The sequence below is a fragment of the Actinomadura parmotrematis genome (assembly GCF_019458805.1).
Taxonomy (GTDB): domain Bacteria; phylum Actinomycetota; class Actinomycetes; order Streptosporangiales; family Streptosporangiaceae; genus Spirillospora; species Spirillospora parmotrematis.
Genome location: NZ_JAIBOA010000016.1, coordinates 1 through 56893, shown reverse-complemented (window position 1 = coordinate 56893; position 56893 = coordinate 1). Strand labels below are relative to the sequence as shown.

The 56893-nt window shown below is 76.0% G+C and carries 46 protein-coding genes (1 of these 46 cut by a window edge); 28 read left to right on the top strand and 18 right to left on the bottom strand.

Annotation, left to right across the window (positions count from 1 at the left end):
* Nucleotides 1-538: the 5' portion of a tetratricopeptide repeat protein gene (locus K1Y72_RS23895; protein ID WP_220168671.1), read on the bottom strand. 395 nt of this gene lie to the left of the window's left edge; 538 of the gene's 933 nt are visible here — the first part of the coding sequence; it begins with the start codon at nt 536-538; the stop codon falls past the left edge of the window.
* A 156-nt stretch (nt 539-694) separates the two neighbouring features.
* On the opposite strand from K1Y72_RS23895, the gene K1Y72_RS23890 reads away from it, so the two are divergent.
* Together K1Y72_RS23890 and K1Y72_RS23885 are read left to right on the top strand one after the other, a co-directional pair.
* A complete protein-coding gene (locus K1Y72_RS23890) occupies nt 695-1678 on the top strand; it encodes a phosphotriesterase family protein (protein ID WP_220168670.1) in 984 nt (327 codons plus the stop codon).
* 152 nt (nt 1679-1830) lie between these two features.
* The gene (locus tag K1Y72_RS23885) at nt 1831-2946 is read left to right on the top strand and encodes a S1C family serine protease (RefSeq protein WP_220168669.1); all 1116 of its coding nucleotides are present in this window, start codon (nt 1831-1833) and stop codon (nt 2944-2946) included.
* A gap of 5 nt (nt 2947-2951) precedes the next feature.
* On the opposite strand, the gene K1Y72_RS23880 is transcribed toward K1Y72_RS23885, so the two are convergent.
* Genes K1Y72_RS23880 through K1Y72_RS23870 form a run of 3 tightly spaced genes read right to left on the bottom strand, consistent with a single transcriptional unit; the run spans nt 2952 to nt 5993 of the window.
* On the bottom strand, nt 2952-4217 hold the full coding sequence (locus K1Y72_RS23880; RefSeq protein WP_220168668.1) for a cytochrome P450: 1266 nt from the start codon (nt 4215-4217) through the stop codon (nt 2952-2954).
* Nucleotides 4214-5179, bottom strand: coding sequence for a phosphotriesterase family protein (locus K1Y72_RS23875; protein ID WP_220168667.1), 966 nt, complete (start codon nt 5177-5179; stop codon nt 4214-4216). The genes K1Y72_RS23880 and K1Y72_RS23875 overlap by 4 nt, the downstream gene beginning before the upstream one ends.
* A 16-nt stretch (nt 5180-5195) precedes the next feature.
* The gene (locus tag K1Y72_RS23870) at nt 5196-5993 is read right to left on the bottom strand and encodes a phytanoyl-CoA dioxygenase family protein (protein ID WP_220168666.1); all 798 of its coding nucleotides are present in this window, start codon (nt 5991-5993) and stop codon (nt 5196-5198) included.
* A 60-nt stretch (nt 5994-6053) separates the two neighbouring features.
* On the opposite strand from K1Y72_RS23870, the gene K1Y72_RS23865 reads away from it, so the two are divergent.
* The 5 genes from K1Y72_RS23865 (at nt 6054) to K1Y72_RS23845 (ending at nt 14874) form a co-directional block, all read left to right on the top strand.
* Entirely contained in the window at nt 6054-6965 is a 912-nt protein-coding gene (locus tag K1Y72_RS23865; protein ID WP_220168665.1) for a TIGR03621 family F420-dependent LLM class oxidoreductase, read from the top strand.
* 102 nt (nt 6966-7067) lie between these two features.
* A complete protein-coding gene (locus K1Y72_RS37305) occupies nt 7068-9404 on the top strand; it encodes an ATP-binding protein (protein WP_308287202.1) in 2337 nt (778 codons plus the stop codon).
* 80 nt (nt 9405-9484) lie between these two features.
* On the top strand, nt 9485-11821 hold the full coding sequence (locus tag K1Y72_RS23855) for an ATP-binding protein (protein WP_220168664.1): 2337 nt from the start codon (nt 9485-9487) through the stop codon (nt 11819-11821).
* An 82-nt stretch (nt 11822-11903) separates the two neighbouring features.
* Nucleotides 11904-14243 carry an FdhF/YdeP family oxidoreductase gene (locus K1Y72_RS23850; protein WP_220168663.1) on the top strand — a complete coding sequence of 780 codons (2340 nt, stop codon included), beginning with the start codon at nt 11904-11906 and terminating at the stop codon, nt 14241-14243.
* 19 nt (nt 14244-14262) lie between these two features.
* On the top strand, nt 14263-14874 hold the full coding sequence (locus tag K1Y72_RS23845) for a DUF1707 SHOCT-like domain-containing protein (protein ID WP_258573490.1): 612 nt from the start codon (nt 14263-14265) through the stop codon (nt 14872-14874).
* Here the strand turns inward: K1Y72_RS23845 and K1Y72_RS23840 are convergent.
* The gene (locus K1Y72_RS23840; RefSeq protein WP_220168662.1) at nt 14871-15839 is read right to left on the bottom strand and encodes an acyl-CoA desaturase; all 969 of its coding nucleotides are present in this window, start codon (nt 15837-15839) and stop codon (nt 14871-14873) included. The two genes, K1Y72_RS23845 and K1Y72_RS23840, sit on opposite strands and share 4 nt — an antisense overlap.
* A gap of 213 nt (nt 15840-16052) precedes the next feature.
* Between K1Y72_RS23840 and K1Y72_RS23835 the strand changes: the two genes are divergently transcribed.
* Genes K1Y72_RS23835 through K1Y72_RS23820 form a run of 4 tightly spaced genes read left to right on the top strand, consistent with a single transcriptional unit; the run spans nt 16053 to nt 21402 of the window.
* Entirely contained in the window at nt 16053-17402 is a 1350-nt protein-coding gene (locus K1Y72_RS23835; RefSeq protein WP_258573488.1) for a cytochrome P450, read from the top strand.
* Between the two features lies 1 nt (nt 17403).
* Nucleotides 17404-19017, top strand: coding sequence for a peroxidase family protein (locus K1Y72_RS23830; RefSeq protein WP_220168661.1), 1614 nt, complete (start codon nt 17404-17406; stop codon nt 19015-19017).
* The gene (locus K1Y72_RS23825) at nt 19014-21149 is read left to right on the top strand and encodes an acetoacetate decarboxylase family protein (RefSeq protein ID WP_308287201.1); all 2136 of its coding nucleotides are present in this window, start codon (nt 19014-19016) and stop codon (nt 21147-21149) included. Before K1Y72_RS23830 ends, K1Y72_RS23825 begins: the two co-directional genes overlap by 4 nt.
* 28 nt (nt 21150-21177) lie before the next feature.
* Nucleotides 21178-21402, top strand: a complete 225-nt coding sequence (locus K1Y72_RS23820; RefSeq protein ID WP_220168660.1) for a hypothetical protein — start codon at nt 21178-21180, stop codon at nt 21400-21402.
* Here the strand turns inward: K1Y72_RS23820 and K1Y72_RS23815 are convergent.
* Complete coding sequence (locus tag K1Y72_RS23815) at nt 21399-22175, bottom strand: hypothetical protein (protein WP_220168659.1); 777 nt, start codon at nt 22173-22175, stop codon at nt 21399-21401. The genes K1Y72_RS23820 and K1Y72_RS23815 overlap by 4 nt on opposite strands.
* A gap of 73 nt (nt 22176-22248) precedes the next feature.
* Nucleotides 22249-23064, bottom strand: coding sequence for an expansin EXLX1 family cellulose-binding protein (locus K1Y72_RS23810; RefSeq protein ID WP_220168658.1), 816 nt, complete (start codon nt 23062-23064; stop codon nt 22249-22251).
* 166 nt (nt 23065-23230) lie between these two features.
* Here K1Y72_RS23810 and K1Y72_RS23805 point away from each other — a divergent pair, with 166 nt between their 5' ends.
* The 4 genes from K1Y72_RS23805 to K1Y72_RS23790 all read left to right on the top strand — a co-directional run bounded on the left by K1Y72_RS23805 (nt 23231) and on the right by K1Y72_RS23790 (nt 27511).
* The gene (locus tag K1Y72_RS23805; RefSeq protein ID WP_220168657.1) at nt 23231-24370 is read left to right on the top strand and encodes an acyl-CoA dehydrogenase family protein; all 1140 of its coding nucleotides are present in this window, start codon (nt 23231-23233) and stop codon (nt 24368-24370) included.
* 155 nt (nt 24371-24525) lie between these two features.
* Nucleotides 24526-25083: a hypothetical protein gene (locus K1Y72_RS23800; protein ID WP_220168656.1), complete on the top strand. Its 558-nt coding sequence runs from the start codon at nt 24526-24528 to the stop codon at nt 25081-25083.
* 254 nt (nt 25084-25337) lie between these two features.
* Nucleotides 25338-26270 (top strand): nitrilase-related carbon-nitrogen hydrolase, encoded by a 933-nt coding sequence (locus K1Y72_RS23795; protein WP_220168655.1) that lies wholly within the window; start codon nt 25338-25340, stop codon nt 26268-26270.
* The gene (locus K1Y72_RS23790) at nt 26267-27511 is read left to right on the top strand and encodes a pyridoxal phosphate-dependent decarboxylase family protein (RefSeq protein WP_220168654.1); all 1245 of its coding nucleotides are present in this window, start codon (nt 26267-26269) and stop codon (nt 27509-27511) included. Before K1Y72_RS23795 ends, K1Y72_RS23790 begins: the two co-directional genes overlap by 4 nt.
* 91 nt (nt 27512-27602) lie before the next feature.
* Here the strand turns inward: K1Y72_RS23790 and K1Y72_RS23785 are convergent, their stop codons facing one another.
* The 6 genes from K1Y72_RS23785 to K1Y72_RS23760 all read right to left on the bottom strand — a co-directional run bounded on the left by K1Y72_RS23785 (nt 27603) and on the right by K1Y72_RS23760 (nt 36782).
* Nucleotides 27603-28460, bottom strand: a complete 858-nt coding sequence (locus K1Y72_RS23785) for an esterase/lipase family protein (protein ID WP_220168653.1) — start codon at nt 28458-28460, stop codon at nt 27603-27605.
* 232 nt (nt 28461-28692) lie between these two features.
* Nucleotides 28693-29838, bottom strand: coding sequence for a CaiB/BaiF CoA transferase family protein (locus K1Y72_RS23780; RefSeq protein WP_220168652.1), 1146 nt, complete (start codon nt 29836-29838; stop codon nt 28693-28695).
* A gap of 146 nt (nt 29839-29984) precedes the next feature.
* A complete protein-coding gene (locus K1Y72_RS23775; protein WP_220168651.1) occupies nt 29985-31763 on the bottom strand; it encodes a hypothetical protein in 1779 nt (592 codons plus the stop codon).
* 232 nt (nt 31764-31995) lie between these two features.
* On the bottom strand, nt 31996-33594 hold the full coding sequence (locus tag K1Y72_RS23770; RefSeq protein WP_220168650.1) for a hypothetical protein: 1599 nt from the start codon (nt 33592-33594) through the stop codon (nt 31996-31998).
* A 139-nt stretch (nt 33595-33733) separates the two neighbouring features.
* A complete protein-coding gene (locus K1Y72_RS23765; protein ID WP_220168649.1) occupies nt 33734-35125 on the bottom strand; it encodes a carotenoid oxygenase family protein in 1392 nt (463 codons plus the stop codon).
* Nucleotides 35126-35171: 46 nt separating this feature from the next.
* Nucleotides 35172-36782, bottom strand: coding sequence for a CocE/NonD family hydrolase (locus K1Y72_RS23760; RefSeq protein ID WP_220168648.1), 1611 nt, complete (start codon nt 36780-36782; stop codon nt 35172-35174).
* Between the two features lie 242 nt (nt 36783-37024).
* Here K1Y72_RS23760 and K1Y72_RS23755 point away from each other — a divergent pair, with 242 nt between their 5' ends.
* The 7 genes from K1Y72_RS23755 (at nt 37025) to K1Y72_RS23725 (ending at nt 46775) form a co-directional block, all read left to right on the top strand.
* Entirely contained in the window at nt 37025-37750 is a 726-nt protein-coding gene (locus K1Y72_RS23755; RefSeq protein WP_220168789.1) for a M50 family metallopeptidase, read from the top strand.
* A gap of 108 nt (nt 37751-37858) precedes the next feature.
* Nucleotides 37859-39292 carry a glucose-6-phosphate dehydrogenase gene (gene zwf, locus K1Y72_RS23750; protein WP_220168647.1) on the top strand — a complete coding sequence of 478 codons (1434 nt, stop codon included), beginning with the start codon at nt 37859-37861 and terminating at the stop codon, nt 39290-39292.
* A gap of 53 nt (nt 39293-39345) precedes the next feature.
* The gene (locus K1Y72_RS23745) at nt 39346-40635 is read left to right on the top strand and encodes an SWIM zinc finger family protein (RefSeq protein ID WP_220168646.1); all 1290 of its coding nucleotides are present in this window, start codon (nt 39346-39348) and stop codon (nt 40633-40635) included.
* The gene (locus tag K1Y72_RS23740) at nt 40632-42227 is read left to right on the top strand and encodes a DUF5691 domain-containing protein (protein WP_220168645.1); all 1596 of its coding nucleotides are present in this window, start codon (nt 40632-40634) and stop codon (nt 42225-42227) included. The genes K1Y72_RS23745 and K1Y72_RS23740 overlap by 4 nt, the downstream gene beginning before the upstream one ends.
* Entirely contained in the window at nt 42224-43309 is a 1086-nt protein-coding gene (locus K1Y72_RS23735; protein WP_220168644.1) for an ATP-binding protein, read from the top strand. Before K1Y72_RS23740 ends, K1Y72_RS23735 begins: the two co-directional genes overlap by 4 nt.
* Nucleotides 43306-45579, top strand: coding sequence for a DUF5682 family protein (locus K1Y72_RS23730; protein ID WP_220168643.1), 2274 nt, complete (start codon nt 43306-43308; stop codon nt 45577-45579). Before K1Y72_RS23735 ends, K1Y72_RS23730 begins: the two co-directional genes overlap by 4 nt.
* The gene (locus tag K1Y72_RS23725; RefSeq protein ID WP_220168642.1) at nt 45576-46775 is read left to right on the top strand and encodes a VWA domain-containing protein; all 1200 of its coding nucleotides are present in this window, start codon (nt 45576-45578) and stop codon (nt 46773-46775) included. Before K1Y72_RS23730 ends, K1Y72_RS23725 begins: the two co-directional genes overlap by 4 nt.
* 28 nt (nt 46776-46803) lie before the next feature.
* Here K1Y72_RS23725 and K1Y72_RS23720 read toward each other — a convergent pair whose 3' ends face one another.
* On the bottom strand, nt 46804-48150 hold the full coding sequence (locus K1Y72_RS23720) for a serine/threonine-protein kinase (protein ID WP_220168641.1): 1347 nt from the start codon (nt 48148-48150) through the stop codon (nt 46804-46806).
* 118 nt (nt 48151-48268) lie between these two features.
* Between K1Y72_RS23720 and K1Y72_RS23715 the strand changes: the two genes are divergently transcribed.
* Genes K1Y72_RS23715 through K1Y72_RS23705 form a run of 3 tightly spaced genes read left to right on the top strand, consistent with a single transcriptional unit; the run spans nt 48269 to nt 50739 of the window.
* Nucleotides 48269-49348 (top strand): DUF6777 domain-containing protein, encoded by a 1080-nt coding sequence (locus tag K1Y72_RS23715; RefSeq protein WP_220168640.1) that lies wholly within the window; start codon nt 48269-48271, stop codon nt 49346-49348.
* Nucleotides 49349-49372: 24 nt separating this feature from the next.
* Nucleotides 49373-49762, top strand: a complete 390-nt coding sequence (locus K1Y72_RS23710; protein ID WP_220168639.1) for an ArsR/SmtB family transcription factor — start codon at nt 49373-49375, stop codon at nt 49760-49762.
* Entirely contained in the window at nt 49759-50739 is a 981-nt protein-coding gene (locus K1Y72_RS23705; RefSeq protein ID WP_220168638.1) for a cation diffusion facilitator family transporter, read from the top strand. The genes K1Y72_RS23710 and K1Y72_RS23705 overlap by 4 nt, the downstream gene beginning before the upstream one ends.
* 4 nt (nt 50740-50743) lie before the next feature.
* Here the strand turns inward: K1Y72_RS23705 and K1Y72_RS23700 are convergent, their stop codons facing one another.
* Both K1Y72_RS23700 and K1Y72_RS23695 read right to left on the bottom strand, forming a co-directional pair.
* On the bottom strand, nt 50744-51634 hold the full coding sequence (locus tag K1Y72_RS23700) for an amidohydrolase family protein (protein ID WP_308287200.1): 891 nt from the start codon (nt 51632-51634) through the stop codon (nt 50744-50746).
* Nucleotides 51635-51643: 9 nt separating this feature from the next.
* Nucleotides 51644-52648 (bottom strand): alpha/beta hydrolase, encoded by a 1005-nt coding sequence (locus tag K1Y72_RS23695; RefSeq protein ID WP_220168637.1) that lies wholly within the window; start codon nt 52646-52648, stop codon nt 51644-51646.
* 160 nt (nt 52649-52808) lie between these two features.
* On the opposite strand from K1Y72_RS23695, the gene K1Y72_RS23690 reads away from it, so the two are divergent.
* Entirely contained in the window at nt 52809-53780 is a 972-nt protein-coding gene (locus K1Y72_RS23690) for a diacylglycerol/lipid kinase family protein (protein ID WP_220168636.1), read from the top strand.
* 122 nt (nt 53781-53902) lie between these two features.
* On the opposite strand, the gene K1Y72_RS23685 is transcribed toward K1Y72_RS23690, so the two are convergent.
* A complete protein-coding gene (locus K1Y72_RS23685; protein ID WP_220168635.1) occupies nt 53903-54373 on the bottom strand; it encodes a COG4315 family predicted lipoprotein in 471 nt (156 codons plus the stop codon).
* An 84-nt stretch (nt 54374-54457) separates the two neighbouring features.
* On the opposite strand from K1Y72_RS23685, the gene K1Y72_RS23680 reads away from it, so the two are divergent.
* The gene (locus K1Y72_RS23680; RefSeq protein ID WP_220168634.1) at nt 54458-55162 is read left to right on the top strand and encodes a maleylpyruvate isomerase family mycothiol-dependent enzyme; all 705 of its coding nucleotides are present in this window, start codon (nt 54458-54460) and stop codon (nt 55160-55162) included.
* Nucleotides 55163-55432: 270 nt separating this feature from the next.
* Here the strand turns inward: K1Y72_RS23680 and K1Y72_RS23675 are convergent, their stop codons facing one another.
* The gene (locus K1Y72_RS23675) at nt 55433-56044 is read right to left on the bottom strand and encodes a molybdopterin-dependent oxidoreductase (protein WP_220168633.1); all 612 of its coding nucleotides are present in this window, start codon (nt 56042-56044) and stop codon (nt 55433-55435) included.
* A 65-nt stretch (nt 56045-56109) separates the two neighbouring features.
* Between K1Y72_RS23675 and K1Y72_RS23670 the strand changes: the two genes are divergently transcribed.
* Nucleotides 56110-56880, top strand: a complete 771-nt coding sequence (locus tag K1Y72_RS23670; protein WP_220168632.1) for an aminoglycoside phosphotransferase family protein — start codon at nt 56110-56112, stop codon at nt 56878-56880.
* The last annotated feature ends 13 nt before the right edge of the window (nt 56881-56893 follow it).

The following is a 56893-nucleotide window of genomic DNA, read 5'->3' as shown; positions in this document are numbered from 1 at the left end:
TCTCAAGCCTGCTCTCCAAAAGGAGGGCCAGATTGACGCAGGCGTCCCTCTCTCCCCCAGCGGCGGCCGCGCGCCATAGCGCTTCGGCTTCTTCCGTCTCGTCGCGGTCGCGAAGGAGGCAGGCCAGACTGTTCGCGGCCTTGTGACTCCCGGCCTCGGCGGCTTTCCGGAACCAGTGCATGGCGGTGTCGTACTCGCCGTAATAGCGGTCCTCGTAGGCCAGAGTGAGCATGGCTTCCAGCGAACCCCGCTCGGCCGCCCGGACGTACCAGCGGCGGGCCCTCGGCCAGTCGCCCAGCTCGTCCAGCAGCAGTCCCAGCATGCCCATTGCGTCGACGTCGCCCGCCTCGGCCCCTCGCCGCGCCCAGGCGACGGCCTCGTACGGGCGGTCCTCGCCCTTCTCCAGCAGTGCGAGGGACAAGCAGGCGTCGGTGTTTCCCTCGCCCGCCGCCTCCAAGTAGTGCCGGCGGGCGGCGGTCGCGTCTCCGGCCTCGCCGGCCCGCTCGCCGCGCGCCCACGCTTCCGCGCCCCTGCCCATGAGCCTGGATTATGCCGGTCCAGCGGACTCCGCCGCGGTCCGCGCTCGGGCATGCCGGCTCCTTCCGGCGTTGACGGCCCGGCCGTCCGCGCTCTAGCTTGCCAGGCAAGACCGACCGGTCGGTATGTTCGTGGTGGGTGCGTTGAGGAGGCGGCGATGAGCACTGTCGAGACCGTGCGGGGGCCTGTGGAGACCGGGGCCCTCGGCCGGACCTACATGCACGAGCACATCTTCGTCCTCGGCGCCGAGAACGTGCAGAACTACGGCGCGGGCGCCTGGTGGGACGAGGAGGCGCGGGTCGCCGACGCCGTCGCCAAGCTCCGCGACCTCGCCGCGCAGGGCGTCTCGACGATCGCCGACCCGACGGTGTGGGGCCTCGGCCGCTACATCCCGCGCGTCCAGCGGATCGCCGAGCAGGTCCCCGAGCTCAACATCGTCGTGGCGACCGGCATCTACTCCTACAACGACGTGCCGTTCCAGTTCCACCACCGCGGCCCCGGCACGCTGCTGGACGACGGCACCGAGCCGATGACCGACGACTTCGTCCGCGACCTCACCGAGGGCATCGCCGGCACCGGCGTGAAGGCGGCGTTCCTGAAGTGCGCCATCGACGCGCCCGGCCTCACCCCCGGCGTGGAGCGGATCCTGCGGGCCGTCGCGGGCGCGCACCGGGCGACCGGCGCGCCCGTCACCGTGCACACCGAGAGCAGTATCGAGGCGGGCCGGATCGTGGTGGACCTGCTCGGCCGGGAGGGCGTCGACCTCGCCAAGGTCGTCATCGGCCACGCCGGCGACTCCACCGACCTGGACTACCTGACGGCGCTCGCCGACACCGGCGCGATCCTCGGCATGGACCGCTTCGGCCTGGACATCATCAACCCCACCGACGCCCGCGTCGCCACCATCGCCGCCCTCTGCGAGCGCGGCTACGCCGACCGGATGGTGCTGTCGCACGACGCGAGCTGCTACATGGACTGGTTCGGCCCCGACCCCGAGCTGATGCGCTCGGCCGCGCCCAACTGGCACTACCGGCACATCGACCAGGACGTCATCCCCGCGCTCCGCGCCGCGGGAGTCACGGGCGCCCAGATCGACCAGATGCTCGTGGAGAACCCGCGCCGCTACTTCACCAGCGCCTGACCCCCGGCCGCCCTATATCCTCCTGTATCGGAACGGCCGGCGCGCTATAGCCATTTTGGGATAGTGACGGCGGCGCCCGGCGCACCCAAGGATCTTCTTGACGTGCGCCCGCACGCCGCGACGGCCGCGCGGCCCCGAGGAGGACCGGACAGGTGAGCCAGACCCACGACCGGCAGGGGTCGGGATCGGGTGCGATCCTGCTCCTCGTCGTGCTGGCCGCCGTCGCCGCCTACGTGTTCGGCCGCCCCCTGCTGCAGGGGGGCGGCGAGGACGGCGCGAGCGCGGTGCCCGCCCCCGTCGCGACCAGCACCCGGATCGGGCAGAAGCCGAGCGGCCGCAAGCCCGGCGTCGTCAACATCGAGGCCGAGCAGGGCCTGCGCGGCCTCCGCTCGGCGGGCACCGGCATCGTGCTGGACGCCTCCGGGCTGGTGCTCACCAACAACCACGTCATCCAGGGCTCCACCGCGATCACCGGCACCGACACCGACGACGGGCGCGCCTACCCCGCCGAGGTCGTCGGCTACGACAAGGCCGGCGACCTCGCCGTCATCCGCCTCACCGGCGCGGCCGGGCTGAAGGCCGCCCGGTTCGGCGACTCGCGCGACGTGCGGGTGGACGACCCGGTCACCGCCGTCGGCAACGCCGGCGGCAAGGGCGGCACCCCGGCGGTCGTCACCGGCAGGGTCCTGTCGCTGGAGCAGACCGTCACCGCGACCGACCAGAGCGACGGCGGCAGCGAGCGCCTCACCGGCCTCATCGAGACGAGCGCGCCGATCCAGCCGGGCGACTCGGGCGGGCCGCTGCTGGACACCGACGGTCGCGTCATCGGGATCAACACCGCCGCGTCCGGCGACTTCACCATGAAGAAGGGCAAGAGCGCCACGCACCGCGGCTACGCGATCCCCGCCGCGCGCGCCCTGGAGGTCGCCGGCAGGATCGCCCGCGGGGACGCCTCGGGCGGCGTCCACCTCGGCCGCACCGCGCTGCTCGGCGTGCAGGTGCGCGCCGACACCGGGCCCGACGGCACCACCGCCGCCACCGGGGCGCGGGTCGTGGACGTCGTCCCCGACACCCCGGCCGACCGGGCGGGCCTCCGCAAGGACGCCGTCATCCGCACCGTGGACGGCGAGCCGGTCGGCTCCCCCGCCGAGCTGACCGAGCTGATGCTCGCCCGCCATCCCGGCGACACCGTCCGCCTGGAGTGGACCGACCCGGCCGGCGGATCCCGCACCGCCGACGTCCGCCTGGTCGAGGGCCCCGCCCAGTAGGGCGGTCAGCGCTCGTCCCACTCCACCGGCAGCGTCTGCAGGCCGCGGCCGACCATGCTCTTGCGGTAGGCGGGCGGCGGGGCGGCGGTGTCGAGGCGGAGGCTCGGCAGGCGGGCGGTGAGCCGCTCGACCGCGATCTCCATCTTCAGCCGGCTGAGCGCGGCGCCCACGCAATGGTGCACGCCGTAACCGAAGACCAGGTGGTCGCGGGCGTTCGGGCGGCGGACGTCGAACCGCTCGGGGTCGGGGAACACCCGCTCGTCGTGCCCGGCCGAGTCGCTGTGCAGCAGCACCTGCGCGCCCGCCGGGATCGTCGTGCCGTGCAGCTCGACGGCGCGGGTGGTGGTGCGGAAGCTGCCGAGGCTCGCGCCGTCCAGCCGGAACGACTCCTCGATCATGCCCGGGCGCAGGGCCGGGTCGGCGACGATCTCGTCCCAGACGGCGCGCTCGCGCAGCAGCCGGTGGACGGCGTTGGACAGGCCGTTCGGGACGGTGTCGTTGCCGCCGAGCAGCAGCGCGCTGATGGTCTCGACGACCTCGCGGTGCGAGAGGCCGTCCGGGCCGGTGTCGATGAGCTCGGCCATCAGCGAGACGAAGTCGGCGCGCGGCTCGGCGCGGCGGGCGGTGACGAGCCGGTCGACGTAGTCGAGGTACTTGAGGAAGTCGGCGGCGAGCTCGCGCTGCCGCTCGGGCGTCTGCGGCGACAGGAACAGCTGGAACCACGACAGCACCCAGTGCTTGACGTCCTCCTCGTCTTCGGGCGGGACGCCGATGAAGACGGCGGCCAGCCGCGCGGACGGCAGGTGCGCGATGTCGGCGACGAAGTCGGCCTTGCCGTTCGGCACGACCGCGTCCAGGGCGGCGTCCACCTTGCCGCGGAACGACTCGCCGAGGCGGGCGACGGCGCGCGGGGTGAAGGCGCGCGAGATGGCCCGGCGGATGCGGGTGTGCTTGGGCGGGTCGACGTTGGCGGCGAAGTCGTCGAGGAACGACTCGTGGTCGCCGAGCATGTCCCTGACCTCGGGCGTCAGCGTCCGCGAGATGGTGAGCGACCCGATGCTGGAGAACGTGGCGTTGTCGCGGTAGGCGTTGCGGACGTCGTCGTGGCGGGTGAGCACCCACATGCGCAGGTGGTCGCTCCAGAAGACGGGCCGTTCGTCGCGCAGGCGCCGCAGGAAGGGGTAGGGGTCGGCGACGTGCCAGTCGGCGGTGACGTCGAAGTCGGTGGCGGTGCGCGGGTCGGAGGTGCCGGCGGCCGGCGCGCCGGTCATGCCGCGCCGCCGGACAAGATGGCGCGGGGGTTGGTCACGAGCATGGCGTGGATCTGCTCCTCGGTGACGCCGGCGGCGCGCAGCGCGGGCAGCACGTCGCGGGAGATGTGCAGCAGGTGGTAGTTGGGGTGGCGCCGCTTCACCACCACCGGGTCGAAGCGGTCGTTGAAGCAGTAGGAGTCGTGGGACAGGACCATCCGGCCGGCGTGGCCGCGCTCGCACATCGCGACGACGGTCGCGACCCGGTCCTGGAAGGAGGTGAACTCGATGCCGAAGCGGTCCATGCCGATGTAGGACCCGGCGGCGATCAGCTCCTCCAGGTAGGCGAGGTCGGTGGAGTCGCCGGCGTGGCCGATGACCACGCGGGACAGGTCCACTCCCTCCTCGGCCAGGAGTTTCTGCTGGTCCAGCCCATTGCGGGTGGACGACTCGCTGTGCGTGGTGATCGGCACGCCCGTCTCGCGGTGCGCGGCGGCGACGGCGCGGATCACCCGCTCGACGCCCGGGGTGATGCCCTGCCGCCCGGTCGCGCACTTGAGCATCCCGGCGCGCACGCCGGTGCGGCCGATGCCCTCGGTGATGTCGCGGACGAAGAACTCCGCGAGGCGGTCCTCCCCGCCGAACAGCGTCCCGGGGCCGCGGTTGCCGAAGTAGGCGGGCAGCGCGTCGTAGGTGTAGAGGCCGGTCGCGGCGACGATGTTGACCTCGGTCAGCTCGGCGACGCGCTGCACCGCGGGCACGTACCGGCCGAGGCCGATGACGGTGAGGTCGACGATCGTGTCGACGCCCGCGGCCTTCAGCTCGTCCAGCTTCCCGGCGGCCTCGCGGGCCCGCTCCTCCAGGTCCCAGCCCTCGGGGATGTCGGGCCAGTTCCACAGGATCTCCGGGGACAGGCCGAACACGTGCTCGTGCATCAGGGTGACGCCGGGGTCGGCGACCGGCCCCCGCACCGTCTCGATCATGGATCCTCCGGGGTGGTCAGGCGCTCGGGACCAGCGGGAACGTCGGGTGCTCGAAGGGGCGGTTCACCGCGAGCCCGAGGCCGTCGGTCTGCCCGTAGGGGGCGCCGGTGTAGAGGGCTGCGGCGTCGAAGTAGGTCGCGGTGAACGACAGGCGGGGGCGGTCGCGGCGGTTGGCGGGCGCGCCGTGGATCACCAGGCTGTGGTGGACGGTCGCGTCGCCGGCCCGCATGTCGTGCGGCGGGGACATCTCCAGGTCCGCCAGCCAGGGGTGCTGGCTGAGGGCGTCGTCGTCCGCGCGCACGAAGCTGCGGCCGAGCGGCCCGTAGAGGTGCGAGCGCTCGTAGAAGCGCAGCGACCCCATGTCGGCGGGGATGTCGTCGAGGGCGAGCCAGAGCGTCAGCATGGCCGAGCGGTCCATCGGCATCCACGGGAAGTCCTGGTGGAAGACCGTCGCGCCGTGCCCGTCGGCGCCCGCCGGCTCCTTGATCAGCAGGTTGGTGACCTGGAGGCGGACCGCGTCCACGCCGACCAGCAGCCGGGACGCGCCGCGGGCGAGCGCCGGGGACAGCGCGAGCGCGGCGAACGCCTCGTCGTGGCGGGCGATGTCGCGGTCCTGGCCGAACGCCTGGTCGACGTAGCTGTTGCGGAACGCGCCGCGCCGCTCGGCGAGCCGGTCCAGGGCGCGGTCGCGCAGCCCGGCGACGAAGTCCGCGCCGACGAGGCCGGGCAGCAGGGCCCAGCCGCGGGAGCGGAACGCGGCGACCTCGTCCTCGGTCACGTCGCGCACGGGTGCGGGGTGCGGGGAGATGCCCATGGCCGTGACGGTAACGCCGGAACCGGATCACGAGCAAGCGCTTGGTATATCCTGCCCGGCATGCGCCCCTTCCGCTTCGCCGCCGTGCTGCGCTCGGCCGCCTCCGGCCGCGAGTGGGCCGCCAAGGCGCGCCGCCTGGAGGACTCCGGCTACGGCGCCCTCTACGTCCCCGACCACCTGGTCGGCCCGCGGTTCGCGCCGCTCGCCGCCATGACGGCCGCCGCCTGCGCGACGAGCACGCTGCGCGTCGGCACCCTGGTGTTCGCCAACGATTACCGCCACCCGGCTGTCCTCGCGAAGGAGGCCGCGTCCCTGGACGTGCTGTCGGACGGCCGCCTGGAGTTCGGGCTCGGCACCGGCTGGATGGCGCAGGACTACCACCGCGCGGGCCTGCCCCTCGACCCGCCCGGCACGCGGGTGGACCGGCTCGTCGAGGCCATCGCGGTGATGCGCGGCCTCTGGCGCGGCGGCCCGTTCTCCTTCGCCGGCGAGCACTACACGATCGACGCCCTGGAGCAGGAGCCGCCGCCGGTGCAGCGGCCCGGCCCGCCGCTGCTGCTCGGCAGCGGCGGCCCGCGCATGCTCCGCCTCGCCGCCCGCGAGGCCGACATCGTCAACCTCACCCTGCGGGTGCGCGCCGACGGCACCGGCCCCGACACCGGCGACGGCGGCCCCGACGCCTTCGCCCGCAAGATCGACATCGTCCGCGAGGCGGCCGGGGACCGGTTCGCCGCGATCGAGCTCGGCACCTCGATCCTCCAGGTCGGCGCCCCGCGCGACGCCGCGTCCTGGAGCGCCGCCGCGCCCGCCGCGCAGGCCGGCACCCCGCAGATCCTCGCCGGCGGCCCGGCCGAGATGGCCGACCGGCTCCGCCACTGGCGCGAGACGCTCGGCCTCACCCACTTCGTCCTCCACCACGAGACCGACCTGGACGCGTTCGCGCCGGTCGTCGCCGAATTGGCGGCCATCTGAAAAACCCGATCTGCCGCTATGTGAGCGGGACGTCACCAAAAGCATCCGAAGCGGCCGCCCGGCGCGTAGCATCGGGGCATCCCGACGCCCCCCGAGGTGGTCATGACGGCTTCCCCGATCCACGGCCCCGCGCGCACTCCCTCCCCGGGCAACCTGCCCGCCGAGATGACCAGCTTCGTCGGCCGGCGCGCCGAGCTCGGCGAGGTGCTGGACTCGCTGGAGCGGTTCCGCCTCATCACGCTGTGCGGCCCCGGCGGGGTCGGCAAGACCCGCCTGGCGCTGCGCGCCGCCACCGCCCTGCGCACCGCCTACCCCGACGGCGCCTGGGTGGTGGAGCTGTCGGGCGTCCGCGACCCCGCGCTCCTCGCCCGCGCGGTCTGCGACACGCTGCGGGTGTCCGACCACGCCGCCGGCGACCCCCTGGACCGGCTGGCCCGCCACCTCGCCGGGCGCCGCCTGCTGCTCGTGCTCGACACCTGCGAGCACCTGGTGGACGCCTGCGCCGTCCTCGCCGAGACGCTGGTGCGCGCCGCGCCCGGCCTCCGCGTGCTCGCCACCAGCCGCGAGCCCCTCGACGTCATCGGCGAGCGCACCCTCGCGCTCGCCCCGCTCGCCGTCCCCCCCGAGGACGGCGGCCGCGCGGGCGGCGTGAACGGCGGCTGCGAGTCGGTCGAGCTGTTCGCCGACCGCGCGCACGCGGTGCGGCCCGGCTTCGCCGTCACCGACGCCAACCGCGCCTTCGTCGCCCGGCTCTGCCGCCGCCTGGACGGCATCCCGCTCGCCATCGAGCTCGCCGCCGTCCGGCTGCGGGCCATGTCGGTCGAGCAGATCGTCGAGCGCCTCGACGACCGGTTCCGGCTGCTCGGCACCGCCCGCGCCAGCCAGGGCCGCCACCAGACGCTGCGCGCCGCCGTCGAGTGGAGCCACGCCCTCTGCACCGGCGACGAGAAGCTGCTGTGGGCGCGGCTGTCGGTGTTCCCCGCCGGGTTCGACCTGGACGCCGCCGAGGCGGTCTGCGCGGGCGACGACCTCGGCGCCGGGGGCCTGTTCGAGGTGCTCGGGCGGCTGGTCGACAAGTCCGTCGTCGGCTACGACCCGGCGCGCCGCCGCTACCGCATGCTCGACACGCTGCGCGAGTACGGCGCCGAGCTGCTCGCCGCGGCCGGCGGCACCGGGGAACTGCGCGACCGCCACACCGCCCACTGCCTGGCGCTCGTCGAGCACGCCGCCGCGGGCTCGCTCGGCGAGCGGCAGATGGAGCTGCTCGCCGGCCTGCACGCCGAGCTGCACAACCTGCGCGCCGCCCTCGACCACGCCCTCACCACGCCCGGCCGCGAGGCGGCGGCGTTCCGGATGCTGCGGCTGCTGCACCACTTCTGGGTCGCCTACGGCATCTTCGGCGAGGGCCGCGCGTGGCTCGCCCGCGCCCTCGCGCCCAGCCTGGCGGGCCGCGCCCCCGGCGGCGCCGAGCGCGGCTGGGTCGTCTACTCGGCGGCCCTGCTCGCCGCCTGGCAGGGCGACACCGCCGAGGGCCGCCGCCTCATCGAGGAGGCCGAGGCGCTCGCCGGCGACGACGCCGACCTCGCCGCCCACCTCCTGCAGACCCGCGCGGCCATCCTGTTCACCGAGGGCGACATGCGGGCGTCCCGCGACGCCGACGAGAAGGCCATCGCCGCCTACGCCGAGGTCGGCCACAACGACGCCTACTCGCTGACCTGCTACCCGCACCTCTGCATGACCCACATGCTGCTCGGCGACGCCGCCGCGGCCGCCGACATCGCCGAGCGCGGCCTGCGCGCCAGCGACGCCACCGGCGAGCGCTGGGGCCGCGCCTACACCCAGCTCACCCGCGGCCTGGTCCGCTCGGCCCTCGGCGACCACGCCGGCGGCCTGGAGGACGCCTTCGCCGGCCTCGCCGTCAACGAGGCCACCGGCGAACTGCACGGCGCCACCATCTCCCTCGACCTCGCCGCGATCTGCCTGGTCGGCATGGGCCGGTTCGCGCGCGGCGCCACGCTGATCGGCGCGACCCGCACCTTCTGGGAGAGCATGAACTCCCCGACGCTCGGGCCCGGCTACCTCCAGCTCATGGAGGGCGTCCTCCAGCAGGCCCGCGCCGGCCTCGGCGACCGCGCGACCGACGAGGCCCTCGCGCGCGGCGCGGCGCTCTCGCTGGCCGAGGCGGCGGCGGTGGCGCGCGGCGACGGCGCCCCCGCGACCGGCCGCGTCCCCGAGACGCCCGCCGAGGCGCGCCTCAGCCCCCGCGAGACGGAGGTCGCCGAGCTCGTCGCGGGCGGCCTCACCAACCGGGAGATCGCCCGGCGCCTCGTCATCGCCAAGCGCACCGTCGACTCCCACGTCGAGCACATCCTCGCCAAGCTCGGCGTCGCCTCCCGCACCCAGATCGCCACCTGGATCACCGAGCACCGCCCCCGCTGAGCGCCGCCCCGCCGGACGCGGCGCGCTCCGATCCGTCATCGGCCGGACCCGGATCGTCACACCGGCGTAGCATTCGGCGGGTGACGCATGCTGTTCCCGACCAGCGCACCGGGCGGCTGCCCGCCGAGGTGACCAGCTTCATCGGCCGCCGGGACGAGCTGGCCGCCATCGAGCGCGCCCTCGGCGAGTCCCGCCTGGTGACGCTGTGCGGCCCGGGCGGCGTCGGCAAGTCCCGCCTCGCCCTCCGCGCCGCCGCCGCGCTGCACGGCGTGTTCCCCGACGGCGTCCACCTGGTGGAGCTGTCGGGCCTCCGCGACCCGGCGCTGCTCGCCGACGCCATCGCCGACGCGCTCCGCCTGCCCCACCCGGCCGGCGACCCGCTGGACCTGCTCGCCGAGCACCTCGCCGGCCGCCGCGCCCTGCTCGTGCTGGACACCTGCGAGCACCTGGTGGACGCCTGCGCGCTCCTCGTGGAGGTGCTGGTGCGCGCCTCCCCCGGCCTGGCGATCATCGCGACGAGCCGCGAGCCGCTGGACGTCATCGGCGAGACGACCGTCCCCGTCGGCCCGCTCGCGGTGCCGCCGCCGGGCGGGCCGGTCGAGGGCAGCGACGCGGTCGCGCTGTTCGCCGACCGCGCCGCCGCGATCTGCCCGGCGTTCGCGGTCGACGACGCCGGCCGGGAGGCCGTCGCGCAGCTCTGCCGCCGCCTGGACGGCATCCCCCTCGCCATCGAGCTCGCCGCCGCCCGGCTGCGGGTGATGTCGGTCGAGCAGCTCCTCGCCCGCCTCGGCGACCGGTTCCGGCTGCTCGGCACCGCCCGCGCCGCCCAGCCCCGGCACCAGACGCTGCGCGCCACGGTGAGCTGGAGCCACGACCTCTGCACCGCCGACGAGCGGCTGCTCTGGGCGCGGCTGTCGGTGTTCCCCGGCGCCTTCGACCTGGAGGCCGCCGAGGCGGTCTGCGCCGACGAGCGGCTGCCCGCCGGCGCCGTCCTCGGCGTGCTGAGCCGGCTCGTCGACAAATCGGTGGTGCGCTACCACCCGGTCCGCCAGCGCTACCGGATGCTCGCCACCCTCGCCGAGTTCGGCGCCGAGCTGCTGGACGACGGCGCCCGCGCCGCGCTCGTCCGCCGCCACCGCGACCACGTCATCGCGCTCGCCGAGGAGGCCGACGCGCACCGCCTCGCCCGCGCCCGCCCGGCGTGGGCGCGGGTGCTGCGGGCGGCCGGCGCCGACCTGCGGACGGCGCTGGAATGGTCGCTGGCGACGCCGGGCGAGGAGGAGGCGGGGCTCCGCCTGGCGGTGCTGCTCCGCGAGTTCTGGTGCGCGGCGGGCCGGTTCGGCGAGGGCCGCGCCTGGTTCCGGCGGGCGCTCGCCCGCACCGGCGACGGCGCGCCCGGACGCGGCTGGGCGCTGTTCGGCGCCGGGCAGTTCGCCATCGTCCAGGACGACCTCGACGACGCCGCCGACCTGCTGGCCGAGGCGCTGCGTACGGCCGAGGACGCCGGCGACGCGGTGCTGCGCGCGCACGTCGTGCAGGCCCAGGGCCGCGTGCGCTACCACCGCGGCGACCCCGAGGGCGCCATCGAGCTGTACCGGCGGGCCGAGGACGCCTACGCGCGCGACGGCGGCCACCGCGACCCGACCGCCCTGCTGGTGTTCTGCGACCTCGGCGCCGCGCACGCGATGCGCGGCGACCTCGCGGAGGCGGCCGCGTGCTGCGAGCGCGGGCTCGCCGCCTGCGACCGCACCGGCGAGCAGTGGGCCCGCGCGTTCGTGCAGTGGATGCGCGGCGGCGTCCGCTGGCTGGCCGGCGACGCCGAGAGCGCCCGGCGGGACGCGCGCGCCGTGCTCCGCCTCCAGCACGAGCAAGGCGACCTGCCCGGCACCGTCATGGCGCTGGACCTGCTGCTGGTCACCGCGCAGGCGCTCGGCGACCCCGCCCGCGCCCTGGTGCTCGCGGGCACCACCCGGCGGCTCTGGACCGAGCTGCGCGCCCCGGTGCGCGGCCCCTTCTACGCCGCGCTGCGGACCGAGGCGATCGCCGCCGCCGAGGCGGCGCTCGGCCCGGACGCGGCCCGCGCCGCGCGGCGGCGGGGCGCGGCGTTCCCGCTCGCCGACGCCGTCGCCTACGCGCTCGGCGAGGGCGTCCCGGCGGCCGCGGACGACGACGGGGCGGTCCTCACCCGCCGCGAGCGGGAGGTGGCGCTGCTGGTCGCCGAGGGCCTCACCAACCGCGCCATCGCCGGGCGGCTCGTCATCGCCAAGCGCACCGCCGACTCCCACATCGAGCACATCCTCGCCAAGCTCGGCTTCACCTCGCGCACCCAGATCGCCGCCTGGATCGCGTCCCGGCCCGCGCCCGTCCGCGCGGACAGCGCGGACGGCACGGGCCACGCGGGCCGCAAGCTCAGCTGAAACCGGGCGCCCTGCCGGAACGGGCCTCCGGCGTGCCAGAGTGGAAGCGGCTTTTCCGTGCATGACGATGGGGATGGGAAGAATGGCCCGCAAAGCGCCCGGTGACGACTTCGACGATGCGGGAACGGAGGTCGGTGCGCCCAAGGAGTGGGCGGCGGGCGTCCCCGGCGTCACCGCGGCGCTCCGCCAGTCCTACGCGCAGATGGGCGCGGGCCGCACGCTGCTCACGCTCGCCCGCGTCAACCAGCGCAAGGGCTTCGACTGCCCCGGCTGCGCCTGGCCCGAAGGCGAGCGGCGGCACGTCGCCGAGTTCTGCGAGAACGGCGCGAAGGCCGTCGCCGAGGAGGCCACCACCCGCCGCGTCACCCGCGCGTTCTTCGCCGCGCACACCGTCGCCGAGCTCGGCGGGCGCACCGACCACTGGCTCGGCCAGCAGGGCCGCCTCACCGAGCCGATGCTGCTGCGCGAGGGGTCCGAGCACTACGAGCCGGTGCCGTGGGACGAGGCGCTCGCGCTGGTCGCGGACGAGCTCAACGCCCTCGACTCCCCCGACGAGGCGGTCTTCTACACCTCGGGCCGCACGAGCAACGAGGCGGCGTTCGCCTACCAGCTGTTCGTCCGCGCGTTCGGCACCAACAACCTGCCCGACTGCTCCAACATGTGCCACGAGTCGTCGGGATCGGCGCTGACCGAGACCATCGGCGTCGGTAAGGGCTCGGTGCTGCTGGAGGACCTGCACCGGGCCGACCTGATCTTCGTGGTCGGGCAGAACCCCGGCACGAACCACCCGCGCATGCTGTCGGCGCTGGAGGAGGCCAAGCGGGCGGGCGCCCGGATCGTCGCGGTCAACCCGCTGCCCGAGGCCGGCCTGCTGCGGTTCCGCAACCCGCAGCGGCCGTCCGGCGTCGTCGGGCGCGGCACCGCCCTCGCCGACCGGTTCGTGCAGATCCGGCTGAACGGCGACCTCGCCCTGTTCCAGGCCCTCAACCGGATGCTGCTGGAATCGGACGCCCCGGACGCGCTCGACCGGGCCTTCCTGGACGAGCACACCGCCGGGTTCGCCGAGTTCGCCGCGCACGTCCGCGGCCTGGACTGGGACGAGGTGCTGGAGGCGACCGGCGTCCCGCGCGCCGAGATCGAGGCGCTGCTCGGCGACGTCCTCGCCGCGAAGCGGATCGTGGTGTGCTGGGCGATGGGCCTCACCCAGCACCGCAACGCCGTCGCCACCATCCGCGAGGTCGTCAACTTCCTGCTGCTGCGCGGCAACATCGGCCGTCCCGGCGCGGGCGTCTGCCCGGTGCGCGGCCACTCCAACGTGCAGGGCGACCGCACGATGGGCATCTACGAGAAGCCCGCGCCGGCGTTCCTGGACGCCCTCGCCGCCGAGTTCGGCTTCGAGCCGCCGCGCGCGCACGGGCTGGACACCGTGGACGCCATCCGCGCCATGCGCGACGGCCGCGCCAAGGTGTTCTTCGCGATGGGCGGCAACTTCGTCCGCGCCACCCCCGACTCGGCCGTCACCGAGGCCGCCCTCCGCGCCTGCCGCCTCACCGTCCAGGTGTCCACCAAGCTCAACCGCTCGCACGCGGTGACCGGCGGGCGCGCGCTGATCCTGCCCGCCCTCGGCCGCACCGAGCGCGACGACCAGGCGGGCGGCGCGCAGTTCGTGTCGGTGGAGGACTCCATGGGCATGGTGCACGCCTCGCGCGGCCGCCTCGCGCCCGCCTCCCCGCACCTGCGGTCGGAGGTCGCGATCGTCTGCGGCCTCGCCCTCGCCGTCCAGAAGGACGCGCTGCGCCCGGACCGCGTCGGCCCGCACCTCGCCCCGCGCGCCAAGGCGCTCGCGGCGGCCGACTGGGCGGCCATGCGCGACGACTACGACGTCGTCCGCGACCACATCTCCCGCGTCGTGCCCGGCTTCGCCGACTTCAACGCCCGCGTGCGCGCCCCGGCCGGCTTCACGCTGCCGCACGCGCCGCGCGACGAGCGGCGCTTCCCCACCGCCACCGGCAAGGCCAACCTCACCGCCAACCCGCTGGAGGTGCTGCGGGTGCCGCCCGGCCGCCTGCTGCTGCAGACGGTGCGCAGCCACGACCAGTACAACACCACGATCTACGGCCTGGACGACCGCTACCGCGGCGTGAAGGCGGGCCGCCGCGTGGTGTTCGTGCACGCCGGCGACCTCGCCGAGCGCGGCCTCGCCGACGGCGCCCTCGTCGACCTGGTCTCGGAGTGGACCGACGGGTCCGAGCGCCGCGCCGAGGGCTTCCGGGCGATCGCCTACCCGACGGCGCGGGGCTGCGCGGCGGCCTACTTCCCCGAGACCAACGTCCTGGTCCCCCTCGACAGCACCGCCGAGATCAGCAACACGCCCGCGTCCAAGTCCGTCGTCATCCGCCTGGAACCCTCCCCGGAACGCTGAGGAGGGCTACCCTCACACCATGACGAACCTCCCCGAAATGCGCGCCTCGGACGCCGACCGGGACCGCGTCGCGGCGGTCCTGCGGGACGCCGCCGGCGAGGGCCGGCTCGGCCTGGACGAGCTGGAGGACCGCCTGGAGGCGGTGTACGCCGCCCGCACCTACGCCGAGCTGGAGCCGATCACCGCGGACCTGCCGGTGGGCGCCGCGCCCGCCGCGGCCGCCGCGCCCCGCCCGGCGGGACCGGCCGGCGACCTGCCGTCCTGGTCGACCGGCGTCGGGGTGCTCGGCGAGTTCCACCGCACCGGCGAGTGGTCGGTGCCCGCGACCTTCACCGCGTTCGCCTTCTGGGGCGGCGGCAAGATCGACCTGCGGGACGCGCGGTTCCAGACCGGCGAGGTCCGCATCCGCGCCTTCGCCGTCATGGGCGGCATCGAGATCATCACCGCCGACGACCAGACCGTGCACGTCAAGGGCCTCGGCATCATGGGCGGCTTCCCGCACCACGCGAGCGGCCCGGGCGGCGCGGGCGCGCCGCGCGTCACCGTCACCGGCCTCGCCTTCTGGGGCGGTGTCGACACCAAGCGCAAGGCCCGCAAGGAGCGCAAGCGGCTGCGCGCCGAGGGCGCCTAACCGCCGCGCGGGTCGTCGGGGGCCAGCAGGGCGGCCTCGACGCGGCCCGGGTCGGGCCACCTGACGTCGTGCGCCCAGCCGAACCGCTCGAACAGGCCGATGAGGCGGGCGCTCGGGTCGGGCTGGCCGGGCAGGACGCCGTGGCGGGCGCAGGTCGGCTCGGCGTGGTGCCAGTTGTGCCAGCCCTCCCCGAAGGTCAGGTAGGCGACCCAGCGCACGTCCGACGAGCGGTCGCGGGTGGCGAAGTGCCGGTCGCCGAAGGTGTGCGCGATCGAGTTGACCGACCAGGTGACGTGGTGCACGACGGCGTAGCGGACCGCGCCCGCCCAGAACAGCGCCGTCCAGAAGCCCGCCCACGACCCGGCCCACAGGCCGCCCGCGGCGGCGGGCAGCAGGAACGAGGCGGCGGCCGTCAGCGGGTAGCAGGCGTCGGCGCGCCGGACGTCGGGGTCGGCGAGCAGGTCGGGCGCCCAGTGCCGGCGGTCGGAGCGGCGGCCGGCGGTGAAGAACCAGCCGACCTGGGCGTGCAGCAGCCCGCGCAGCAGCGCGGCGCCGCCGTCGCCGTACCGCCAGGGCGAGTGCGGATCGCCCGGCCGGTCGGCGTACTTGTGGTGGCGGCGGTGCTCGGCCGCCCACAGCGACACCGGCCCCTCCAGCGCCAGGCCCCCGGCGACGGCGAGCGCGGCGCGGAGCGGGCGGCCGCACTTGAAGGAGCGGTGCGTGAACAGCCGGTGGTAGCCGATGGTGATGCCGAAGATGCTGACGGCGTACATCACCGCGGCGAGCACCGCGTCCCGCGCGCCGAGCCCGCGCCCCCAGCAGACCGGGACCGCCGCGGCGAGCGCGGCGAACGGCAGCACGACCAGGGTGACGAGGTAGGCGCCGCGGCGGGCCGCGGTGACCGGCAGCGTCCCGCGGGGCGGCGGGGTCGGCGCGGTCTCGCGGGGCGGCGTCTCTGCGGTCATGGCCCGGCTCCTGTCTGCCGCCCGTCTCCGGGGCGCGGTGGTCGGGTCTCGATGGTCGGCGCGCGGACCCGGCCAGAAGTAGTGCCCCAGCAGTGACGTTCACATCACGCGATGGTCTGACTACTCATCGCAAAGGGGGAACTCGACACTCTCCGTGCCACATTGGTCACGGGAAGGCAGGACGGGTGACGGTCGGACGGGCGGGCGGTGGCGATGGCTGCGGACACGACGACGGGCGCGGGAACGGGCACCGGGACGGGCACGGGCGCGGGCGCCGCGACGGGCAGGACGGCGGGCGGGCACCTGGCGGCGCACGACGCGCTCGCCGCGTCCGATCCGGGCGGCGCCGCGCTGGCGCTGCTCGGGCTGCTGCGCACCGACTGGCGGGCGTTACTCGCCGAGCTGCGCGCCGCGCGGCCGGTCCTCGTCACGCCCGCCTTCACCCTCGTCACCCGGATGGCCGACGTGCGCGAGGTGCTGTCGCTGGAGCGGGTGTTCACCGTCGCCGACTACGCGCGCCGGCTCGACCCGGCGCTCGGCGGCCCCTGCGTCCTCACCCAGGACGCGACCCCGCTCAAGTGGCGCGAGCGCGGCCTCATGCAGGTCGCGCTCGCCCCCGAGGACGTCCCGCGCGTCCGGGCCGTCGCCGGGCGCGCCGCCGACGAGGCGCTCGACCGGGCCGCGCCCGCCGGCCGCGTGGACGTCGTGCAGGAGGTGTTCCGGCCCGCCGCGCTGCGCGTCTGCGCCGAGCACCTCGGCTTCGCCGGCCCCGACCCGGCCACGATGTCGCGCTGGTCGCGGGAGGTCATCGGCCACGCGACGGCCAACCCCCTCGACGACCCCGCCGTCCGCGACCGGGCCCTCGCGGCGGGCGGCGCGATGATGGAGCACCTGCACGCCCTCGTGGGCGCGCGCGGCGGCGGCCCGCCCGCCGACTCGGTCGCCGGGCGGCTGCTCGGCACCCGGCCGCCCGGCGGCGCCGCGATCGGCGACGACCGGCGCGCCGTCATCGTCGCGAGCCTGCTGCTCGGCTTCCTGGAGAACGCCGCCGGCTCGCTGGTCAACCTCGTCGGGCGGCTGCTCGCCCGGCCCGGCCTGCACGCCGAGGCGGCGGCCGCCGCCACCGACCCGCGCGCCTTCGAGCCCTACGTGTGGGAGGCGCTCCGCTTCGACCCCTTCCTCAAGGTCATCGCGCGGCGCAGCCGCGGCGACCACGTGCTGGCGGCGGGCACGCCCCGCGCCACCCTCGTCCCCGACGGCACGCTGGTGCTGGCGGTGGCGGCGTCGGCGATGTTCGACGCCGACGCGCTGCCCGCGCCCGAGGAGTTCCGCCTCGACCGGCCCCGCCACTCCTACCTGCACTTCGGCCTCGGCCACCACGACTGCGTCGGCGGCGACGTCGGCGCCGCCACCGTCGCCGAGACCGCCCGCCGCCTGCTGCTCCGCCCCGGCCTGCGGACGCTGCCGGGCGAGGACGTCGCCCGCGACCGCGGCGTCTTCCCCGACCGCTGGATCCTCGGCCTCGGCCGCCCCGGCGACGCCGACGGCGCGGAGGAGCACTGACATGGCCGCCGACACGACCGGTGCCACGGACGTCCCGGGCGGGCCGAAGGCGCGCAGCATCGCCACCGACGGCGCCCGCAACCGGCTGCTCTACCTGGCGATGACGCGCGGCGAGCGGTTCTGGCGGGGCGTCGAGCGCGTCCCGGCGGCGCGGCTGCGGCTGAACGCCGCCCTCATCGACCGCATGATCAACGAGGCGCCGCCGCGGCCCGAGCCGCTCAGCATGCTGGCGCCCTACACCTCCTGGGCCTCGCTCACCGACCGCACCTACAGCGGCCGCCACCTGCCGCCGCACGCGCCGCGCGAGGGCGCGCTGCCGAGCGTCGCGCGCGCCGCCGAGCTGTTCGCGCGCGAGCGCGACGACGACCTCTGCCCGCGCTCGACGGTGCTGTTCGCCTACTTCGCGCAGTGGTTCACCGACGGGTTCCTGCGCGGCGAGAGCACCGAGCCCCGCGACCCGCGCCGCTCCACCTCCAACCACCACATCGACCTCAACACCCTGTACGGGCTGACCCCCGCCGCGACGGCGCAGCTGCGCAGCTTCGAGGGCGGGCGGCTGAAGAGCCGCCTCCTCGACGGCGCCGAGTTCCCGCCCGCGCTCTGCTCCGGCGGCGAGATCAAGAAGGAGTTCTCCGAGCTCGGCGCCGTCCGCTTCGAGCGCCTCGACCGGGAGCGCCGGGACGCGCTGTTCGCGCTCGGCAGCGACCGCGGCAACGGGCAGCTCGGCTTCACGATGATGACGGTGCTGTTCCTGCGCGAGCACAACCGGGTGGCCGCGCTGCTGGCCGACCGGTACCCCCGCTGGGACGACGAGCGGCTGTTCCAGACCGCCCGCAACATCGTGACCCTGGTGGTGATCAAGCTCGTCCTCGAGGACTACATCAACCACATCACCCCCTACCACTTCCGGTTCCTGCTCGACCCGCGGCTGACCGCCCGGCTCCGCCGCGCCGCCTGGAACCGCGAGAACTGGGCCTCGTTCGAGTTCAACCTCGTCTACCGCTGGCACAGCCTGATCCCCTCGACGCTCACGGCCGGCGGCGCCGACCTGCCCCTCGCGCGGACCCTGTTCGCCTGCGACCTGCTCCCCTCGGTCGGCCTCGGGCAGCTCTTCGAGGAGGCGTCCGAGCAGCGCGCCGGGCGGATCGGGCTGTTCAACACCGACCCGCTGCTCCAGCCGGTCGACGCCGCGAGCATCGCCGACGCGCGCGCCGTCGGGCTCGCGCCCTACAACGCCTACCGGGAGCACTTCGGCTTCCCGCCGGTCTCCGGCTTCGCGCAGATCTCCGGCGACCCGAAGGTCGCGGGCGCGCTGCGCGAGCGCTACGCCTCGGCCGGCGACGTCGAGCTGTACGTGGGGCTGTTCGCCGAGCAGCCCGCGTCGCCGCGGGCGATCCTGCCGCCCCTCCTCACCAAGATCATCGCGATCGACGCGTTCTCCCAGGCGCTCACCAACCCGCTGCTCGCGCCGCGCGTCGCCACCGCCGCGACCTTCACCCCAGAAGGCATGGCGATCATCGGCGGCACCCGGACGCTGTCGCAGGTGCTGCACCGCAACGTCCCCGAGGACCCGCGCCCCCGCTTCGTCAGCCAGACCCGCCGGGGCGCCCCGTGACCGGCCCGCCGGCCCGCCCGGGGCGCCCGGGGCGCTCGGCCGAGGCGGCGCCGCTGCTGGCGGCCGCCGCCGAGCTGGCCGAGATGGCCGTGCGGGTCCGCGACCTCGGCGCCGCCGTCGCGGACGCGGCGGTCCGCCCCGGCCCGCCGGGCGCCGTCCGCCGCCGGCTGCTGCGCGCCGCCGCCGACCCCGGCGGTCTCGGCGTCACCCTGCCCGGCGAGCGGCTCGGCGCGCTCGGCGCCCGCGTCACCGGCATGGCGGGCGCGCGGAGCCTCGCCGTGCGGCTGCTCGCCGCGTCGCTGCGGCTGCGGATCGCCGCCGTCGTCCTCGACGAGCCCGACCTCGCGTCCGACCCGCTGCTCCGCCGCCTGCTGGAGCAGGTCGGCGAGGACCGCCTCGCCCGCGCCGCCGGGACGCTGCGGCTGCTGCTCCGCGAGCGCGGCGCGCTCGGCACCGTCTCGGCCATCGCGCCGATCTTCAGCGAGCTGCTCGCGCTCGGCGCGCTGCTCGACGCCAACCCGCTGAACGACCGCACCGCCTGGCTCATCGCGACCGGCACCGGCACCGCCAGCGCCGACCCGATCACCGGGATGAGCAACATGGCCGTCGCCGTCCTGGACCGCGGCACCGGCGCGGTGCGGCCCGAACCGCCCGCTCCCGGCGAGGCGGCGCGGCTCGCCGCCGAGGGGACGCTGCTGGGGTTCCTCGGCAACATCCGGCTCATCGGGTCCACCGGACGCATCCTCGTCCAGGACGTCACCGGCCCCGACGGCGCCGTCCGCCACGTCGTGCACGCCCCCGGCATGCGGCCCGGCCGCGCCGACAACGAGTCCCCGCAGGACCTGCTGGGCGCGTTCAGCAGCACCCTCATCGCCGACTCCCCCTACCGGCGGGCGCTCATCGGCGCGGTCGCCGAGCACGGCGTCCCCGCCGGCGCCGAGATCGCCCTCGTCGGGCACAGCGCGGGCGGCGCCGCCGTCATGAACGTCGCGCAGGACGCGGCGTTCTGCGCCCGCTACAAGGTCACCCACGTCGTCGCCGTCGGCGCGCCGATCGACTTCAAGACGCCCGCCGACCCGGCGACGTGGGTCGCGAGCGTCGCCGGCCGGCGCGACCTCATCCCCAGCCTGGACGGGCAGGGCGCCGGGAACTGCTTCGACCTGCACCCCGGCTGGTACGTGGTCGACTACGCCGGCTCCGGGACGCCGTTCCCCGCCTCGCACGCGATCGAGACCTACATCGCCGACCTCGCCGAGCGGCTGCCCGGCGAGCGCGCCCACATCGACGCGCGCCTCGCGCCCTACCGGGGGCCGGTGACGCGCAGCGCCGTCTACCGCATCTACGACCGGGCGCCCCGCCCCGACGGCCACCCCTTCCTCACCGTCCCGACACATCCGGCCCCCTGCGGGCGGGACACCGTCGAGCTGCCGGTCCGGTCGCCGTCCGCCGCGCTCTTCACGGCCCTGTTCGCCGCCGACCCGCGCGCGGCCCGGCGCCTGCTGGAGGGCACCGGCCTCACCCCGGTCACCGCCGGCGGCCGGTGCCTCGCCGTGCTGCACGCCGCCGCCCATCCCCGCTCCGGCATCGGCGCCCACCGGCGCATCGACCTCGGCATCGCGGTCCACGACCCGTGGGGGCCGCAGCGCGTCCTCGTCTGGCCCGACCTGCTGCGCCCGGTGGACGGCCGCCGCAGCGGCCTGCACGTCACCGCCTCGGTGGTCGACACCGCGGCCGCGCTGGGCGCCGCGCGCGACCTGTGGGGCCACCCCGCCGCGCTCGCCGACGTGGACGTCACCGTCGGGCGCGGCCGCGTCCGGCTGGGCGCCGCCGACGACGGCCACCGCCTGCTGGCGCTCCAGGGCGGCCTCGGCCCGTCCCTCCCCGTCCCCTCCCCCGACCTGCTGACCTACTCCTGGCGCGACGGCACGGCGCTGCGCACCGGCACCCACGTGCGGGGCCGGGCGCGCCTGCACCCCGCGCCCCGCGTCCGGCTGCGCGCGGCCGCCGCCCCGCACGCGGCGGCCGAGCAGCTACGCGCCCTCGGCCTGGACGGCGCCCGCCCGCTGCTCTGCCTCGCCGCCCCGTCCTGCCACGTCCGGACGGGCGCGGGCGTCCCCGTCCGCTTCACCTGACCCCTCCCCTCCGCATCGAGGAGCCGCCATGACCCCCTACGACCGCGCCCGCGACCTCGCCGAGGTGCTCGGCACCGGCACCGAGCGCCTGGAGCGGTACGCGGGGCGCCTGGAGGAACTCGTCCGCGAGCTCCAGGCCACCGAGGCGGCCGCGGCCTGGTTCGGCACCTCCGTCACCGACCTCGCCGCCCGCTGCCGCACCGCCGCGTCCCGCCTCCGCGCCGCCGCCGACCGGCTGCCCCCAGCGCCCTAGGACTGCCCGGCGGGCGGGGCCAGCTTGCTGCCCGGGTAGGGGCTGAGCAGCGTCTCGCGCCACGGGCCGTCCAGGAACTCGCGGGCCCGCTTCCGCCAGCTGAGCAGCCGGTGGTCGGGGGCGGCCTCGTCGTCCAGGCCGAGGGCGGCGTCGCGGGCGCGCTGGGTCTCCAGGTGGGCGTCGATGCCGGTGCCCCACAGCGTGACGACCTCGGTGTCGCAGAACTGCACCTCGTAGGAGCCGACGAGGCGGTGGCCGTGCTCGGCGAGCACCGGGGCCCGCTCGGTGCGCACCGCCTCCAGGTAGTCCAGGGCGGCGCCGGGCCGCACCTGCGCGCTCTCGAACAGGTAGAGGGGCGCGGCGTAGCCCTCGGCGAGCAGGTCGGCGATCGCGGGGCCGCCGGGCGCGGCGCCGAGCGGGCGGGAGAACGCGCCGTGCCGCAGGTCGTCGATGTCGGACAGGAACAGGTTGCGCTGCACGTCCTCGTAGATCTCCAGCATCTGCCGCCAGCCGCCGTCCCAGCCGCCGTGGCAGTCCCACAGGGTGACGACCTTGAACTGGGGGTGCCCGGTGATGCCGACGGCGTAGAAGGCGCCGACGAGGTCGATCTCGCGCGACCGGATGGACAGGCCCTCGGTGAGCTCGTGCGCGCCCGCGTCCAGCGCGTCGTCCTGCCGCTTGTAGGCGGTCAGCCAGCGCAGGTACTCCAGCGGCCTGCGCGAGTTCATCGGATGGAACTCGACCTCTTCCAGCAGGTAGATGCCTCGGCGCATGCGACCCTCCCAGAACCAAGCGGTTGCTTGCTCGGGACGATAGCAGCCGTGCCCCGGCCCGGCCACGCCCGAACTAGCAGCGGGACCGGGGCACGGGCGCCGCCGCCGGGGCGGCCGGTGCGCCGGAGGCCGATGGCAGCGGCGGCACCGGCAGGGGCGACTCGGCGTCCTCGTGCGGGCGGGGCCGGGGCGCGTACAGGTGGGCGCCGGTCCGCTGCGTGCGGCCGGGGTCGAGAGCGATGCGCGGGACGACGGCGCGGTCGCCGAACCGGTCGGTCACCCGGACGGTGAAGGGGCCGCCCCCCGGCCGCGAGCCGGTCGTCCAGTAGTTGTCCAGGCCGCGCCGCAGCGGCGCCCACCCGTCGCGGCCCTTGACCTCGACGCGGGCGAGGGGGTTGCCGTGGCCGGACACCAGCAGGCCGAGCCAGTCGCGCGACGAGCCGGGCTTCACCCGGAACGCCAGCGCCGGCGCCGGCAGCGGGTCGCGGACGCGGCGGTAGGCGACGGCGGCGACGCCGCGCGCCGTGCCGCCCGCCACCCGGCGGAAGGCGGCCTCGCTGAGGTCGATGCGGCCCTCGCCGCAGCCGCCGCAGCGGTCCACGACCATGGCGCGGACCCGGCCGCGCGGACCGCGGACGTCGATGAAGGAGCCGCACAGCCCGGCGGTGCCGAACTCGGCCGCCGACAGCGAGACGTAGTGGCCGCCGCGCAGCGGCGCCAGCGAGCAGAGCACCTCCGACCAGTCGCGGTGGAACACCGCCGAGCCCTCGACGGCGGGCGCGGCGGGCGCGCGTCCCGGCGGGACGGCGGCGCAGGCGCGGCTCTGCGCCTGCACCAGGCCGAACCCGAGCGCGCCGATGACGGCGACGGGCGCCACGGCCCAGAACAAGCGGTACCCCAGACGGCGCCGCGACGACGCGTGCATGCCTCTCCCCCGATCCGACCCCTTTCCGTAATCGCCCGGCCACCACGAGTGTTACAGGCGGCACCCATGTGACAGTCGGCGCGGTTCTGTTAAATTCCGAATCCCGTTCTATCCCCTGGAGGAACCGCCGATGAGCCTCTGGCACACCCCCGAGCGCACCGCGCTGCGCGCCCTGGTCCGCGAGTTCACCGCCCGCGAGATCGCGCCCCACGTGGCCGGGTGGGAGCGGGCCGGGGAGCTGCCCCGCGAGCTGCACGCCAGGGCCGCCGCCGCGGGCCTGCTCGGCGCCGGGTTCCCCGAGGAGGCGGGCGGGGGCGGCGGCGACCCGATCGACGCGCTGATCGTCGCCGAGGAGCTGATCCAGGCGGGCGGGTCGGGCGGCGTGGTCGCGTCCCTGTTCACCCACGGGATCGCGGTGCCGCACATCGTCGCCTCCGGCGACAAGGACCTCATCGACCGGTTCGCGCGGCCGGTGCTCGCCGGCGAGAAGATCGGCGCGCTCGGCGTCACCGAGCCCGGCACCGGCTCGGACGTCGCGGGCGTCCGCACGACGGCGGTGCGCGACGGCGACTCCTACGTCGTCAACGGCGCCAAGATGTTCATCACCTCGGGCGTGCGCGCCGACTTCGTCACCACCGCCGTCCGCACCGGCGAGCCCGGCTACGGCGGCATCTCGCTGCTCGTCGTGGAGAAGGGCGCGCCCGGCTTCACCGTCTCGCGCGCCCTCGACAAGATGGGCTGGCTCTGCTCCGACACCGCCGAGCTGTCCTTCGACGACGTCCGCGTCCCCGCCGCGAACCTCGTCGGCCCCGAGAACAGCGGCTTCCTGCAGATCGTGCAGAACTTCGTCGCCGAGCGCCTGTCGCTCGCCGTCCAGGCGTACGCGACGGCGCAGCGCTGCCTGGACCTCACCCTGGAGTACGTCAAGGTCCGCGAGACGTTCGGCCGCCCGCTGTCCTCGCGCCAGCTCGTCCGCCACAAGATCGCCGAGATGGCCCGCCAGGTGGACGTCGCCCGCACCTACACCCAGCGGACCGCCGAGCGGTACGTGGCCGGCGAGGACGTCCTGACCGAGACCGCCCACGCCAAGAACACCGCCGTCCAGGCCGTCGAGCACGTCGTCAACGAGGCCGTCCAGCTGCACGGCGGCATGGGCTACATGCGCGAGTCGGAGGTCGAGCGCCACTACCGCGACGCCCGCATCCTCGGCATCGGCGGCGGCACCACCGAGATCATGAACGAGATCGTCGCCAAGCAGCTCGGCCTGTAGCCCCGCTCCGGCCCCGCACCCGCCCCGCCGGCAGGCGGTATGACGATATGTACTGGCGGCGATACCTGGCGTATCATCCAGCCAGGACGGTGACCCAGGTCACTTCTCGGGAACCCGGTGGCGTCACCCTCATCCTGCTTCGAGGAGGACCCCCCATGCTCCACCCCCACCAGGCCGCCCGCATCCGGGCCCGCGGCCGCGCCGTCACCGCGTCGCTCCTGCTGGCGGGCGGCCTGCTGCCACTGATCGCGGCCCCGCCCGCGTCGGCGCGGCTCGCCGACGTCACCTGCCCGGCCGGCAACCAGACCGTGTCGTTCTCGCCGGGCGTCAAGACCGCCCCGCAGACGGTCACCGTCACCTACAACGCCGCGCTCGGCGTGTGCGCGTCGCTCTCGCAGCCGAGCATCACCAGCGGCACCAGCGGCGGCACCGTGACCGTGACGCTGTCGTGCGCCGACCTGCTGAGCACCACCACCGGCACACAGGTCTTCACCTGGAACACCGGCCAGTCCAGCACGCTGGCGTTCACGCGCACCGTCACCAACGTCAACGGGCAGACCGTCATCACCCTGCGCGGCAAGATCAGCGCGGGCCTGTTCACCGGGAGGACCGCCGTCTTCACCGTCGTGGAGCCCGTCCTCGACCTCACCGCCTGCCAGACGGCCGCCGGCCTCACCAGCCAGGCCGGCGTGACCACCCTGCTCATCACCTGACCGCCTTTCGGCGGGCGGCCCGCCGGAAGGCGCCACGACGCCGAACGCGCGCGGGGGCGCATCCGATCGATTACGATGAGTGACCACAGTTCGGCCGGTGGAGACGCCCCACGCCCGGCTGGACGCGGACGGTGACGCCGGCACGGCGCAGCACCGCAATTCTCACCTCCCCGACCGCGGGTCCCCGCGCACGGCTCCCGGCGTACGGTCCGGCACGGGCGGCTCGGGTGGATGAACAGAGAAGAGGATCGCCGATGGCGAGAGTGCGGGTGAACGCACGCCTGGTGCGGCGCGAGGCGCCGGGGCACGCGGCGGGGGTGCGGCTGGCCCTGTACCAGGGCGCCGGTCCCGTCGGCACGCCGGACGCCGTGGAGGCCAACCTGGCGCGCCTGCGCGAGGTCGCCGAACTGGCCGCCGCGCACGGGGCGCACCTGTGCGTCTTCCCCGAGAAGTTCACCACCGGATACGCGATCGGTGTCGAGCAGCGCGACGAGCTGGCCGAGCACCACGACGGGCCGAGCGTGGACGCCGCCCGCCACGCCGCCAAGACCCACGGCCTGACCCTCGTCCTGCCCTATCCCGAGCGCAGCGGCCGCAGGTTCTACGACAGCATCGCGGTGGCCGGTCCCTCCGGGACGCTCCTCGCCAACTACCGCAAGACCCACCTGTACGGGGCGGCCGAGCGCCGCAACTACTCCTTCGGCGAGGAGCTGCCGCCCGTCGTGCCGGTCAACGGCGTCAAGGTCGGGGTGCTCAACTGCTACGAGTGCGAGTTCCCGCCGCTGTACCAATACCTGGCCGCCCAGGGCGCGAAGGTCGTCGTGGGGCCCACCGCCGCCGACTATCACTACCCGCTGGCCGACGGCCGCCGGACGCTGGTCCCCTACCCCGACGCGACCCGGCACATCATCCCGGCGATGGCGTGCGTCTGGCGGTTGTTCGTGGCCTACGCCAACCGGCGCGGCTGGGAGGACACCGCCGCCGGCTCCTGGCAGTACCGCGGCAACTCCGGCATCTGGGGCCCCGACGGCGAGGCGGTGCTGGCCGCGGGCGACGACGACCGCGCCGACGACACGCTGCTGATCGCCGACTGCGTACCCGCCGCGATCCCCGCCTTCAGCCCCGAAGGGGACCACCGCGCCGACAACCGCCTCGACCTCGTGCCCGTCCTGCGCAGGCCCGTGTGACGGCGGGCGTCACCGTCGCCGGCGCGGTCCCGCCCGCGCGCGGCGGCGAACGCGGCGCCGCCGCGGCCGCGCGCCGGGTGCTGGCGCACCTGGCCGCGGAAGGCGATCCGCGCCGCAACCTGGGGACCTTCTCCACCACCTGGGCCGAGCCCGAGGCGCTCGACCTCATCGCCGCCCACCTGGACCGCAACCTGGTCAACCGCGCCGAGTACCACCGCACCGCCGACCTGGCGCGCACCGCCGCGGCCGAGCTGTCGGCGTGGTGGCACGGCCCGGCCGAGCCCGTCGGCGGCCCGGTCGGCGGCTCCAGCGAGGCGGCGGTGCTGGCCGGCCTCGCCCTGCTCGGCCGGCGCTCCTCCGCGACCCCGAACCTGGTGTTCGGCGCGGGCGCGCACTCCTGCTGGCCCCGGTTCTGCCACCTGTTCGGCGTCCGCCCGCGCGTCCTGCCCTCGCTCCCGGACGGCCGCACCCTGGACGCCGAGCAGGCCGCCGCGGCCTGCGACCGCGACACCATCGGCGTCGTCGCGGTGCTGGGCTCCACCGACCACGGCCGCTACGACGACGTGGCCGCCCTGGCCGCCGCCCTCGACGGCCTGCGGCAGCGCAGCGGCCTGGACGTCCCCGTCCACGTCGACGCCGCGTCCGGCGGCTACGTCGCCCCGTTCCTGCAACCCGGCCTGGTGTGGGACTTCAGGCTGGAACGCGTGGTGTCCGTCAACACCTCGGCCCACAAGTTCGGTCTGGCGTTCCCCGCGCTCGGCTGGATCCTGTGGCGGCACCCCGACCTGCGCCCTCGCTGCCTGGACCGGCACTCGCCCTACATCGGCGGGGGCGTCGACACCTGGGCCCTGACCTTCTCCCAGTCGCCGGCGCCCGTCGTCCACCTGGCCTACAACCGCGAACGCCACGGGCCTAGCGGCTACCGCGCCGTCCATGCCGCCTGCGTCGCCACCGCCCGGCACGTGGCCGGCACCATCGCCGGCCTCGGTCCCTACACCGTTACCGCCGGCGCCCCCGAACTGCCCGTCGTGTCCTTCACCGGCCCCGACAGCGCCATGCGCACCCTCGGCGGGCACCTCACCGCCCGCGGCTGGCGCATCCCCGTCTACCGCCCGCAACCGGACGGGCCCCTGACCGGCCGCATCGTCATCCGCCACGGCACCACGCCCGAACTCGCCCACGCCTTGCACACCGACCTGGCGGCCGTCCCCCGGAGCCCGGGTACGCGGCGGAGGCCATGACCTCGACCGGCACCAGGATCAGGGCGGAAGGCCACGCCCGCCGGGCGCGCCCGGGCGCCGCAGTGGGGTGCGGCGCCCGGGACGGCGGGGGTCAGCCGAGGGGGTTGGAGCAGTTGATGGGCCAGTACGGGCCCCAGATGTCCAGGGAGTTCAGGACGAACTTGACCATCACCGGGTCGAAGTTGATGCCGACGTGGGCGTTGGTGTCGCTCGCGCACTTGTCCTGGAGCAGCACGTTCTGGGCGTTGGCGCCGTTCAGGAACGCCGAGGTGTAGGGCGTGACGACCTCGTCGTACTTGGTCGCGAGCACGATGTAGGTCGGGCCGGCGACGGTGTCGCCGCCGGCGTTGAGGTCGGCGAGGAAGGACGAGCCGACGATCTGCTGGCCGGCGGACGGGGCGGCCTTCACCACGGCCTGGGTGATGCCGAGCAGGCTGCCGAGGGCGGCGAGGCCGCTCGCGGTGGTGCCGTGGTTGGACGGCACGATCCCGACCAGCTTGTTGACCTTGGACGCGCCGCCGAGGTTCTTGATGTAGTAGCGCGGCATCATGCCGCCCTGGGAGTGCCCGACCATGTCGACCTTGCTCGCCTTGGTCGCGGTGAGGACGCGGTCGACGAACGCCGACAGCTGCCCGGCCGACGTCGGGATGTCGGCGGTGCCCTGGATCGGCGCGTCCTGGGCGCCGCCGTAGTTGAGCGCGAAGACGCAGTAGCCGGCCTTCTTCAGCTGCGGCGACAGGGTCTGCCAGTTGAAGGCCATGTTCTCGAAGGTGCCGTGGACCAGGACGACCGGGCGCGGGTGCAGGAACGAGGGCTTGCAGTTCCAGTCGTTGGCCCCGGCGGGCGAGGTCTCGGCGTGGGCGGCGGTGGCGGCGAGCGCGGTCAGCCCGAGCGCGGTGGGCAGGACCGCCGCGGCCGCGGCCCAGGAACGGAGACGCCTGAGACGCATGGGACTCTCCCTTGCACAGAGCACGGCGCGCCGGCGCCGCGGCCCTGTCGGGGACGCGGCGCGGAGCCGCCGTACGGGGTGGGCACGGGCCTGGCGGGCCGCTGCCGCGGCCCGCTGTTCCGTGAGGTGTCAATAACGTAGGACCGCGCCCGGACCCCGTCTTGTCCGCCGGAAACCGACTTGTGCCCGGATGATTGTTACCTGGGTCACAAGACGGCGCGCCGTCAAGGCGTCACGCCTGGACGACGGCGCCCCCGGCGAGGAGCTCGCCCGCGTCCTCGAAGCCGAGGGATTCCAGCACCTCGCGGCTCTGCCCGCCCGGCAGGACGGGGACGCCGTCGGTGGCGCCCGGCGTGCGGGAGAAGCGCGGCGCGGGCGCGGGCTGGCGGTGCCCGGCGGCCTCGACGAACACCTCGCGCTCGGTGTTGTAGGGGTGCGCGGCGGCCTCCTCCAGGGACAGGACGGGCGCCACGCACGCGTCGCCGGGCAGGAACGCCTCGGCCCACTCGTCGCGGGTGCGCGCCTTGAACGCCGCGGCGAACCGCTCGCGCAGCTCCGGCCAGCGCGCCTGCTCGTGCTGGGCGGGCAGGCTCTCGTCGCCGTCCAGCTCCAGCCCGCGCAGCAGCTCGGCGTAGAACTGCGGCTCGATCGCGCCGACGGCGACGTGCTTCCCGTCCGCGGTCTCGTACACGTCGTACCAGGGGGCGCCGGAGTCGAGCATGTTGACGCCGCGCTCGTCGCGCCACATGCCGCCGGCCAGGAAGCCGTGGATGAACGTCGACAGGTGCGCGGTGCCGTCGACGATGGCGGCGTCGACGACCTGCCCCCTGCCACTGGTCTTGGATTCCAGCAGCGCGGCGAGCACGCCGACGATCAGGTACATGCTGCCGCCGGCGAAGTCGCCGAGCAGGTTCATCGGGATCTGCGGCGGGCCGCCCGCGCGGCCGATCGCGTGCAGCGCGCCGGTGACGGCGATGTAGCCGACGTCGTGGCCGGCGCTCTGGGACAGGGCGCCCTGCTGGCCCCAGCCGGTCATCCGGCCGTAGACGAGGCGCGGGTTGCGGGCCAGGACGTCGTCGGGGCCGAGGCCGAGGCGCTCGGTCACGCCGGGCCGGAAGCCCTCCAGCAGCACGTCGGACTTCGCGGCGAGGCGGAGCACGACCTCCTTGCCCGCCGGGCTCTTCAGGTCGATGGCGATCGACCGCTTGCCGCGGTTGGTGAAGTCGGTGCCGCCGGTGGTCCCCCGACCGGCCGCCGACGCCCGGTCCACCCGGATCACCTCGGCGCCGAGGTCGGCCAGCAGCATCGCGGCGAACGGCCCCGGGCCGATCCCGGCCAGCTCGATCACCCGCACGCCCGACAGCGGACCCTTGCCCATACCGCGACCCCTCTCGCAACCTGCCCACCCGATGGTGAACCGGGTTCGGTCCACCCCCAGTGTGCCCGATCGCGGTAAGCGCGCGCTGACCGGCCCGCCCCCGGGGAGGAGGGCGGGCCGGAAGCGCGCGGGGCAGGGGGGCCGGGTCAGGAGCGCGCCTGGAACACCGGCATGAGCTGCCCGTGGTAGTTGCCGCCGGTCAGCAGCACCCGGCCGGACGGGGGACGCGCGCCGGCCGGTCCGCGCGCGGTCAGGAAGCCGTCCTTGACGGCGGGCCGCTCGAACGGTCCGTCGGCGTACAGCGTCGTCACGCGGCGGCTCGCGGCGGCCAGGTACCACCAGCGCCCGGCCGGGGAGCGCCACCATCCGCCGCTCACGACGTCGCGCTGCAGGCGCGAGCAGTCCCAGGTGTCGGTGTGCGCGCCGGTGAGGACGGCGCCGCGGTCGTCCAGCAGGGTCGCGTAGGTGGCGCTGCGGCCGTTGTCGTAGGCGTAGCGGGTGCACACCCAGTGGCCCTTGCCGCCCTTGTCGGGCAGCGCGCCGGACCAGAACTCCCACGCCGTCGCCGACTCGACGTCGCCGCGGCCCGCGCGGTCCAGCGCGGCGGGACCGGCCGGGGTGCAGCCGAGCCGCCCCCACAGCGCGAAGCCCTGCGGCATCGCCTCGGGCGCCCCGTCGATCTGGTGGGGGCCGAGGCGGCGCACCGGGGCGGGCGGCGGCGGCTGGTACATCAGGTTCGCCGCCGACAGCCGCCCGAGGTCGGCCATCGTGTACGGGCGGCCGTGCGCGATCTCGGGCTGCTGGAGCTCCAGCACCGGGCCGCGCCAGCAGCCGGCGCCGGCCGCCGCGCCGACGGGGGCGGTCACGCCGTCGCGGACCGGGACGTCGGCCCAGCGCGCCTCGCCGTCGCCGAGCGGCGCGGCCTTGACGCCGGTCACCCACGGCGGCAGCAGGTAGCGGCCGGGCGCCAGCTTCAGCGGGCTCGCCCCGCCGGGCAGGATCCGGCCCTCGGGGAAGACCTCCAGCGTCCGCTTGCCGCGCTCGCCGGGCAGGGCGGTGTAGCGGGCGACGCGCTCGTCGTCGTGCAGCAGCGCGACGCGGCGGCCGTCGACGGTCCCCGCGTAGAGCAGCTGCGGGCGGCCGCTCGGCGGCGCGGTGCCGGTGCCGTCGTAGGAGACGGCGCGCTCGCCGCCGTTCCAGGCGCGCAGCGCCTCCTTCGCCAGGCCGCCGTCGCCGGCGAGGTCGCCGCGCGGGTTCCACGCCTCCAGGCCGAGGCGGGTCGTGCGCCGCCAGAGCCCCGCCGGGGCCTCGGTCACCGCCTCGGGACGGCCGCCGAGGAACGCCGCCTGCGCGCCGCTGCGGGCGGCGCCGAGACCGCCGGCGGCGACCACGGCGCCGCCGCCGACCAGCACGGCGGCCGCGGCGACGAGCGCGGCGGGCCGCCGGGGGCGCGCCGCCCGCCCGTACAGCCGGGCGATCGTCGGATCGAGCGCCGGGCGGGCGAGCAGGGCGCGCCGCTCGTCCGGCGAGGTCCCCTCGTCCAGGGCCGCGGCCTCGGCGAGCGCGACCTCGGCGTCGGCGACGCCGATCGCCGCGAGGCGGGCGCGCACCTGGTCGTCCGGCAGCCCCTCGACGCCGTGCAGCACGTACGCGGCGCGCGCGCCCGCCGACAGGCCGCCGAGGGCGCCGGTCAGCTCCAGGTCGTCGCCGCTGGCGGCGGCGGGCCGGGCGCGCAGCCAGGGGCCGAGCCGGGGCCCGGGACGGCCGGGGCCGCGCATCGCCCGCCGCAGCACCCGGTCGCGCAGCTCGGCGTAGAGCCGGTCGGCGTCGCCGGAGCGCCGCGTCCGGCTGCGGTGGACGATCCAGTGCGCGGCCGCCAGCCGGTCCGACTGCTCCATGCCGCCGGGAAGAACGAGATAAGCCATTCGGACAAGCTGCCGATAATGGGCGTTGAGGACGCTCTGCGAACTGGTCGTCTCTGGCACGGCGGCACCTCGGCGGGGGGAGGGAGCGGACGGGACCGTCTAGGGCTCCGATGATTGCGCGACTTCTCCCGGCGCGGGCGGGAAATGCGGCAACCCCCCGCCGAGGCATTCCGGCGAATGCCTTTTTATCCAGCCATTCCGATACCCCCGGGCGTCCTTTCCGCGCGCCCCGTCAGCGGGCCCGGACGGTCGGCAGCACCGCCTGGCGCGGCCGCGTCCGCGGGTCGGGCGCGGTCGCCACCAGGAGCCGCTTCGCCACCTTCGGCCTGCGCACCTGGCCGCCCGCGGCGGGCTCCAGGCCGCGCCCGGAGGCGGCGAGGTAGTACCAGCGGCCCGCCGGGGAGCGCCACCAGGTGCCCGCGACGGGCCGCCGGTCGTCGCAGCCGCCGGTGGCGAGGCGGCCCGCGCCGGTGAGCAGGGACGACTGGGTGGCGGTGCCGCCGCCCGCGAAGGTGGTGCGGGTGCAGACCCAGTCGGCGCCCTTGCCGCCGTGCGGCAGCCGCCCCGTCCAGAAGTCCCAGGCCATGGCCTCGACGACGGGCCGGCCGGGCTGCGGCATGAGGCAGCCGAGCCGGTCCCACAGCCGGCGCCCGGCGGCGGGCAGCACGCCGGGCCGGGCGCTGTCGGCGGGCTCGCCGGCGGGGGCCCGGTGGTCGGGCGAGTGGTAGGCCAGGACGGCCGGGCGGGGACCGCCGAGGTCGCCGATCGTGCGGGCGCCGCCGGTGCCCTTGAGGTCCAGCAGCGGGCCGCGGCGGCAGGGCGTCGCCGGGACGACCGGCGCGGTGACGCCGCCGGCGACGCGGACCGGGCGGCCGCCGGGACGCGCCGCCGAAGCGTCCCAGGGGGCCAGCAGGTAGCGGCCGCCGCCGAGCGCGACCGGCGCGTCGGCGCCCGCGCCCGCCGCGGTGACCCGCAGGGACGCGGGGGCGCCGCCGAAGCGGGCGATGCGGTCGCCGTCGCGCAGCACCGCGACCGGCGCCCCGGCGACGCGGCCCGCGTACAGCAGCTGCACGCGGTCGCCCTGGCGGGGGCGGAGGGCGGGGGCGGCCTCGCCCCAGGCGTCCAGGGCGGCGGTGGTGAAGGCGCGGTCGGCGGCGAGGTCGCCGCGCGCGGGCCAGTCGTCCAGGCTGTGCGCGCCGTGCCGCCAGGCGCCAGGCGCGGCCGTGGCGAGGCGCAGGTCCACGGCCGAGGCGGCGCGGCCGCCGCCGAGCAGCGTCTCGCCGCTCTCGGTGACGACGAGCGCGCCGACCAGCGCGGCGGTGAGCAGGCCCGCGGCGGCCATCGGGATCGGGGAGCGGCGCCGGACGGGGCGCAGCTGGGCCGGGTCGAACGGCTCGGGCAGGCGGACCGGCGTCGCCGGCAGCGCCTCGGCGGCCTCGATGGCGGGCCAGGGCGCGCGGACGCCGAGCCCGGCGAGCTGGTCGCGCACCAGGTAGCGGGGCATCCCGGCGATGCGCAGCAGCGCGTAGGCGGCGCGCTCGTCCGGGGCCAGCGGCGCGAGCGCCGCGGTGAGCGCGGCGTCGGGCAGCCCGGCGGGCAGCGCCCGCAGCCACGGCCCGAGGCCGGCCCGCAGGCGGCGCGGGGGCCGCATCGCCTTGCGGAGGACCTTGGCGCGGCGGCGCTCGTCGCCGCCGAAGCGCGTGCCGTGGGCGCCGTCCACGATGCGCCGGGCGGTCGCCAGCCGGACGCGGCGCGGCCCCTCGCCCGGAAGGACGAAGTACGCCAGCCAGACCAGGTCGCAGTAATGCGCCGCCACCACGGGCCTGGTCATCACCTTTTCCGGCATCGTGCCCCACTCCCCCACCCTTTTCGGTCCCTGTTGCGGACCCGAGATTAGGCAGCGTGAACGGCGACCGGCGCCCAATTGGAAGAACGATTAACGCGGGCGGGCGGCATCTCCCGATATCCGGTTAAAGTCCCGGTGGAACCGCGACCCGTGACGTGAACGTGCCATGGAATCCCATGGGGATGTGATGGCGCAGCCGCACCGCCGCGAGCGGCTCGGCCTCGACGTCGCGGGCGTCCAGCACGAGCAGCCGCGAGCGGTGCTCGTGCGGGTCGTGGGCGAGGGTCAGCAGCCAGCCGTCGCCCTCGGGCGCGTCCGGGGCGCGCGGCACGAACACCGGCTCGCCGAAGCCGTGGCCGGGCGGCAGCGTGTGCACCTTGCGCTCACCCGTGCGGTGGTCGAGGTGGTGGACGCCGGTGCCGTCCGGTGTGCGCCCGGCGAACCAGGTGTGCCGGTGCGGGCGCCCGGCGTACCGGACGTCGGCGTGCGGCAGCTCCATGGGACCGCCCGCCACCTCCTCCCCCGTCACCTTGCCGGTGGGTCCGATGCGGTAGCGCATCAGGCCGCAGCCCCAGGGGAAGTCGTCGGTGCGGAAGTCGCGGAAGGCGGTGGTCACCCGGTCCCAGTCGGCGAACCGCACGAACTCCACGACGGTGTCGGTGCCGTCCTCGAAGGCGTTGACCAGGTGGAAGCCGAGGAGCGCCGCGTGCTCGACGACGCGGGCGCGGCCGCCGTAGCGCGGCACGAGCGCGAAGCAGGTCGGCCGGTGCGGCTCGTAGGACAGCGCCTCGGCGACGGAGCCGGTGCCGAGCAGGATCTTCCCGGCCTTGGGGACCACCGGGTTCACCACGAACACCAGGTGGCGCCGGGTGAGCGCGAAGTCGTGGTTCCACGGGGTGTACGGCAGCCGCAGGCGCGGCAGGTGGTGCAGGTTCCCGCGGGTGTCGACCCGGTAGCAGCGCAGGCCGCCGGGCCGGGTGAGGTCCATCCCGAAGTTGAACAGCTCGCCGGTGTCGGGGCAGCGCGAGGGGTGCGCCGAGAACGCCGACACCGGGCGCAGCCGGCCGCCGAAGGAGTGCTCGCCGAGCGTCTCCAGGCTGTCGGGGTCGAGCCGGAACGGGCGGCCGCCCTCCCACAGGGCGAGCAGGTGCCCGGCGTGCAGGACGACGCCGGTGTTGGCGACGTTGGCGGGCGGCCGCAGCGCGTTGGCGAGCGCGCCGCCCGGCCGCTGCGTCCCGAGCCCGCGCAGGACCGCGCGGCCGTGCCGCTGCCCGAGGCGGTAGTGGCGGGTGCGCACGTACCGGTTGCGGTAGCGCACCCGCCCGCCGGCGAAGGAGAACATCGACAGCATCCCGTCGCCGTCGAAGATGTGGTCGAGCAGGGTCTCGCCGACCTGCCAGCGGCCCGGTCCGTTGCGGTACAGCGTGCCGGTGAGGCCGTCCGGCAGGGCGCCGTCGATCTCGGTGACCGCGTAGTCGTGCTCGGTGTCCAGCGACTCGTACACCAGGTGCCCCATGCCCCGCAGCGTCGCACGCGGCCACCCGTAGTGCAATGCCTAACGACTACCGGCCGCCGAGGGGGAGGTCGAGGGTCGAGGGCGCCTGGACGGTGAGGGTGGAGCCGGGCACGTCGGCGTCGCCGTACAGGGGGTCCTTGGTGTCGACGACGAGCATCAGCCGGTGCCCGGCCGGGACGTCGAAGGCCGTGGCCTCCAGCTCGACGGGCACCCGCTGGGGCTTGCCGGGGACGGCGCGCAGGAGCGACGTCGCCTCGTGGGTGATGAGGCGGCCCTGCCCCTTGGCGTCCACGTCGTACAGGTAGGACACCAGCGTGCCGGTCTTCGCGGAGGCGGTGACGGTCAGGTCCAGCTTGGGGACGCCGCGCAGCCGCTTGGCGGCGGTGAGCACGGGGGTGCTCCACACGCCGGCCGCCGAGCGGGAGATCTTCGCGGTGTCGGTGGCGTTCGGCACGCCGAAGGTCTGCAGGCCGCCGCTCAGCAGGACGACGCCCGCGGTCGCGCCGCTGTCGCGCCCGGCGGGCAGCGCCTTGCGCCAGCCGGCGGGGCGGACGGCACCGAGCGTCCCGTCTCCGGCCAGCCCGTACCGCACGGAGCCGGTGGTCATGGACGCGGTGTCGCGGTAGGTCTCGACCTTGCGCGACCAGGCGGTCTCGGAGGAGACGGCGGGCTCGCGGTCGATGCCGTTGGCGGCGCCGGTCAGGTAGTGGTCGAACCAGCGGTGCGCGTCGTCCCAGGTGCGGCTCGGGACGCCGAGGACGCCGGTGAGGTGGGCGGTCGCGTGGTCGCCGATGGACAGGTCCAGGCGCTTCGGCCCGGTCAGCCCGGCGAAATGGCGGATCACCTGGTTGGGCGGGAACAGCGTCTCGCCGTAGGCGTTGGAGATCATCACCGGCACCCGGCGGGCGTTCAGCCGCGCCCGGTAGGTCGCCGGGGACCGCACCGCGCCCCATTTGATCAGGTTCGGCACGTTCCGGTTCGCGCCGAAGTCGTTGATGATCGTGTCGGTGGCGGGGCTGAGCCGCCCGGTCAGCCGCCCGCTGATCGCCAGCAGCGCGTAGGCGCTCATGTGCCGGGTCTCCCCGGCGTAGAGCGACTGCACGAGGTCGCCCCAGGTGTCCATGGCGACGACGGCCGCGACCCGGTCGTCGTGCGCGGCGACCATCTGGCTGATGCCGCTGCCGTAGCTGATGCCGGCGAACCCGATGCGCTCGACGTCCACGGGGGTGTGGGCGATCAGCCAGTCGATGGCCTTGGACCCGTCGGCCCAGTCGTCGGGGCCGGCCACGTCGATGCCGCCGCCGGAGTTGTAGAAGCCGCGCGCGGTGTAGGAGAGGACGATGTAGCCCTTCTCGGCGAACTTGGCGGCCTGCGCGATGTACTCGTGGTCCTCCAGCGTCCAGCTGGAGACGAACACGATCGCCGGGTGCGGGCCCTTGCCGCGCGGCACGAACACGTTGCCGTCGAGGGTGACGCCGCCGGTGCTCGGGACGAACACCTCGCGGTAGTCGTAGGCGCCGGCGGCCTGGCGCGCCGCGGCGGCGGGCGCGGCGGGCACGGCGCTCGCGGGCGCCGCCGCCAGCGCCGTAGCGCCGACGGCCCCGGCCAGCGCGAGCGCGGCGGCAGTCTTGGACGTGGACGCCTTGTACGTGGACACGCGGTATCTCCCAGGGCTCACGGGCGCCGGCCGGCCGCAAGTGCGCACTGACCGTTCTAGAACGGCGTTCAGTGTGACAGAGGGGGTTCCCTGTGTCACGGTGACGGGCGTCACGGCCCGGCCGCACGGGTCGATCGCCCCGGTTTCCCCGGTCGAACGCGAAGACCGTCCGGGACGTCCTAATCTGTGACATCGCGACGAGGGAATCCGGGGTGCACGTGATCACCGCAAGCAGCACGACGATGCTCGACCGCCTGACCGGCACCCAGCCGGCCCCGCCCTGGTGGCTGGTCGTGCTCGTGGCGGCGCTCGCCCTCGGCACCGTCCTGCACTCGCGCACCTGGCGCCTGGCCCGCAACGTCGTGACGATCGCGCACGAGGGCGGGCACGCGCTCGTCGCGCTGCTCACCGGCCGCAAGCTGGACGGGATCAAGCTGCACTCCGACACCTCCGGCGTGACGGTCTCGCGCGGCAAGCCGCACGGGCCCGGCATGGTCCTCACCGCGCTCGCCGGGTACGTGACGCCGCCGCTGCTCGGCCTGCTGTTCGCGGCGCTGCTCGCCGCGGGCCGCATCACCCTCATGCTCTGGCTGTCGCTGGCGCTGCTCGGCGCCATCCTCGTCATGATCCGCAACGTGTACGGGGCGCTGTCGGTGCTCGCCACCGGCGCGGTCGTGCTCGCGGTGTCCTGGCTCGCCGGCCCGAACCTGCAGGCGGTGTTCGCCTACCTCGCCGCCTGGTTCCTGCTGTTCGCCGGCGCCCGGCCGGTGATCGAGCTGCAGCGCACCCGCAAGCAGCAGATGCGGGCGCGGTCGATGTACCTGTCCTCGGACGCCGACCAGCTCGCGCACCTGACCGGCGTCCCCGGCCTGGCCTGGGTGTCGCTGTTCTTCGCCGTCGCGCTCGGCGCCCTGCTCGCCGGCGGGCTGCTGCTGGCCCCCGACACCTCCTCGATCACCCTGCTGTAGCCGCCGCGGCCGGGCCCGCGGGCACTTCTTGACCGGGTCCGGGATGTTTCGCGACGCGCTCCCGGGCAGACCTGCGGGGTGCCACAGGATCTTCAAGGAGGGCGGCCGATGACCGGCGCCGACGGCGTCCGGGTGTCCGCGCCCCAGCTCATCGTGATCTTCGGGGCGACCGGGGACCTGGCCCGCCGCATGCTCTTCCCCGGCCTGTACCGGCTCGCGCGCGCCGGGATGATGCCGGCGGACTTCCGCGTCATCGGCTCGGGCCGCCGCTCCCCCGGGACCGACGAGGAGTTCCGCGAGCGGATCGCCGGCGGCGTCCGCGAGTTCGCCGCCGACCACTACGACGACGACGCCTGGCGCGACTTCGCCGGGCGCCTGTCCTTCACCCCCTCCTCCGCCGACGACGGCGCGGACCTCGCCGAAGCCGTCCGCGAGGCCCGCGAGGAGCTCGGCGAGGGCACCCGCACCCTGCTGTACCTGTCGGTCCCGCCGAACGCCGCCCAGGCCATGATCGGGATGCTGGACGCGACCGGCCTCGCCGCGGACGCCGCCCTGGTCATGGAGAAGCCGTTCGGCGAGGACCTGGCGAGCGCCCGCGAGCTGGACGCCGCCGTCGCCCGCGCCGTCCCCGAGGAGCGGGTGTTCCGCATCGACCACTTCCTCGGCAAGGAGGCCGTCCGCAACCTGCTGGTGCTGCGGTTCGCCAACGGCCTGCTGGAGACCGTCTGGAACCGCGACCACATCGCCTACGTGCAGATCGACGTGCCCGAGGAGATCGACATCCAGGGCCGGGCGTCGTTCATGGAGTCCACCGGCACCTTCCGCGACATGGTGTCCACGCACCTGTCGCAGATCCTGGGCTTCGTCGCGCTGGAGCCGCCGGTCCGCATCACCGCCGAGGACCTGCGCGCCGAGAAGCTGAAGGTGTACCGGGCGCTGCGCCCGATCGACCCCGCCGACGTGGTGTTCGGCCAGTACGAGGGCTACCGCGAAGAGGACGGCGTCGCCGCTGACTCCCAGGTCGAGACGTTCGTGGCGCTGCGCGCGTGGGTGGACAACTGGCGCTGGCAGGGCGTGCCGTTCCTGCTGCGCACCGGCAAGGCGATGGCCGCGACCGGGCACCGGGTGACGATCGGGTTCCGGCGGCCGCCGTCCGCGCTGTTCGGCGCGGGCGTCTTCGACGGCGACGCGCGCCCCGACGAGCTGGTCGTCGAGCTCGGCGACCGGCCCGAGCTCAGCCTCGACATCCGCGTCAAGGAGGCGGGCGCGGGCCTCCGCCTGCACCGCCGCGGCCTCCGCTACGCCCCGTCGGAGGACGGCGCCGCCGACGCCTACGAGAAGCTGCTGCTGGACGCGATGCGCGGCGACCAGACGCTGTTCACCGGCGCCGCCGAGATCGAGCGCCTGTGGGAGGTGTGCGAGCCGGTCTTGCAGGACCGTCCCGCGACCCGCGCCTACCCGAAGGGGTCGTGGGGGCCGGAGGAGGCGCTCCGGCTGGCCGGCCCGCGCGGCTGGGCGCTCGCCGACGGCGACGGGGACTGAGGGGGCCGGGAAGGCGCCCGGGGATGTCGTAGGCGGCCGCTAGTTTCGTCCCTGTGAGCGATCGATGGGATCGGGAGCACGTGCTCGGGCTCGCGCCCGACGCCGCCTCGGCCAAGGCCGGGACGGGCGTGGCCAAACCCGCCAAATGGAGCGGCCTCGGCTGCGGCGCCGGAGCCGTGTGGGGCGAGTGCCAGGGCAGCGGCAAGAGCGCCTACCGGGCGGCCGCCGACCTCGGCGAGCCGGCGTTCCGGTGCTCGTGCCCGAGCCGCAAGTTCCCCTGCAAGCACGTGCTCGGCCTGCTCCTGCTGTGGAGCGACGGCGCCGCCGCCGCGGGCGAGCCGCCCGCCTGGGTCGCCGGGTGGCTCGCCGAGCGGGCCGAGCGGGCCGGCAGGGCGCAGGCCAGGAAGGCCGTCACGGCCGCCAGGGCCCGCGACCCGAAGACGGCCGCGGCCCGCGAGGAGCAGGTCGCCGCGGGCGTCGCCGACCTCGACCGGTGGCTGGCCGACCAGGTCGCGCACGGCCTCGCGCAGGCCGAGAAGGCCCCCTACCGGCTGTGGGACGACGCGGCCCGCCGCCTGGTGGACGCCAAGGCCGGCGCGCTCGCCGGGCAGGTGCGGGCGCTGGCGTCGGTGCCGCGGCGGCCCGGCTGGCCCGGCCTGCTGCTGGAGGAGTACGCGCTGCTGCGGCTGCTGGTCCGCGCCCACGCCGCCGAGGGGCTGTCCGCTCCGCTGCGCGAGACGGTCCGCGCCCGCATCGGCTTCACCGTCGTGCAGGAGGACGTCCTGGCGTCGGGCGAGCGCGTCCGCGACCGCTGGTGCGTCGTCGGCTCCCGCGACCTCGCCCAGGAGCAGCTCACCACGCGCCGCGTCTGGCTGCGGAGCCGCTCGGGGCGCTCGGCGCTGGTGCTGTCGTTCGCCGCGCCCGGCCGCCCGCTGGACGTCTCCCTCGCCGTCGGCACCGAGATCGACGCCGAGCTGGCCTTCTACCCCGGCGCCCGGCCGCTGCGGGCGCTGGTCGCCGAGCGGCACGGCCCGGCCGTCGCGGCCGTCCCGGACGGCACCGGCGTGGCCGCGCTGCTGGACGAGTTCGCCGCGGCCGTCGCCGCCGACCCGTGGCTGGACCGCTGGCCCGCCGTCCTCGCCGGCGTGCGGCTCGCCCGCGACGGCGCGGGCCTCTGGGCCGTCGACGCGGCGGGCGCGGCGGTGCCGCTGCGCACCGGCGACCCGTGGCGGCTGCTCGCCGTCGCGGGCGGCGACGCCGTCACCGTGGCGGGCGAGTGGTCGGGGCGGCGTCTGCGCGCCCTCGCCGGCTGGCACCCCGAGGAGGGAGTGGTGATCCTGTGAGCGACTGGGACGAGCACGTCAGCGCCGCGCTGCTCGGCACCGAGCGGCGGGCCGTGCCGCCGCTGCCGGGCGCCCCGCCGCCGGACGGCGACGCCGCCGGGCGGCTGCTGGACCAGGCCGCCGTCCTCGCCGTCCGCCGCCGCGCCGGCCTCCGGCCGCCCGCCACGGCGGCCGAGCCGGTCGCCCCGGCGCCCCCCGAGGAGGCCCCGGCGGTGCCGCCGGCGGCGGCCGCGCGCCTGGCCCGCATCCTGGCGGGCGAGCAGGCCCGGATGCTCGGCGAGTGGCTGGACGCCGCCGCCGCGCGCGGCCTGCGCGTCCCCGCCCGGCTGCTGCCCGACCTGCTGGAGAAGGGCCGCGCCGACCGCGGCCTGCGCCCCTCGATCGCCGGCGCCGCCGGGCGCCGCGGCGTGTGGCTGGCGCTGCAGAACACCGACTGGGCCTACCTCGTCGGCTCCGGCGACGACCCGGGCGGCGGCGCCGAGGTCTGGGAGACCGGCACCCGCAACCAGCGCGTCGCCCACCTCAGCGCGCTGCGCGGCACCGACCCCGGCGCGGCCCGCGCGGCGCTCGCGTCCACCTGGCCCACCGAGGCCGCGCCCGACCGGGCCGCGTTCCTGGCGACCTTCGCGCACGGCCTGTCGGCGGGCGACGAGGAGTTCCTGGAGGCCGCCCTGGAGGACCGCGGCAAGGACGTCCGGCAGACCGCCTCCGACCTGCTGGCCCGGCTGCCCGGTTCGGCCTACGGCGCGCGGATGGCGGCGCGCGCCCGCGCCTGCCTGCGCGCCGAGCGGCGCACCGTCCGGCGGCGCCGCCAGACGTGGCTGGTGGTCGAGCCGCCGCACGCCCACGACGACGGCCTCGCCCGCGACGGCGTCCCCTTCCACCCGAGCGGCTCGTTCGCGCCCGGCGGGCGCGGCCCGGTCGGCACCCGCGCCGCCTGGCTGCGCGAGATCCTCGCCCGCACCCCGCTGGCCACCTGGACCGAGGCGTTCGGCCTGCCGCCCGTCGAGATCGTCTGCCTGCCCGTCGCCGAGGCCGCCGATACCGGCGGCACCGGCGACGCCGGCGCCCAGGACGAGCCGGACGGGCGCGGCACCCGCGACGTCCACATCGGCTGGGCGCGCGCCGCGCTGCGCCAGCGCGACGTGGCGTGGGCGCGGGCGCTGCTGAAGGGCGGCGCCATGGTCGACGAGCCCGAGGCCCTCGCCGACCTGCTCGCCGTGCTGCCGCCCGGCGAGCGCGACGAGGCCGCCGCGGGCCTCGTCCGCTGGGTGGCGGGGCAGCCCGACCTCGTGCGCGTCCTGGAGCGGGTGCCCGCCCCCTGGGACGGCGCGCTCGCCGAGGCCGTCGCCGGCGTCCTGGACGCCGCCGCCGAACGCGCCGGGCAGCGCCACGAGTACGTCCTCACCCAGCTCGCCCGGCTCGCCGAGCAGCGCCTGTCGCCCGCCGTGCTGCCCCGGCTGGACGCGCTCGCCGCCCGGCACGCCCGCGCCCCCGACGAGCCGGGCCGCGCGGCCGCCGCGCTCGTCCTCACCGGCCTGACCGACACCCTGCGCTTCCGCACCGAGATGATCAAGGAGCTCGTCCCGTGACCGACGACGCCGTCCTGCGCCCGCACGCCGAGCAGCAGTACGCCGGGGAGCTCGCCCGGCTCGCCGAGCACGACGACCGTCCCCGCCCGCCCGGCTGGCGCCTGTCGCCGTGGGCGGTGACCACCTACCTGCTCGGCGGCGACCTGCCCGACGGGACGCCGGTCAGCCCCAAGTACGTCGGCCCGCGGCGGCTCATGGAGGTCGCCGTCGCCACCCTGGCCACCGACCGGGCGCTGCTGCTCATCGGCGTCCCCGGCACCGCCAAGACGTGGGTGTCGGAGCACCTGGCGGCCGCCGTCAGCGGCGACTCCACGCTGCTGGTGCAGGGCACCGCGGGCACCGCCGAGGAGGCCGTCCGCTACGGCTGGAACTACGCCCGGCTGCTCGCCGAGGGCCCCTCGGCCGAGGCGCTGGTCGAGAGCCCGCTCATGCGCGCGATGCGGACCGGCGCGGTCGCCCGCATCGAGGAGCTGACCCGCATGCCGAGCGACGTGCAGGACACCCTCATCACCATCCTGTCGGAGAAGACGCTGCCGGTCCCGGAGCTCAACACCGAGGTGCAGGCCCGCAAGGGCTTCACGGTGATCGCGACGGCCAACGACCGCGACCGCGGCGTCAACGAGCTGTCGAGCGCGCTGCGGCGCCGCTTCAACACCGTCGTGCTGCCGCTGCCCGACTCGGTCGACGACGAGGTCCAGATCGTGGCGCGGCGCGTCGCCCAGCTCGGCACCGCGCTGGAGCTGCCCGAGGCGCCGGCCGGGCTCGCCGAGATCCGCCGCGTCGTCACGGTGTTCCGGGAGCTGCGCGGGGGCCTGTCCAGCGACGGCCGCACCAAGCTGAAGTCGCCGAGCGGCACGCTCTCCACCGCCGAGGCCATCTCGGTGGTGACGAGCGGCCTCGCGCTCGCCGCGCACTTCGGCGACGGCGTGCTGCGCGCCCCCGACGTCGCCGCCGGCATCGTCGGCGCCGTCGTGCAGGACCCGGTGTCGGACCGCGTCGTCTGGCAGGAGTACCTGGAGACCGTCGTGCGCGAGCGCCCCGAGTGGCGCGACTTCTACCGGGCCTGCCGGGAGGTGTCTTGACGGCGCGCGTCGAGGTCTACGGGATCCGCCACCACGGTCCCGGCTCGGCGCGCGCGGTGCGGGCCGCGCTCGCCGAGTTCAAACCGGACGCCGTCCTCATCGAGGGACCGCCCGAGGCCGACGGGCTGGTGGAGCTCGCCGCCGACCCCGGCATGGTCCCGCCCGTCGCGCTGCTCGCCTACACCCCCGGCGAGAGCGGCAAGGAGGACGGCCGCAAGGCCGCGTTCTGGCCGTTCGCCGAGTTCAGCCCCGAGTGGCAGGCGATCCGGCACGCCCTGGACACCGGCGCCGAGGTCCGCTTCTGCGACCTGCCCGCCGCCCACCAGTTCGCGGACGCCGGCGAGGAAGAGCCCGAGGGCGAGGAGGACGTCACCGAGGACCTGCGCCTCGACCCGCTCGGCACCCTCGCCGAGGCCGCCGGCTACGACGACGCCGAGCGCTGGTGGGACGACGTCGTCGAGCACCGCGACGGCGGCCCGGCGCCGTTCCCGGCGATCGCCGAGGCGATGGCCGAGCTGCGCGAGCGCCTTCCCCTGGACGCCCTGCCCGCCGCCTACCGGCTCCGCGAGGAGCGGCGCGAGGCGTACATGCGCCGCACCCTGCGGCGCGCGCTGCGCGACGGCTTCGAGCGGATCGCGGTCGTCTGCGGCGCCTGGCACGTCCCGGCCGTGCGGGCCGCCGCGCCGGGCGCCCCCGGCGCCCGCGTCCCCGCCGCCCAGGACGACAAGACGCTGCGCGGCCTGCCGAAGGCCAAGGTCGCCGCGACGTGGGTGCCGTGGACGCACGGCCGCCTGGCGGGCCGCTCCGGCTACGGCGCGGGCGTCCGCTCCCCCGGCTGGTACCACCACCTGTTCACCGCGCCCGACCGGCCGGTCGAGCGGTGGCTGACCGAGGCGGCGCGGGTGCTGCGCGGCGACGACCTGCACGTGTCGTCGGCGCACGTGATCGAGGCGGTCCGGCTCGCCGAGGCCCTCGCGGTGCTGCGCGGCCGCCCGCTCGCCGGGCTCGACGAGGTCACCGAGGCGACCCGGGCGGTGCTCTGCGAGGGCGCCGACCTGCCCGTCCGCATGATCGAGGAGCGGATGGTCGTCGGGGAGCGGCTCGGCGAGGTCCCCGCCGCCACCCCGATGGTGCCGCTCCAGCGCGACGTGCAGGCCGAGCAGCGGCGGCTCCGGCTGAAGCCGGCCGCGCTCGGCAAGGAGATCGAGCTCGACCTGCGCAAGGCCACCGACCTCGATCGCAGCCGCCTGCTGCACCGGCTGCGCCTGCTCGGCGTGCCGTGGGGCGTGCCGGCGGGCGAGGGCCGCTCCAAGGGCACCTTCAAGGAGACCTGGACGCTGATGTGGCGCCCGGAGCTCGACGTCGAGCTGATCGAGGCGGGCGCCTGGGGCACCACCGTGCGCGCCGCCGCGACCGCCCGCGCCGCCGCCCTCGCCGCCGGCGCGACCGCGCTGCCCGAGCTCACCGCGCTCGCCGAGCGGTGCCTGCTCGCCGACCTCGGCGACGCGCTCCCGGCCGTCATGCGCGCCCTGGCCGACCGCGCCGCCGTCGACGCCGACGCCGCCCACCTCATGGCGGCGCTGCCCGCCCTGGTGCGGGCGCTCCGCTACGGCGACGTGCGCGGCACGGCGACCGGGCCGCTCCGCGAGGTCGTGGACGGCCTCGCGGTGCGCGTCTGCGTCGGCCTGCCCACGGCGGTCACCGGCCTCGACGACGACGCCGCCCGCGCCCTGCTGGAACGCGTCGACGACGTCCACGGCGCCCTGTCGCTGCTCGGTGACGAGGCGCACCTGGAGCGGTGGCGCGCCACGCTCGCCGCCCTCATCGACCGCCCCGACCTGCACGGCCTGCTCGACGGCCGCCTCACCCGGCTGCTGCTGGACGCGGGCCGCCTGCCGGACGTCGCCGACCGCATGGCGCGCGCGGTGTCGGTCGGCGCCGCACCATCTCGCGCCGCCGCCTGGGTGGAGGGGTTCCTGTCGGGCGGCGGGCTGCTGCTGATCCACGACGAGGCGCTGCTGCGCCTGGTCGACGCCTGGATCGCGGGCCTGCCGCCGGACTCCTTCACCGACGTGCTGCCGCTGCTGCGCCGCACCTTCGGCGCCTACGGCTCGGCCGAGCGCCGCACCATCGGCGAGCGCGCCCGCCACCTCGGCGCGGCCTCCCCCGCCGCCCCCGGCGGGGACGGCGACGACGACATCGACCCCGGCCGCGCGGCGCCCGCCGCCGCGACGGCCCTCCGCATCCTCGGCTGGGAGGTCCCGGCATGACCGACGCGACCGACACGAGCACGGGCACGGGCACGGGCGGCGGCGCGGACGAGCGGCTGCGCCGCTGGCGCCTCGTCCTCGGCGGCGGTCCCGCCGACGGCACCGGCGCCGCCCTCGCCGGCGACGACGCCCGCATGGACGCCGCCCTCGACCGGCTCTACGGCGCCAAGGGCGCCCAGGGCGGCCGCCCGGGACGCCGGTCGGGCGGCCTCGGCGACTCCGCGCCGACGGTGGCGCGCTGGCTCGGCGACATCCGCGCCTACTTCCCCTCCAGCGTCGTGCAGGTGATGCAGAAGGACGCCATCGAGCGCCTCGACCTCACCCGGCTGCTGATGGAGCCGGAGATGCTGGACGCCGTCGAGCCCGACGTGCACCTGGTCGGCACGCTGCTGTCGCTGAACCGCGTCATGCCCGACCGGGCCCGCGCGTCGGCGCGCGCCGTCGTCGCCAAGGTCGTCGCCGAGCTGGAGCGGCGCCTCGCCCAGCGCACCCGGTCGGCGGTCGGCGGCGCCCTGGACCGCTCGGCGCGGGTGCTGCGGCCGCGCCGCCTCGCCGACGTCGACTGGGACCGCACGATCCGCGCGAACCTGCGGCACTACCTGCCCGACCACCGCACGCTCGTGCCCGAGCGGCTCGTCGGGTACGGGCGGCGGCAGCAGGCGGTGAAGCGCGACGTGGTGCTCTGCATCGACCAGAGCGGGTCGATGGCGGCGTCGGTGGTGTTCGCCGGGGTGTTCGGGGCGGTGCTCGCCTCGATGCGGTCGCTGCGCACCTCCCTGGTGGTGTTCGACACCGCCGTCGTCGACCTCACCGACCGGCTCCACGACCCGGTGGAGGTGCTGTTCGGCACCCAGCTCGGCGGCGGCACCGACATCAACCGGGCGATCGCCTACTGCCAGGGCCTGGTCACCCGCCCCGCCGACACCATCATGGTGCTGATCAGCGACCTGTACGAGGGCGGCGTCCGCGACGAGATGCTGCGCCGCGTCGCGCAGCTCACCGACGCGGGCGTGCAGGTCGTCGTGCTGCTGGCGCTGTCGGACGAGGGCGCGCCCGCCTACGACCACGAGAACGCGGCGGCGCTCGCCGCGCTCGGCGTCCCGGCGTTCGCGTGCACGCCGGACGCGTTCCCCGACCTGATGGCGGCGGCGATCGAGCGCCGCGACCTGAACGAGTGGGCCGAGCGCAACCTGTGACCGTCCCGCCGCCCGCCGCCCCGGCCCGTCAGCGGGGGCGGCGGGCGGCGACGGCGACGCCGCGCGCCAGCAGCACCACCACGGCCGCGGTGAGGGCGGCGTACCCGGCCATCACCGCGGTCGTGACGCCGACGGCCGAGCTCCACGCGCCCCACAGCGCGACCCGCGCGACGCGCGACGCCGCGGCCGTCCAGACGGCGGCGCGGCTCCCGCGCCAGCCGAGGACGACGGCGGCCAGGGTGACGACGGCGACGGCGGTGAACGCCGCGCTGGCCTCCACCAGCGCCCGCGAGCGGTCGCCCTCGGGCGGGTAGACGATGATCAGCGCGGTGGTGGCGACGTCCAGGACCGCGAGCAGCCCGGCGAGCACCAGCCCGGCGACCAGCGACGGCCCGCGCCTCCCCCGGCGCGGCGCCGGGGGAGGCGGCGCGGGCTGCGGCTCGGGTCGCGTCCCGCCGATCTCGGTAGCGACGTAGGGCACGCCGGTCATGACATAGGACTCGGTCGCCGGTCCCGGTCCCGCCTCCGGCACTGCGACCGCCGGCCCGCCCCCGCCCCCGCCGCCCGTGCCGCCGAGGATGCGCAGCAGCGCCTGCTCGGCCGTCGGCCGGTCCGCCGGGTCCTTGGCCAGGCAGCGTCCGGCGATCTCGGCGACGGGCAGCGGCAGCGGCCCGAGGTCGGGCTCGTGGTGCAGGACCCGGTGGAACACCGCGGGCATGGACGGCGCGGCGAAGGCGTCCCGGCCGGTCGCGGCGAACAGCATCGTCGCGGCCCAGGCGAACAGGTCGGCCGCGGGCCCGATCTCGCCGCCGCGGAACTGCTCGGGCGCCATGTAGACGGGCGTGCCGACGACGTGGCCGGTCAGCGTGGCGCCGGTGTCGAGGGCGCGGGCGATGCCGAAGTCGATGACGCGCGGCCCGTCCGGCCCGACCAGCACGTTCTGCGGCTTGAAGTCGCGGTGCACGATCCCGGCGCGGTGGATCGCGGTGAGCGCGGTCAGGGTGCTGATGGCGAGCCGGTCGAGGTCGGCGCCGCGGCGCGGCCCGGCGGCGCGCACCAGCTCGCGGAGCGAGGGTCCGGGCACGTACTCGCTGACGATGTAGGGCTGGTCGCCGGCCATGTCGGCGGCGAGCACCCGCGCGGTGCAGAACCCGGCGACGCGCTGGAGCAGCGCCAGCTCGCGGACGAACCGGGCGCGGGCCTGCGGGTCGCCGAGCAGCCGGGCGTGCAGCAGCTTCACCGCCGCGGGCGGGCCGCCGGCCGCGGGGCGGGCGAGGAAGACCACGCCCTGGCCGCCGTCGCCGAGCCGCCCGAGCAGCGCGTAACCGCCGAGGCTGCGGGGGTCGCCGGGGCCGAGCGGGTGCGGATCGGTCATGCGTCATCCCTCACGCGAAGGCGGGGTCGCGGATATTTCCGACCATCCGCCGTGCACAAACCGGGGAGCGGCGGCATCCAAGAGTATAAGTAACGGTCATCCCAGCGGGAGAGGGACAATGCGCGCCACATCGAGCCGAAACAGGCGGGCGACGCTGCCGCTGGCCGCGGCCCTGCTCGTCCTCGCCCCCGCTGCGGGGGCGTGCGACGGATCGGGCACCGCCGCGGCCATCACCCGGCTCACCGTCGGCGACCCGGGCCCGGACGCGTTCGCGCCGGTCCCGCAGAGCGACACCACGCAGCTCGTGCGGGCCGCCAAGACGGGCGGCACGAAGCCCGCCGACACGCCCGGCCTGTACGGCGGCACCCGGCAGGCGTCCCGCTGCGACGCGGTGAAGATCGCGACGTTCCTGCGGGCGAACCCCGCCAAGGCCCGCGCCTGGGCGGCGGCCGAGGGCATCACCCCCGACCGGATCGACGCCTTCCTCGCCGGCCTCACCCCGGTGCTGCTGCGCAGCGACACCCTGGTGACCAACCACGGCTACGCCGACGGCAAGGCGACGGGGCACACCGCCGTCCTCCAGGCGGGCATGGGGGTGCTCATCGACCGGTACGGGGCGCCGGTCGTCAAGTGCAACTGCGGCAACCCGCTGACCGCGCCGCCCGCCAAGGTCTCCACCGAGCACGCCCGTTACACGGGCACGGCGTGGCCGGGGTTCAGCGACCGCGCGGTCACCCGGATCGCGCCGCGCGCGCCGGAGAAGGGCGCCGTCACCTCGTTCGTCCTCGTGGACCCCGGCGCCACCAGCGGGTTCGAGCGGCCGGCCGCGACGACCGGCGCCCAGGACGGGCCGCCGGTCCCGGTGCCGCCGACCGCCACCGTCGAGGGCCAGGGCACCGGGACGGCGACGCCGGCGCCCGGCGACAGCGGCTCCCCGGCGCCCGGCGACGGCGGCGCGACCCCGTCCGGCAGCGGCCCCGCGGTCGCCCCCGGCGACAGCGCCACGCCCGGCCCCGGCACCACCGGTCCGGCCTACCCGGGCGGGACGCCCACCGCCGAGCCCGGCACCGGCCAGGACACCGGGGGGCAGGAGCCGGGCGGCGACCCGACCGCGCCGGCGGTGTCCCTGGCCCCCGAGGGCACGCCCGGGAGCGCCTCCGCCCCCGGCCCGGAGCCGGAGCCCCCCGTCGCGTCGTGATCGGCGTGCGCTACGGTTGCTCATATGAGCAGTGCTTCAGATGTGGTGGCCGCGGACGGGTGCGCGGTGCGGGTCGTCGATCCGGAGAAGGTCGCCCTGGTGCGGGCGGCGCTCCCGGGCGGTGCCGCGATCGGCGAGCTGGCGCAGGTCTTCGGCCTGCTCGCCGACCCGGGCCGGCTGCGGGTGATCAGCGCGCTGCTGGAGGGCGGCGAGATGTGCGTCTGCGATATCGCCGCGTCCTGCGGGCACTCGGAGTCCTCGGTCTCGCACACGCTGCGGCTGCTGCGGGCGAGCCGGGTCGTGCGGGTGCGCCGGTCGGGCCGGATGGCCTACTACCGGCTCGCCGACTCCCACGTCAGGATGCTGCTCGACCTCGCCCTCGTGCACATCGGCCACCGCGAGGAGGGCGCATGAGCGCCGGCCACGGGCACGGTCATGGCCATGGCCACGGGATGTCGGCCGACTCCGACAAGCGGTTCCTGACGGCGGCGCTGGCGCTGATCCTGGCGTTCATGATCGGCGAGGTGGTCGTCGGGTTCCTCGCCGCCTCCCTCGCCCTGATGTCGGACGCCGCGCACATGCTCACCGACGCCGTCGCGATCGGCCTCGCCCTCGTCGCGATGCGCATCGCCGCGCGCCCGCCCAAGGGCGGCTTCACCTACGGGCTGCGCCGCGCCGAGATCCTGTCCGCGCAGCTCAACGGCCTGACGCTGCTGCTGCTCGCCGCCTACTTCGTCTTCGACGGCGCGCAGCGCCTGGTCGACCCGCCGGCGGTGGACGGGCGGCTGGTGTTCTTCACCTCGCTCGCCGGGATCGCCGTCAACATCGGCGCGACCTGGCTGATCAGCCGCGCGAACCGCAGCAGCCTGAACGTCGAGGGCGCCTTCCAGCACATCCTGAACGACCTGTACGCCTTCATCTCCACCACGATCGCGGGCCTGGTGGTGTGGACGACCGGGTTCGCCCGCGCCGACGCGCTCGCCTCGCTGGTGGTGGCGGCGCTCATGCTGAAGGCCGGGTACGGGCTGCTGCGCGACGCCGGGCGCGTGCTGATGGAGGCCGCGCCCGCGGGCCTGGACCCCGGCGAGCTCGGCGAGCGCCTCGCCGCGCAGCCGCGCGTCCGCGAGGTCCACGACCTGCACGTCTGGGAGGTCAGCTCGGGCTACCCGGCGCTGTCGGCGCACGTGCTGGTCGAGCCCAAGGGCGACTGCCACGCCGTCCGCCGCGACCTGCAGGCGCTGCTGCGGTCCTCCTACGGTATCACCCACACCACGCTGGAGGTCGACCACGTGGACGACCGCTTCCACTGCGAGGACCCGCACGGCCCCCGCCACGTCGCCGATCCCGAGGAGCCGCCCGAGCACGCCGGCCTCCCCTCCTGCGAGCACTAGCGGTTCAGGCGGGCGCCCCGATCCCCAGGAGCCGGGCGGGGGCGTTCCAGCAGACCTCGCGCAGCCAGTCGTCGCCGAGGTCCAGGGCCGCCAGGGAGTCGAGCTGATGCCCGTAGCCGTAGGGGATGTTGGGGAAGTCGGTGCCGAACAGGACGCGCCCGCCCAGGCCCAGGTCGCGCAGCCGCGGCAGCAGGGCGGGCGGGAAGTCGCCGAGGGCGCGGGCGAAGTCGGTGAACGCCATCGTCGTGTCCAGGTGGACGCGCTCGTAACGCTCGGCGAGCGCGAAGAACCCCTCGTACTCGGGGGCGCCCAGGTGCGCGATCACGGCGGTGAGCCGGGGGTGGCGGGCGAGGACGGCGCCGAACGGCCCGGGCCCGGTGAAGCCGTGGGCGACCGGCCCGGACCCGGCGTGCACGACGACGGGCGTCCCGGCGTCGGCGAGCGCGCCCCACGCCTCGTCCAGCTCGGGGGCGCGCGGGTCGAACCCGCCGACCTGCAGGTGCACCTTGAACAGACGCGCGCCGCCGTCCAGGGCGTCGCGGACGACGCCGGCCGCGCCGGGCTCGGCGTGGAGCGTCGCGGTCTGCACGCAGTCGGGCACCCGGCCGGCGAAGCCGGCCGCCCAGGCGTTGAGGGACGCGGCCATGCCGGGCTTGTGCGGGTAGAGCAGCGAGGTGAAGGCCCGCACGCCCATGGCGCGCAGCAGCGCGATCCGCTCGTCCTCGGGCAGCTTGTAGCGGATCGGCCAGGTCCCGCCGACGAGCGGGCCGGCCTGGTCGAAGTACGCCCACACCGCGGCCATGAGGCGCTCGGGCATGAAGTGCGTGTGCACGTCGATGAGCCCGGGCAGCCCGAGGCCCGTCCAGAACGCGCGGACAGAATCGGATTCGGTCACCTGTGGACCCTAGAGGCCCGCCGCCGCCCCGTCCACCAGCAGCGGCAGCGCGGCGGCCAGCTCGCGCCGCCAGTAGGGCCAGCCCCCGGTGCCCGCGTAGAAGTGCCGGGTGGCCGGGACGCCCAGCCGGGCCAGCTTGCCGGTGAAGTCGGCGCTGCCCGCGCGGGCGAGCGCCTCGACCACGTCGGGTCCGGCGGCCGGACGCGGGTCCAGGGGGCCGGGCCCGCCGTCGCCGGCGCTCACGTACACCCGGACGCCGGCGAGCCGGTCGGCGAGCTCGTGCGGGTCGTGCTGGCGCCACAGCACCCGCTGCCCGCGCGGGTCGCCCCACACGTCCGTCCAGTCGGCGCCCGCGCCGCCGACGAGGACGGCGAGCTCGACGAGGTCGGCGGCGTCCAGCCCGGCCGGGTCCTCGCGCAGCAGGTGCGGGTGGCCGCTGAAGCACGCCGCCGCCTCGAACAGGCCGCGGTGGCGGGCGGCGTAGGCCAGCGCGCCGAGCCCGCCGAGGCCGGCGCCCGCGACGGCCCGCCGCGCCCCGGCCCCGTACCCGCGCTCCAGGATCTGCCGCAGCTCGACCAGGTGGAAGGTCTCCCAGCACGGCGGCCCGCCGCTCCCGTGGTTCCACCAGTCGGTGTAGAGCGCGCACGGCCCGCCGTCCGGCATCGCCACGATCACGTCCCGGCCGGCGGTCAGCGCCGCGATGTCGGTGCGGTCGGTCCACGCCGCGGGGCCGTCGCCCGCGCCGTGCAGCAGCCAGAGCACCGGCCACGTCCGCCCCGCCTCCCGCGACCAGCCCGGCGGCAGCAGCAGCCGCACGTGCGCGGGTACCGGCAGGACCGGCGAGCGGACCGTCAGGTCCAGGACGCGGTGGCCGCGCCGGCGCTCGCCGACCACCTCCGCGCCGTCATCGGCCCCCGACCCCGGCGCGACCGGCCGGCCGCCCGGCGCGAGGGTGGCCCACACCCCGACGGCCCCCACGGCGAGCCCCGCTCCGAGCCATCCCCGTCGCCCCATCGTCACGCTCCGGAATCCCGCCCCCGGCCTTTCCAGGAATGTGCCCGTTTTCCCAGATGTTTCAACGCAGAGTGATCGGTTTATAAAATATCGCCGTCCGGACTCCGGCCGGTGCCGCCGAGTACAGTGGCGGTCTAGGGAGGGGAGCGGAACCGTCGCCATGAGGAGCAAGCCCGAGCTGCAGGCCACGATCAGGGAGCCCGGCGCCGGCCGCGCCGTCCTGGTCGTCAACGCCCGGTCCCGGCGGGGACGGCGCCTCCTGCCCGAGGCTCGGCGCCTGATGCGCGAGGCCGGCCTGGAGTTCGCCGAGGTCCACCCCGTCACCGACCCGACGCGGCTCGGCGCGCTGTTCGAGCGCGTCCTCGCCTCCTCCCCCGACCTGGTCGTCGTGGGCGGCGGCGACGGTACCATCGCCGAGGCCGTCAGCCACCTGGCCCACCACGACGTGGCGCTCGGCGTGCTGCCGTTCGGCACCACCAACAACTTCGCGCGCAGCCTGGAACTGCCGCTGGACCTGCCCGGCGCCGTCCGCATCCTCGCCGAGGGCAAGGTCGCCGACGTCGACGTCGGCTGGTTCCAGTCCACCGGCGACCCGCAGGGCGAGCAGGGCGAGGACGAGCACATCTTCGCCAACATGGTGAGCCTCGGCCTGTCGGTGCAGGTCGCCGAGCACGTCCCGCACGGCCTGAAGCGCGTCCTCGGCCGGCCCGCCTACGCCCTCACCGCCGCGCGGCTGCTGCCCCGCCACCAGCCGTTCACCGCCACCATCACCGTGGACGGCGAGGAGCAGACCGTCACCACCCACCAGCTCAACATCGCCAACGGCGCGCACCACAGCGGGCAGCGCATCGCCCGCGACGCCAGCCCCGACGACCGCCTCCTCGCGGTCTACCGGCTCGGCGACGGGCGGCGCCTCCGCCTCGCCGGCGCCACCCTGCGGCACGTGCTGACCGGCCAGTGGCGGTCGCTGTCGGAGGACGCCTTCCTCACCACCGGCGAGGTCCGCGTCAGCACCGACCCGCCGCTCGCGGTCGACGTGGACGGCGAGATCCGCGGCCGCACCCCCGTCACGATCCGGCTGCACGGCAACGCCCTGCGGGTGATCGTCCCGGAGTCGTTCCTGGACACCTGACGCGCCCCGCCGGGCGCGGCGGGGCCGCGCCGCCGGGGCCCGCCCGGGTGCCGGTGGGGCGAGCGGCCGCGGCGGCGCGGCCTCTCCGGTGCGCGACCCGACGCGCCCTGTCCGCGGACGGGTCAGCTGCGGACGGCGTCGCCGCTTGCGTCGACGACGTACCACTGCGCACCGAAGTCCTGGAGCATCGCGCCCGACGCCGCGCCGGGCATGGCGTCGCGGGCGAACCGGTAGAGGGGATGCCCGGCGTAGGCGACCTGCCGCCCGCCGCCCGCCGCGGCGACGGTGCCGAGCAGGCCGGCGCGCACGCCGCCCTCCCCCGCCCGCGGCGCCCCCTCGGTGAGCACCGGCGGCCAGCGCGCGGCGCACGCGCCGGTGCAGGTGGGCCGCCCGTCGTCGCCGGCGAACAGGTACAGGGTGCGGCCCGCGCCGTCCTTCAGCCCGCGCCCGCCGGTGGTGTCGCCGAGGTTCACCGTGACCGGCCCCGACGTCGGCAGCGGCGCCAGCGTCTTGCCGGGGGTGTCCATGTCCACCGTGCTCGAGCAGCCGGCGGCGCCGATCAGGAGCGCCGCCGCGACCAGTGCCTTGCCCATCGCGACCTCCAGGCCCCCCGGTAAGAACGACGCCCGCCCCGCCCGTCCGGTTCACACCGCCGCGTCCCGGGCAGGCAAGGGACCATGAGCGCCGACGCCCTGACCGGACTGGACCCCTTCGACATCCTCGACAGCGAGGCGGCGCGCCTGGACGCCCACTTCGCCGGCCTCACCGACGCCGGATGGGCGGCGCCGTCGCGCTGCGCGGGCTGGTCGGTCCGCGACGTCCTCGGCCACCTGGCGGGCGAGGAGCTCTACAACCACGCCGTCCTCGACGGCACCCTCGACGACCTGTCCGCGCGGCTGGAACGCGAGGGCGTCAAGGGCCTCGACGGCTTCAACGACTGGACCGTCCGCGAGCGCCGCGACCGCCCCCTCGCCGCCGTCCTCGAAGAGTGGCGCGAGCGCAGCGCCGAGACGCGCGAGCGCATGCGCGAGCTCGGGCCGGACGCCTCCCTCACCACCATGGCGGGCCCCTACCCCAACCGTCTCCAGGCCTTCCACTACTGCAGCGAGTACGCCACGCACGCCGACGACGTCGGCGCCCTCGTCGACCCCGGCGAACAGCCCGGCCGCGCCGCCTGGCGCGCCCGCGTCGGCGTCTTCGCGCTCGCCGAGGCCGACGCCCCCGTCGACGTCACCGCTACCCCCACCGGCTACCGCGTCCGGATGGGCGACCACGAGGCCGACCTCACCGCCGCCGAACTCGCCGACGCCACCACGAACCGCCTCCCGGCCGACCACCCGCTGCACCGCGACCTCCGCGAGGCTCTCGTCTGCCTGGCCTGACCCGCCGCGTCGCCAGGTCCTCCCCGGCCGGCTCCAGCCTCATCGCGCCCCGGCGTTCCCGACGGTCCGCACACGCGGGTCGTCGGGGACGCCGAACCCTCCGAGCGGGCAGGAGGGGGCGTAGGCGATGCCCGACGCCTGGAGGCAGACCGTCGCCGAGGGCCGCCGCGCCTCACCGCCCGCGAACTCTCCGGCCCCGCCGCACTCGCCATCGAGACCGCAGCAGCGCCGTCAGTCGATCGACTCATGGAAAATCAACAATCCCGACCTTCACTGGCCGGAGTAGCGCTCCTCTTTCCAGGGGTCGCCGAAGTTGTGATAGCCCGACTGCTCCCAGAACCCGGGACGGTCCGCGTCCGACAGCCACAGCCCGTGGATCCACTTGGCGCTCTTCCACAGGTAGTGGCCGGGCACCAGCATCCGGACCGGCCCGCCGTGCTCGGCGGTGAGCGGCTCACCGTCATAGGCGTACACCAGCCACGCCTTGCCACCGGTGATCTCCGCGACCGGCAGGTTGGTCGCGTAGCCGCCGTAGCTGACGGCGAGCGCGTGCTCAGGGATCTCGCCGGCCTCGGCGAGCAGGACGTCCAGCGACACCCCCGTCCAGGCGGTGTCGAGCTTCGTCCAGTGGGTGACGCAGTGGATGTCCACCACGATGTCCTCGGCGGGCAGCGCCCGCAGCTCGTCCCACGTCCACGACGGCTCCCGGCTCCCGCCGCGGATCTCGAACGACCACCGCTCCGTGTCGATCCGCTGGGTCACCCCGGCCGTCAGCACCGGGAACCCCCGCGCGAGATGCTGCCCCGGCGGCACCCGCTCCGCCTCGTCCGCCCCAGGACGCCCGAAGTGCTGACCGCGAAACCCGCGCGACGTGAACCCCATACCGGAATCCTCCCCCACCGACCTCACGCCGATTCCACCGCCCGGCCGGCGCTAACGTGGGCGCCATGCCGGCCGAGAAGGTACTGCAAGGTGATGCCCACCGCAGGGTGGTGCGGATCGGCGACACGGTCCGCAGACCCGCCCAGCCCTGGACGCCCACCGTCCACGCGCTCCTTCGCCACCTGGCGGACGCCGGCTTCGAGCACGCGCCGCGCCCCCTGGGCATCGACGAGCAGGGACGCGAGGTTCTCACCTACATCGACGGCGACTCCGGACCCGCGGGTTGGGCCAGAGCCGTGGACCGTCAGGGCCTGCGGAACCTCGCCCGTCTCTTGCGCGACTACCACGACGCCGCTCAGGACTTCACCCCTCCGCCGGACACCCTCTGGTCCACGGGCACGAGCATCCCGAGCCGCAACGACGTCATCTGCCACGGAGATTTCGGTCCGTGGAACATCGTCTGGCAGGGGATCAGGCCGGTGGGGATCATCGACTGGGACCTCGCCCGTCCCGCACCACGCCTGCACGACGTGGCCTATGCGCTGGAGTACGTCACCCCGTTCCGCGACGATCCCGAGTGCCTGCGCCGGCTCCACTACCCCGCCCCGCCCGATCGCCGCGCACGCCTGGAAGACTTCTGCGCCGCATACGGCCTCGACTCGACCGGGGGAATCGTCGACGCCGTCATCATGCGACAAGAGGAGAACGCCGCTCTGGTCCGCCGCCTGGCCCGGCAAGGAATCGAACCTCAAGCGACCTGGGTCGCCGAAGGTTTTCCGGCCGAACTCGATCGCAGGATCACCTGGAGTAGATCCCATCGGCACCTGTTCGAATGAAACAAGCCCACGA

Coding starts and splice junctions, on each gene's coding strand:
- K1Y72_RS23890 (WP_220168670.1), top strand. CDS start 695: ATGAGCACTGTCGAGACCGTGCGGGGGCCTGTGGAGACCGGGGCCCTC.
- K1Y72_RS23880 (WP_220168668.1), bottom strand. CDS start 4,217: ATGACCGGCGCGCCGGCCGCCGGCACCTCCGACCCGCGCACCGCCACC.
- K1Y72_RS23875 (WP_220168667.1), bottom strand. CDS start 5,179: ATGATCGAGACGGTGCGGGGGCCGGTCGCCGACCCCGGCGTCACCCTG.
- K1Y72_RS23870 (WP_220168666.1), bottom strand. CDS start 5,993: ATGGGCATCTCCCCGCACCCCGCACCCGTGCGCGACGTGACCGAGGAC.
- K1Y72_RS23865 (WP_220168665.1), top strand. CDS start 6,054: ATGCGCCCCTTCCGCTTCGCCGCCGTGCTGCGCTCGGCCGCCTCCGGC.
- K1Y72_RS37305 (WP_308287202.1), top strand. CDS start 7,068: ATGACGGCTTCCCCGATCCACGGCCCCGCGCGCACTCCCTCCCCGGGC.
- K1Y72_RS23850 (WP_220168663.1), top strand. CDS start 11,904: ATGGCCCGCAAAGCGCCCGGTGACGACTTCGACGATGCGGGAACGGAG.
- K1Y72_RS23845 (WP_258573490.1), top strand. CDS start 14,263: ATGACGAACCTCCCCGAAATGCGCGCCTCGGACGCCGACCGGGACCGC.
- K1Y72_RS23840 (WP_220168662.1), bottom strand. CDS start 15,839: ATGACCGCAGAGACGCCGCCCCGCGAGACCGCGCCGACCCCGCCGCCC.
- K1Y72_RS23835 (WP_258573488.1), top strand. CDS start 16,053: ATGGCTGCGGACACGACGACGGGCGCGGGAACGGGCACCGGGACGGGC.
- K1Y72_RS23830 (WP_220168661.1), top strand. CDS start 17,404: ATGGCCGCCGACACGACCGGTGCCACGGACGTCCCGGGCGGGCCGAAG.
- K1Y72_RS23820 (WP_220168660.1), top strand. CDS start 21,178: ATGACCCCCTACGACCGCGCCCGCGACCTCGCCGAGGTGCTCGGCACC.
- K1Y72_RS23815 (WP_220168659.1), bottom strand. CDS start 22,175: ATGCGCCGAGGCATCTACCTGCTGGAAGAGGTCGAGTTCCATCCGATG.
- K1Y72_RS23805 (WP_220168657.1), top strand. CDS start 23,231: ATGAGCCTCTGGCACACCCCCGAGCGCACCGCGCTGCGCGCCCTGGTC.
- K1Y72_RS23800 (WP_220168656.1), top strand. CDS start 24,526: ATGCTCCACCCCCACCAGGCCGCCCGCATCCGGGCCCGCGGCCGCGCC.
- K1Y72_RS23795 (WP_220168655.1), top strand. CDS start 25,338: ATGGCGAGAGTGCGGGTGAACGCACGCCTGGTGCGGCGCGAGGCGCCG.
- K1Y72_RS23785 (WP_220168653.1), bottom strand. CDS start 28,460: ATGCGTCTCAGGCGTCTCCGTTCCTGGGCCGCGGCCGCGGCGGTCCTG.
- K1Y72_RS23780 (WP_220168652.1), bottom strand. CDS start 29,838: ATGGGCAAGGGTCCGCTGTCGGGCGTGCGGGTGATCGAGCTGGCCGGG.
- K1Y72_RS23775 (WP_220168651.1), bottom strand. CDS start 31,763: ATGGCTTATCTCGTTCTTCCCGGCGGCATGGAGCAGTCGGACCGGCTG.
- K1Y72_RS23770 (WP_220168650.1), bottom strand. CDS start 33,594: ATGACCAGGCCCGTGGTGGCGGCGCATTACTGCGACCTGGTCTGGCTG.
- K1Y72_RS23765 (WP_220168649.1), bottom strand. CDS start 35,125: ATGGGGCACCTGGTGTACGAGTCGCTGGACACCGAGCACGACTACGCG.
- K1Y72_RS23755 (WP_220168789.1), top strand. CDS start 37,025: ATGCTCGACCGCCTGACCGGCACCCAGCCGGCCCCGCCCTGGTGGCTG.
- zwf (WP_220168647.1), top strand. CDS start 37,859: ATGACCGGCGCCGACGGCGTCCGGGTGTCCGCGCCCCAGCTCATCGTG.
- K1Y72_RS23725 (WP_220168642.1), top strand. CDS start 45,576: ATGACCGACGCGACCGACACGAGCACGGGCACGGGCACGGGCGGCGGC.
- K1Y72_RS23720 (WP_220168641.1), bottom strand. CDS start 48,150: ATGACCGATCCGCACCCGCTCGGCCCCGGCGACCCCCGCAGCCTCGGC.
- K1Y72_RS23715 (WP_220168640.1), top strand. CDS start 48,269: ATGCGCGCCACATCGAGCCGAAACAGGCGGGCGACGCTGCCGCTGGCC.
- K1Y72_RS23710 (WP_220168639.1), top strand. CDS start 49,373: ATGAGCAGTGCTTCAGATGTGGTGGCCGCGGACGGGTGCGCGGTGCGG.
- K1Y72_RS23705 (WP_220168638.1), top strand. CDS start 49,759: ATGAGCGCCGGCCACGGGCACGGTCATGGCCATGGCCACGGGATGTCG.
- K1Y72_RS23695 (WP_220168637.1), bottom strand. CDS start 52,648: ATGGGGCGACGGGGATGGCTCGGAGCGGGGCTCGCCGTGGGGGCCGTC.
- K1Y72_RS23690 (WP_220168636.1), top strand. CDS start 52,809: ATGAGGAGCAAGCCCGAGCTGCAGGCCACGATCAGGGAGCCCGGCGCC.
- K1Y72_RS23685 (WP_220168635.1), bottom strand. CDS start 54,373: ATGGGCAAGGCACTGGTCGCGGCGGCGCTCCTGATCGGCGCCGCCGGC.
- K1Y72_RS23680 (WP_220168634.1), top strand. CDS start 54,458: ATGAGCGCCGACGCCCTGACCGGACTGGACCCCTTCGACATCCTCGAC.
- K1Y72_RS23675 (WP_220168633.1), bottom strand. CDS start 56,044: ATGGGGTTCACGTCGCGCGGGTTTCGCGGTCAGCACTTCGGGCGTCCT.
- K1Y72_RS23670 (WP_220168632.1), top strand. CDS start 56,110: ATGCCGGCCGAGAAGGTACTGCAAGGTGATGCCCACCGCAGGGTGGTG.